The following is a 57,671-nucleotide window of genomic DNA, read 5'->3' as shown; positions in this document are numbered from 1 at the left end:
TGGCTGTTTGGTATGGTGGAATTTAAAAGCCTATTTTTTGTTCGTCGCGCACAAAATCAGAAAGGTCATCGTTGAGCGGTTGATTAAAAATCTGAGCCAAAGTCATAGGTTCAGCAAAAGTCTTCTTTAACTTATTCATTTCGGCAATCTTATTGGCATTTTCAACCGGAAGTTTGTCGAACTTATGAATGCCCAATAAACGGCCCTCACGCAATAAAGCTTTGTCAAGGTTTTTGATGTTGGTGTTGAAAGTACATATAATTTTTAGGTTCAACACATCTGACAACAAGCCATCCGAAATATTCAATAAGTTAGCAATAGAAGCCTTGTCTACCGCATTTCCTTCTCTGGTTTGCACCGAATCTTCTGATTCTTCAAGAATCAACACCGAATTTTTGTAATCAGATATAAAAGGAATAAGCTGAGGGCTGGTGAGTTCCCGCAACAAAGCAATGGGGTAAAAAATAAAGTTTACTTCTGCTTTACAACGACTAATCAGGTACCGTATATAGTTGGTTTTGCCACTACCAGTTGCCCCATGAAAAATCAACAAACCTGAACGATCTTGCGCTGACACATTTTGTACAAACTGTTGATGTTTTTGAGTGAATCCATTCCCATAGTATAGCTCAAGGTCAGGCACACGTGGCTTTTTGATCTGGTAACGATTCATTTTGAGCCCTTTGCTGTTCGAGTTTACAATATTGATATAACGAATGTTATCATCTTCTACCTCTGTGATACAGCTTTCAGCAAGTTTCATTATTTTCATGAAATCTTCTACGCTTACCGACTCAGTGGCAATCATATAGCTTAATCTAAATACTACTTTGTCAAGTTCTTTGAGTTTGTCCTGATCAATTTTGATGATAATTTTTTCGTCTTGCACAAACAGATACCAATAGACAGAAAAAAGTCCTTCTTTTTTGTTAAACTTTGTTTCGTTTTTGTACAAGTTCACCTTGCCAAAGCCATTGGCTTCTAACTCCTTCATAAAAGGGTACAAGGCTACTTGTTGGTTATCTTCAAAGTATTCGTTTGCCTGAAATTCCACCACTTTCTGTTGAAACTTATTAATCAGGTAATAAGTCTCTTCAAAATAGCTGCCATCAAAGACATTGTATTTACCAAAAGGGAGAACTTCAGATTGATTCACTTGTGCCATAAAAATTACGAGACGAAAGGGTTATGTAGTTAAAATATTTGGGAACACCTTGCCAATAATTGCTCATTTCTGCGAAAGCATTCTATCAAGAAAAGTTGTCGGGTTACGCGTTTATCATCACTATACTTAAACAAAAATGGTTTTGGGGACAGGTTTTGACCAATTGCCTGAATACCAACATTAATTAATCCTGTAAATCCTAAAATCACTTTAACCTTAGTATAACTTATATTATCCACAACTTTGGCGTTCTTTTACTGACTGCCTTTAATAAATATCATTTATTAAGACATTTATGATAGTAAAAAGCAAGACTACAAAGATACAAGATTTATTAGGAATAGGTAAATGATTGTAAAAAATAGGGAATAAATACACACATTGTTGTCTCAAGTCATAGAACCCGCCTTGCCTTATTTTGAATGTTTGCGAAAATTATTGCTTGCGTTGAGTGTCGAGAAGGTTTTCCCTGGCAGTATGAGGGACTAGCAAGAAAAAACATCGCAGTGCTATGTCAATAGACAGAAGGAACGATTTGCCGCTCAGGGTTAAACGTCGAGATGAGCTCGTGTGATATTGAAACAAGGTCTAAAGTAGCTTTAAACTCAACAAAAGCAATATAATGTTTCTCAATCTCGCAATTTTCGTTATTTTTAAGTAACGAACATATTCTACCCCTGATCAATAAACAATAGGTACTCATGGAATCCGAGCTAATTATTTACAAACGAGAAGAAATTATTGACCATCTTCAGAAAAAATTTCACGCTGTCCACTCTTTTGTCTACCCACTCAGCGATGAATTTATTCGGCTTAAGCCCTCCGCTGAGCAGTGGTCAGTTGCCGAAAACCTACAACATCTCATACTATCAAGTACCCCCGTGGCCACTTCGCTTGCAGTTCCATCTATGGTGTTATGGGTGTTTGGTTTGCCCAAGCCGCGCCAAAGCCGTAGCTATATACAACTCGTAAACGACTACCAACAGGCACTTGCCAATGGGTTTGAAGCACCCAAAGAGTATGTACCTTATGTAGGCAAAGACAGGTCAGGGTTGCTTTCTACTTTGAAGCGCATGGAAGAGAAGTTGGTTCGCAGGCTCAATAAATGGTGGAAAGAAGAGGAACTCGACAAATATATGTTACCTCATCCGTCGTTAGGCAAAATAACAATGCGTGAGCTACTGTTTTTTACCATTTACCACGCCGAACACCACCTAAAAGTAATAGAAAAACGAGCCCAGGAAGTGAGTCACAAAATAGTTTAACCTGTTTTCTCAGATAAATACCTACATTTTGCCTGAGATATTACATAGTGGTGGGTGTCCTACTTTGCCTAATGAGGTTAAATCACGTTTAATACTCAACTAATCAAGATAATAATGGGAAACTGTATTATTTTTGATAAATTTAGGAAACTATAAATGTTTGCGGATTTTTGGCAAGAATTTCGCAAACTTTGTAAAAGGGACAACCAAAATGATTTGCTAAAGCATTGCGATGAAAGACAAGTGGACGTTTACATACCGTTTTTATATACTATTATCAGGGGTTTTTGCCTTTATCATCCTACAAAACACCTCTCTTAAGGCTCAATCACCTGCAATAAACTCAGTATCTGTACTTAGCTATACCAAAGTATTGGCAGATACCGCCGTAAGAGGGAGAGTAGTTACTAAAAACAAACTACCCGTAGATGGAGTAAAAGTACTGGTAGCAAATAGTCAAATCCCGCCTGCCACAACCGATGTTGGAGGATACTTTACGCTTGATTTACCCCAAAACTTTACTTTTGACGAAAGCAACAATATTGTTGTTTTTGGTGCTAAACTCAAAGGCGTAGGGTACGTAGTCTCTAAGAGCAATAACTTTGTGCTGATTACAGTAAATCGTGAAGATGCTGAACGCCTCAACAATGTAGTTGTATTTGATAAAAGTAAAAAGCCCATCCCAAAAGTTAATATACTGATCAATGGTTTTAGTTATATTGCCAATAACAGCGGAAAAATAGTACTTAAGGGTACAATTAATAAAACTGCTAAAATAGCCATTCGTGAGTACCGCATTATCGGGAAAGTTTTTGTGCAAAAAGATGCTTCTATGCATTTGTATGTGGCCAAAAAGGAATCTGAGAAAAAAGAAGTAACCCCCGAAAAGGCAAAAGAGAAAAAAGATACTGCCAAAGTAGAAGAGAAGGACTCGCTGAATACCAACCAAAACAAGGGCAATGCTACGATTACCCGCAATTATGCAGATGCAGATTTCTCAGCGCTTGAAAAGGCAAAAATTATATTCAATCATAAATCTGAAAGTATTCAACGACAAATTAGTGCTATTAGAACACGCTTGTCAAACGATGCCAATCTGGGTAGTGCCGACCGCCTAAGGCTACAGCGAGAGCTGGAAAGACTGGAAAAAGCACTGAAGAAAAATACTGCAGACTATCTTAAGTTTCAGGCAGATGTGCGTAAGCGTATCTTACGTATGAAAGAGCTCTTGTCAGACACTCAAGCAGAGCTTGCCAAAGCCAAGCTCGAAAAACAAAAGCTTGAGCTTGAAAAAGAAGTAACCAAACAAAAGGTGTTTATCCGCACCCTTATTGTTATATCTATAGCATTGCTGGCAATTCTTACGGCTATATTTATGTACTTTATTAGTCGTCGTCGTAAGAAGCAAAAAGAGCAAATGGCCGAAAAAGTAACCGAAATTAACCAACAAAAAGAAGAAATTACAGCTCAGCGTGACATGATCGAAGAGCAAGCAGTAGAACTTGAAAAACGCAACGAAAAAATTACAGACAGCATTCGTTACGCCCAAACTATTCAAGATTCTATATTGCCTACCCCTGAGATGATTCATGAGGTATTTGCTGACTCTTTTATTTTTTACCGCCCCAAAGACATTGTTTCAGGCGATTTTTACTGGTTTACTCAAAAAGGCGACAATGTGATTATTTCTGCCATTGATTGTACCGGACACGGGGTGCCGGGTGGTTTTATGACCATGATGGGCAACAGTTTACTCAATCAAATCATCAATGTAGATAATGTGCTAGACCCTGCCGAAATTCTCAATCAATTAGACGCCAAGGTAAAAGAAACCCTGCAAACGCATTTAAGAGACGAAGATGATGAGCGAGGAGGTGATGGAATGGATATGGTATTGCTTAAGCTGAACTTCAAAGAGCGTAAAGCCGTATTTGCGGGCGCCAAAAACCCATTGTATTATATGCACGAAGGGCAAGACGATTTGCTTTATATAAGAGGTACCAGTATGTCTATAGGTAGTTTGTTTGCCAAAAAAGACCGTAAGTACAAATCTCACGAGTTTGACCTGCAAGGCGACGAAACTTTTTACCTCATCAGTGATGGCTACCAGGATCAACTGGGAGGAGCCTCTAAACACCCCGATGGCAAACGAAAGAAGTTTATGCGACAACGCTTTATGGATATTCTCAAAGCTGGTAACAAACTACCTATGGCAGAGCAAGAGGCTATACTTGACCGGGAGTTTAGAGATTGGAAAGAAATTGGTGACCAAACCGATGATGTCACAGTGATAGGTATCAAGCTCAAGTCTGACTTGATTTAAGAACTTATAAATAATAAAGCCTCTCTGAAACTTTTCAGGGAGGCTTTATTATTATTATAAAAAAAACAGTTGGGTATAAGTTTAAGTGGGTAGTTGGTGTACTCTAAAAAAACAAATTAACTCGTCTTCGTATTTTGTAAGCAATGCACTACGAGGCCATACAACCATCTCCTGATTGAAAGAAACTGAATACTGAGTCACATCAATTATTAAATAAACTCTGCACCTTTATTTTTGGCATCCGCCACAAAATCTTTGACTTTTTGCTCATCTTCTTTGCGGCAAATCAGCAATACATTGTCATACTCAGCAACAATACAATCTTGCAAACCTTGCAAAACAACCAACTTTTCGTGGGGGGTTTTTACCATACAGTTATAACTGTTGTAAGTAATGGTATTGCCCAGTAGTACGTTACGATTTTCATCTTTGGGCAACTCATTATAGAGCGACTTCCAGGTGCCCAGATCAGACCATTTAAAGCCCGCCAAAATCACGTATACATTCTCTGCCTTCTCCATGACTCCGTAGTCAATAGAAATGCTCTTACAAAGCGAGTATGCCCGTCTAATGGCTTCGTCTTCCTGGGGGGTGTAAAAGCTTTTTTGAGCCTCAAAAAATATGTCGTGCAAGTCAGGAATATACTGTTTCACTGCCTTGATGATAGTTCGGGCGTTCCAGGCAAAAATGCCCGCGTTCCAAACAAACTCTCCACTGTCAACAAACTGTTGAGCCATTTCAATGACCGGTTTTTCGGTAAAAGTTTTTACCCTGCTCAGTTCATCTTTTTCTTCTTCAAACTGAATATATCCATAACCTGTGTCAGGGCGGGTAGGTTGAATCCCCAAGGTGACCAAAATATCTTTTTCGGCGGTGGCTGCCAATGCTTTAAGCATTGATTGCTCAAATGCTTCTACCTCAGTAATGATATGGTCAGCGGGTGATACAATGATATTGGCTTCTGGATTTTTAATAGCAATTTTATGTGAAGCATAAGCTATGCAAGGAGCGGTATTGCGTTTGACAGGTTCAAGTAATATTTGATCATCACTCAAGAACGGTAATTGTTCTTTGACCAGGTTCTTATATATTTTATTGGTTACAACAAATATATTTTCTGGTAGGCATATATTTTCAAAACGTTTGACAGTAGACTGGAGCAAAGTACCACCTTTTTCCAGAATATCATGAAACTGTTTCGGGAAAGAGGTTCGGCTAAATGGCCATAAACGAGAGCCCACCCCTCCTGCCATAATAATCACAAAGTTGTTTGCTCGGTCTTTTTTCGTTTCAGACATCTGATTTTGATTCATTACTCAAAATTTTTATATTAGATTAGAAATATAAAGCAATCACTACAAAGAGTGCAAATTTACTACACAAGAGATTTTTATTATCTTTTTTTACTTATATTTCTAAATAACTTTTAGTACCTTCGATATACGTTTTGCTAAAAATATAAGCACGTATTAATCATTGCAAATTCTCTAATAAGGGGATTTGATTTTTTTTATTTATGGTGTATTTATGCTTATTAAATACACACAAAGTTTATCTTCACTTCATCAATGAATATGGAGACAGTTAGTAAACTAGATTTAAAAGAGAAGTTAAAAGAGGTATTCGGGTATGGGCAGTTTCGTGGTGCCCAGCAAGAAATCATCCAAAGTATTTTAGATGAGAAGAATACCTTCGTTATCATGCCAACAGGTGCTGGTAAATCCCTCTGTTATCAATTACCTGCCATCGTTTCGCCAGGTTCGGCCATTGTCATCTCCCCACTTATTGCTCTGATGAAAAATCAGGTTGATCAGCTCAATGCTTTGGGTATCAATGCACAGTTTCTCAACTCTACCCTCACTAAGGGAGAAATTACCCGTGTAAAAAAAGATGTGCTGAATGGTGAAGTCAAGCTACTGTATGTAGCTCCTGAGTCTCTTACCAAAGAAAGCAATGTAGATTTTCTGAAAAAAGCACAAATTTCTTTTGTTGCTATAGATGAAGCTCACTGTATATCAGAATGGGGACACGACTTTCGCCCTGAATACCGTAAAATCCGTCAAATTATCGATAACTTAGGCAATTTGCCCATCATAGCATTGACTGCTACAGCAACTCCTAAAGTACAACAAGATATTCAACGTAACCTCCAGATGGAGGATGCCTCGGTTTTCAAGTCATCGTTTAACCGCCCCAACCTTTACTATGAGGTTCGCCCGAAGATTCACGTTAAAAAACAACTCATCAAATACCTTAAAAATAAAAAAGGGGAATCGGGCATTATTTATTGCCTGAGCCGCAAAAAGGTAGAAGAAATATATGAGTTTTTGAAAGTAAATGATATTAAGGCGCTTCCTTACCACGCAGGGCTTGATTCAAGCGTGAGAATGCGTAACCAGGATGCGTTTCTGAACGAAGATGCCGACATTATTGTGGCTACTATAGCCTTTGGAATGGGTATAGACAAGCCCGACGTGCGTTGCGTGATTCATTACGATGCACCCAAGTCGCTTGAAGGCTACTATCAGGAAACCGGACGTGCCGGACGCGATGGATTGAATGCAGACTGTATCATGTTTTACAGTCCCAACGATATCCAAAAGCTTGAAAAGTTTAACAAAGACAAACCTGTAACCGAACGCGACAATGCGCGCCACTTGTTGCAGGAAATGATGGATTATGCCACTTCGGGGGTTTGTCGGCGTCGTCAGTTACTTCATTATTTTGGCGAAAAAATGGATAAAGATGGTGGGTTTAACGACAACACCGATCAGCCTACGCCAAAGTTTGATGCCACCGAACACGTAAGCTGGGTGCTCAAAGCAGTAGCGCAAACTGGTGCCCGCTTTCATATCAGTCACATATCAGACATACTCATGGGTAAAGAAACTGACTATGTGAAGAGCTACGACCATAACAAGTTGGATGTGTTTGCCAAAGGAAGCCATAAAGATGCGGCCTATTGGCGTTCTGTGATTCGCCAAATTTTGTTATACAACTTTCTTGAGAAAGACATTGATAATTTTGGCGTAGTAAAAGTAGCACAAAAAGGACACGATTTTCTTGCCAGCCCTTATAAGGTGATGTTGTCTGAAGACCACGACTACAGTAAGGTAACCACCGAAGAAGAAGATGATAGAGAAATGGGCAACACAGTCAATACCAAGGCTTATGACCCGGTATTGTTTGAAATGCTCAAAAACCTACGTCGAAAAGTGGCGAAAGAAAAAGGTTTTCCTCCTTATGTGATCTTTCAGGATCCCTCGCTCGAAGAAATTGCAACCACTTACCCCACCACCAAAGAGGAACTTGCTCAGATCAACGGAGTAGGACGTGGTAAGGTAGAAAAGTTTGGCAGACAATTTATTGAGCTAATTATCAAGTATGTCAAAGAAAATGAGATAGAAACTGCCTCAGATGTGGTAGTGAAATCGGCGGTTAATAAATCGAAAATTAAGATTTACATTATCCAGCAAATTGACCGAAAGGTAGATTTGGAAGAAATAGCTGAAGCTAAAAATGTAAAACTGGCCGATATTATCAGCGAAATAGAACATATTTGTTATTCGGGTACCCGTCTTAATCTTGATTATTACATTGATCAGATTTTAGAGGAAGATCGCCAAGACGATATTTATGACTATTTTATGGAAGCCGAAACCGATCACATAGGCACTGCTTTGTCAGAGCTTGACGAAGAGTACAGCGAAGACGAGTTGCGTTTGATGCGGGTGAAGTTTCTGTCAGAAGTGGCCAACTAAACACTTATTGGCTCTACTATAAAATACATACAAGCGTTTACTTGCTTACTAAAAGCAATTAAAAGTAATAGTTATACCAACATTTTGATAAATTTGTGCTGCATTTAGTTAGTACATCATCAAAGGTAGGGCTATTACTTTTTTTGGCTTCAGGGCAAGGGAATGAACAGTTATACTAAGATTAAAGTGGTTTTAGGATTTACAGGATTAGCTGAAGCAGAACTCAGCACAGCAAAGCTGCCCCGATAAACCGGGATTTAGAAATAGCTTCGGCTGGTTAATGTTGGTATTCAAGCAATTAGTCAAACTCCATCCTCACAACCATTTTTATTTAAGTATAGTACCCAGTGCCCAACACCAAATACCTGATAAAATATAGCCTGCCCTATATAAAATTAGACACTTTTATGAATATTTTGATTCTTGGTTCGGGAGGAAGAGAGCACGCGTTTGCCTGGAAAATAGCGCAAAGCAAGCGGTATGATAAATTGTTTGTGGCACCAGGCAACGCCGGAACAGCTCAGATTGCTACCAATGTAAGCATTGCTGTGGATGATTTTGAGGCTATTGGTAGATATGCTTTGGAACAACAAATTGACTTGATTTTGGTAGGCCCAGAGGCTCCTTTGGTCAAAGGAATCAAAAATTACTTTGCCGACTCACCCAAGTTACTACACGTAAAGGTAATAGGGCCCGACAAACGTGGGGCAATGTTGGAAGGGAGCAAAGACTTCTCGAAAAACTTTATGGCAAAGTATGGCATTCCTACAGCACAGTCTCAAACTTTTACCAAAGATACGCTCAACGAAGGCTTGGCTTATTTGGAAACGCAAAGTTTGCCTATTGTACTTAAGGCAGATGGTTTGGCGGCAGGCAAAGGAGTAATTATAAGCGAAACCCTGGAACACGCGCAGGCTACGCTCAAAGAAATGCTCATGGAAGCCAAATTTGGCGATGCCAGCTCTAAAGTAGTCATCGAGCAGTTTTTGAAAGGCATAGAAATGTCTGCCTTTATTCTAAGTGATGGCGAAAGTTATTGTGTATTGCCCGAAGCCAAAGACTATAAGCGCATTGGAGAGCAAGATACCGGGCTCAACACGGGTGGAATGGGGGCAGTGTCGCCCGTACCCTTTGCCAAAGGTGATTTTATGCAAAAGGTAGAAGAAAAAGTAATACAACCTACTGTAGAGGGGCTCAAAGCAGAGGGCATCAGTTACACTGGGTTTATATTTTTTGGTTTGATGAATGTAGACGGCGAGCCCTATGTAATAGAATACAATGCGCGTATGGGCGACCCTGAAACTGAGGTAGTGATGCCCCGTATCGGCTCCGATTTTGTGCAAATGCTACAGGCAACTGCCGAACAAAAGCTCAAAGACTTTGTCATTGAAACCGACCCACGTACAGCCGCTACGGTGATGTTGGTGTCGGGTGGCTACCCTGAAAGTTATGAGAAGGGTAAAAAAATGTCTGGTTTTGATGAAGCGGACGAGGTCATTTTGTTTCATGCGGGCACCAAAACCAACGAGCAAGAAGAGGTAGTAACCAATGGGGGACGGGTAATTTCGCTGACAGGCTTTGGCGATGATATTCCACAGGCTTTAAGCAAATGCAAGGCTGCCGCCGAAAAAATTGACTTCGAAGGCAAATATTACCGCAAAGACATTGGCTTAGACTTAATGAGTGAAGCTTAATATACTTATAGATTCACTCCGCTGTGTCAAGTCTTCCCGCAGGGCGACTTGACACTATTGATGAATAGAAGTCTTCTGACTTCCCTTCCGAGCTTGTTGTTGGAGAGAAAGTCTGGAGACTTTCCTGTATTCAAACTTTTAAATCTCCTTTGGAAGACTTAAAAGAGCAGTGACAGTTTGCCAAAGGGTGTTTTTTTATTATCAAATTACAAAGCCTCAAACAACATACCCAATAAATCTGGTACAAACCAAACTACCAGAGCAACACAAGCAGCAATAATGGCACGTCGCAAAAAGCGGCGTCCTTCGGTTACGGCGGCGTGTCCTGTCAATGCTTTCCCTGAACTGGTCTGAATCTCTTTTATGATTAAGCCATCGTAGGCAAGAAATATAAAATACAAGAGAGGTATGTTTACGAGCAATCCAAGTATAACCTCTATATTCATCATGACTAGGTTAAACGATACTTGGGTCATTTGTTCGTCTGAGTCTACTACTTCAGTTTCCACTATCCCATTTCTTACTTTTAGTTGTAAGGGTTCTTCATAACTGTCTACCTCTAGGTCAAAAGAAAAGCCAAGCCGTACCTTAGAGTCATTGGACCAATCTGCCGATATGTTTACATTAGAAACCTGCCCTTGACCATTATTTGTTTTAGCCCTGTAGTTGTGCAAATAAATTACTTGCCAATTACCTGATCTATTCCAAAAACAAAAAGCCTTGTTGCCTGCGTAGCAGTTGATATTAAACTCATCCTTGCCAAGAGGAATCACTCTCACATCGCTAGTAGATGCGGTTTTGCCGTTTACTTGGGCTTTGAAGTGTCCATTGTTGGTATTGTGTGGAACAAGTGTTGCAACGCTCCACAACTCAACGAAGAATATAATGACCCAACGAGTTTTAGATATTCTCAGGGGGAATATTTCTTGAAGTTTACTTTTAATCATTGCTTTGTAGTTATGGTGGATAATTTTTTGGGATATAATAAATAAGTCTTAGCTTTTCAGCAAATAAGCCGCCTGTCGCCAACTGTCCAATGTTTGGAGGCGTTGTTCATAAGCTTGCCAAAACTCTTCAGGGTTGTTACTATGTTCATAACTTTGCCAAAGTTGGCGTATACTTTCCTCTGAGTTTTTGTCAAGTACATATTTTTCTTGCAGAGCGTTTACTTCGTTTTGTAGTATTTCTATTTCTTCCTCTATCGCTCGATACTTTGCCTTGGTCAGGGTTTGATACGCCCTTTTTTGGCTAAACTCCTCAAGTGCTTCGGGATAGGCTTGGCGTAAAAAATCGGTAAGTTGTGTTGTGCTCTGCGTAGAATCGTGTGGGTGGTGTTGGCGATATATAGCCCAAAGGTTTTCTATGTGGGTATTTACTGCCTCTTGTGCTACTTCAAATGCTTTTTTTAGCGAGCTATAGTCGTGTTGTTTTTGTGCTAGCTTTTCCTTTTTTTCTTCATACTGTAGTTGTTGGTAGGCAGGGCTTTGTTGTATATATTTTTGTTCAAAAAAGTCATGAAGTTTCGCTAGTTCTAGCTGCGCATTGCGTAGGCGCAACATTAGTTTTTCGTGGTTGTTTACCAATGATTGATAACGAGTAGGAAGAGGGGCGCGGGAGGGCAACAACTGTTCTAGTTTTTCAATGTTATGCTGGGCTTCATCTATCAATGAGTTAACGGCTTGCAGCGTGTGTTTAAACTGTGTATAATGGTTTTGCTCTGGTTGGCTTGTCAACTGCGACACCACTGCTAATGTCTTTTTTGCCCGTTTGTCCAATTTTAAGTATTTAGGCTTTATTTTATCGAGGCTTCTTTTCAGTTGCCTTTGGTCAAACGCTTGAATAAACAGTAACATCTCTTGTTGGTTACTTTGCAAATGCTGTTTTTGAGCCTGCATTTGTTGTCTCAAAGCAAAAATCTTTTCTCCTTGTGTTTCCAGCGAGCTCGTCACCTGCTCAATATGGGTTATATGTTGGTTAAGGTCATGATGTAATGAGCCTATTTGTTGCAATGCTTGGGTGAGCTTGACGCGATGTTGTTGAAAATTCTGCCAAAGTTGGGCAGGGGGTAAGTTCCATAGTTTTTTTTTGAGCTGCTCAATACCTTGCAAAGTATCAGCAATGTGTTGATGCATATTTGCGTGTGTGGTTGTACATTTTTTGAAGGTGTCGGTTTCCTGTTGTTGCTTCTTTTTAGAACCTTTTTTAATCAGTAAATTGGGGTTGATAAGGTTCCATAACTTTCTGACAACACCAATTACCAAAGGAATTGCCACACCACCACCTCCTACCACAATTGCCAAATCTTGATAGGTCATTTTATCCGAAGCAATCAAAAACATGACAAACAAGGGGGCAACTACCCACGAAAACACTATAGCCACCCCCTTATCGGTCAAGTGTCCGTCGGTGGTTGCCCATAATAGGGTACTTATAAACAGTAAAAGAAAGATTAAATAGGATATTTGAGGCATTGGTTTGATCAAACAGTTTGAGTACATATACGTGTAGAAAACGAGAAAGGATAAGGTTGACCTAAATTCAAGTGGGTACGGGCAAAGATATGTGAAAGTAACACCCGCTGTGTCAAGTCTTCCCGCCGGGCGACTTGACACGATTGATGAATAGAAGTCTTCTGACTTCCCCTCCGAGTTTGTTGTTGGAGAGAAATTCTGGAGACTTCCCTGTATTCAAACTTTTAAGTCTCCTTTAGTGCAGTTGGTAGACTTTTAATAAAACAGCTTTTTATACTAGGCAGGTTTTCTAGTGCAGTCTGTAGACTTTTAATAAAACAGCTTTTTACACCTGCCAGGTTTTGAAAACCTGGCAGGTGTGGGTAGACTTCTCTTTATTATAGGTTTGCAAATATTAAATTTCAACTGCCTATACTATTGGAAGACTTAAAAGAGCAGGGAAAGTAACACCCGCTGTGTCAAGTCTTCCCGGCGGGCGACTTGACACGATTGATGAATAGAAGCCTTTTGACTTCCCCTCCGAGTTTGTTGTTGGAGAGGAAGTCTGGAGACTTCCCTGTATTCAAACTTTTAAGTCTCCTTTGGAAGACTTAAAAGAGCAGGGAAAGTAACACCCGCTGTGTCAAGTCTTCCCGCCGGGCGACTTGACACGATTGATGAATAGAAGTCTTTTGACTTCCCCTCCGAGTTTGTTGTTGGAGAGAAATTCTGGAGACTTCCCTGTATTCAAACTTTTAAGTCTCCTTTGGAAGACTTAAAAGAGCAGGGGACAATCTACTGCGCCACTGCCTTCTTCTTCCAATAACGCATCAGCCCGGTTACACTCATAAAAGCAGGGTTGGCGGCATTGTATTGCGCCACCTCCTCTTTGCTAAAGCCCAGTGCTACTAAAGGCCTGGCGGCAAAAGCCTCAAATTTTTTGATCATTTCGGGCAATTCAATGCCCTCGTTCATCAGTTCTTTTACATAAGCCGCGTATTTGTGCAAACCCTTTTCCAGTTGGTCGAGGTGAGGGGCATAGTCAGTGACACAACCATAATGAGTCAAATACATTTTGGCTGGTTTGAGCGCCCGTAAGGTATTGATAGACGCCTCCCATTTTTCAAGGTTAATGTCGGGCGGAGGGCAAGGTGCCACTACCGGGCCACGCCCAATGCGCACCCCTGCCACATCGCCCGTAAACACTGCATCGCCGAGTTGCCAGGCTATGTGGTGGTTGGCGTGCCCCGGCGTGTGCCAGGCTTTGAATGTACAATCGCCCACGGCAAGCTCTTCCTGGTCAGCCGTTTCGTGAATCAATGCCTTGTCTATAGGGCGAATGTCGCCCCAGAGCACATCCATTTGGTTTTGGTATATTTTGCGTGCCGACTCGGTCAGTTTGCCTGGTTCGGCGATGTGCTTGGCACCAAAGGGGTGTACATATATTTTTGCCCCCTTTTCGGCCAGTGCCCAAGCTGCCCCCGCGTGGTCAAAGTGAATGTGCGAAAGCAATACATGGCGTATATCATCTAGTTGAAAGCCGGCTTCTTCTACGCCTTTTTGCAAATGTGAGAAGGTAGAATAAGGCCCCGTTTCAATCAATACGGGTCCAGCACTGGTTTCTACCAAAAAAGCGGCAATGGTTTCGTTGTTTTTAAGAAAATGTAAATCTATTACGTGTATCATATTTTTATTGGGAGCAAAAGTCATAAGGTGATTACAATGCTCAATTTACAAGTATTTTGCAGAAATGCATAAAAAAAGACACCTCTGCTCAGGGCAAAGGTGTCTTCTTAGAATGGTAATATTTTAGTGGGTGTACTGTATTTTTGCTTACGTTTATTTACTTACAATCATACGCTTAGAAGCCACCTTTTTACCGTTCGATACCAGCGTATAAATATATACTCCAGCTTTTAGCCCGGCAGTGTTTACTTCTACCTGCCCCTTGCCAGTAGCATTTACCAACGCAATTTCTTTTACCTTTGCCCCTTGTTGGTTATAAATATAAATGTGGTTAGGTACGCCCGCATTGTTTTTATCAAGAAAATACTGGATGGTGGTTTTTTCGCCCAAAGGGTTAGGAAAATTATTGTAAAGCATAGATGAAGACGTGGTGGTGTTGCGTTCGGTACTTCTTTTGCCTGCGCCCGATCTCAAGTCGTTCAAGGCGTTTTCCAAGGCATCAATTTTGGCTTGTTGTTCTTTCATTGCCTCAACCAATAAAGGAACCACCTCGCTATAATTTACACTCAAAAAACCTTTTTCATCTTTTGCCACCGCTTCTGGCAATACTTGTTGCAAGTCTTGGGCAATAAAACCCAGGCGTTGTTTGGCTTTCGATGTATAAGGCTTGTCAGCGTCAATCGTTTTTTGCTTGATCTCAGTAATTTTCTCTCCCGAAAGGTCTCCGTATTTGTTCAACTCAAACGTATATTGGTACGACACCCCCTTGAGCTGCAACAACTTAGTAAGACTCCCTTCAATGGGGTTGATGTTCGACTTCAGGCGTTTGTCTGAGGTAGTATACCAACCCGTGCTGCGGGCAGTTCCTGCCACATCCAAACGGTAAGCATTGCTACCCGAAGTACCCATGCCAATGTTGTTATCATCTCGCAGATACAACACATAGTTGGCAGCGTAAGGCGTAGGCCAGGGTTTCCAAAAATTGAGTCCTCCTTGCCAATATTCTATAGCATACTTGCCATTGTTGGGCGTGTTAGACTCTATGCCAAACGACAGGGTGCGGTAGTCTTCGTAGCCAATCTGGATAAACTCATCGTTTCTTACTTGCAATTGCGCTTTTACAGCCGTGGTTCCGGTAAGCAGCAATAAAGCTGCAATCCATAATTTTATATTTTTCATAATGGTTTAACTCTTAAGATGTTTTGTGTGTGTAGATTTAGAAACAGGTAGATTGATAAATTTTGGCTTTGAAAACGGCGTTGTTTTCTATTTTAAAGTTTTCGCCAAAAACGATTTTGTGGGTAGCCCTAAAAGTAACATTGCTGCCCGATTTGATAATGACATTGCCAAAAGGTTGGCTGTTGTCTACATTGTACCCCGCCTTGAGCATCGTTTGCGCTGTTTCGGTGTTGGTAGTGCCATTGTAGGTTTGGTTTTGTACATACACCGTACCCAAGTCAAAAGCACGTTTTACCGCTGCTTCGGCGTCAACCCTACCCGTACCAAGCAAGCCCGTATAATTGGCGTTTTCGGGAATAAGGTACAAACTTGGGTCGGCAGTAGACAACACAATGTTTTGTATTTCGACAGCAGTAAGACAAGGGTTTACTGCGGCTACCAAGGCACAAACCCCGGCTACTATAGGCGAAGCAAACGAGGTGCCCCAACCGTAGCCGTAGCCGTTGTTGGCATAGGTAGTAAATACCTGGTAGCCAGGTGCTGCAATGTTTACCTTGTTGTTGTGGTGGTGCGTGCTCGCCACACTGCCTATGGTTTGCTCGTGGCAATCTTTCCAGTTCATTTTATCGCCATTGGTTGGGTTTACATGCCCCACATTGTTGGTGTGCCCCACCGAGGTAACCGAAACCACACTGTTATAAGCAGCTGGGTATACATAAGCATTGTCGCCACAGTGCGTAGGTTTGTTGCCTGCGCCTGCCACTACCAATACATTGTGCACATTTCTTATTTCGTCATATACTGCCTGTTGGGTCACGCTATGCGAGCAGTTGTTGATCCAACTACAGTTAATCACCCTTACCCCCTGCATCTGAGCCATCTGCAACACTACATTGTCGTTAAAAGCTTGCGATGAAAAAACAATAGACGAATGAAATCCTGCCGCAGCTATGCCTATGCCATTGTCGGTATCTGCCGCCGCACAACCAGCTACTGCCACTCCATGGTGGTCTACAAAACTACTGTTTTGCAGCAGGGTAAGCTTGTTTTTAAATTCATCGTGATTGGGATCCATATAGGTGTCTGTAATACCAATGGCTATTCGTGAGTCTCCCTTGCTAATATCCCAAGCGCCAGGGGCTTTGATCAGCTCCAGGTGGGTTTTAGGGTGGTTGCCACCAATGGCAAAGTCGTTGGGTTCATACAACAACATATCTTTTGGAAAGCAAAGCTTTTCTACAAATGAAAATACATCTTTGTACTGTGCCAACGCTTCGGTAAGGTTGTCTTTAGCCGAAATCATCGTGACCGACTTTTGCAGCAAAGCAGTTTTGGCAGTTGGAAAAGACTTAGCAGCGGTTTCAATGGCAGCTTCAATAGTTTCCAGGCTGGTTTTGCTGGCAGCTTTCGACTGACTCAACAAGCTTATTAGCGTAGCCTTATTAAAGGTTTTGGCCACTTCTGCCTGCATATTCAGGTAATATTGATGCTTCCCCTCACGGTTGGGGTAGCACTCTTGTGCATGGGCTACACCGCCATACATAAGCAAGAGGCAATACAAAATAATTAACTTTTTCATTACTTGTTTTGTGTTAGTGATATGCCCTTTCTTATTTTAAGTTGATGCGGACTTGTCAACCATCAAATGCTTGTAAGGCATTGGATAATATGGGCAAAAGTGCAGCTTTATGTTGCACTTATTTGCTTCATTACAATCAAGTAGCGTTTATTATTTTATCCTCAATACTATGTAGTTGTATAGTGCAAACCTAAATGGATTAATTGAAGGGTTTATACCTGAGTTTATGAACCGTTGGTTTGAGTTTACCAAATGAAGTTTTGAGTTTATAAGACAAAATAAGGCGTCTATATAGTGCTTAGTTATTGGTAGGCAAATAATATTGCTTGTTTATAAGGAGAAATGGGATGAGTTGTAAGTTTTTGATTTAAAGTGATTTAACTTTTGTTGAAAAAGCTGCGTAAATAAAAAAAGACACTCTTTTGATTAAGAGTGCCTCCGTTTTAATTGATAATGCCTGACAGTAATAGCTTGGTTTTCTTACTCTTTGGCATATACTTGTACTTCGCTACCGTCGGCAGACAATAACGCAAGTTGTTTTTGGTTGATATACGCAATTTTTTGCTGAAAGTTTGCCCCATTCTTAATCACTGAAAAATATATTGTTTTACCTTTTACCTGATATGAGTAAGTACCCATCATTCCCATATCTACCTTGTTGCCTTTAATACTCATGAACGAGGGCATCCCTTGATCGACAGGGCGATATACCCAATTGCCCTGGAGCAACGTTGGGTAATTGGTAGGAACTTCTACCACCCGCGTCCACTTGATTACACTGCCACTACTGGTCTTTTCTACAAACTTATCAAAAGTAAGCGTCACTATTTGACTGCTATAAGTTAGCCTCACACCTTTGTAAATAATTTGGTTGCCTTTGACCTTATATTTGATAGGCTTGGCTTCGGTGTAAGTTACTTGCCCGTTTGTGAATACTGCTCTGGGGGCAGCGGTTATAGACTCCCACACTCCTATAATGAGGGTGGGATTGGGCGGTTGTTGGGCTTGTGCCGGTGCTACAAAGCAGCTCAGTAGCATGAGGACATAAAGCAATCGTTTTTTCATAGTGTTTCAATAGTTTTTATTTGAACCAAATGTATAAAAAATGCTTTACATAATTTTACCTCAATTTATGAATGGTTGTATTGCATAAAGCAATCACTGATTTGAGTTTATAAAACCCTTTACCCCTCCAAAAACTGAGATAAATCGTTTTTCGCAGATTTGATAAATTGCTCGATGTGCACAAAAAACACCTGGTCATATACCACACCTTGGGGCATTTCGGCGACAGCTCCCACCAAATCGGCAAGCGGAGGTAAGGCGAGCTGGTGTTGTGCCAGCAAGCCATTTACTTGAATGAGCAATTCGTTGGTTTGTGTGGCATCATATACCTGCCAAAAACCTCTCCCCGCAAACTCAGCCCCTACCATAGAGAGCATAGTCATCAGATCGGGATGTTTTTTTCTCAAAAATTTCAGCTTCAGTCGGTCTTTAGTATCAAACTCTGGGTGCGAATCGTACTGTCCTGCGTGTACCGCCCAATGGATCATTTCTACAATGTTGTCTTTTAATCCCTGATTGGGTTGTTGTACATATTGCTCAAGTTGAGTCATTATTTTATCCATCACCATTGAGTTTTCGCCCAATTTAGCCCGCAGGCGTGCCAAAGCATACGTTACAAAACCCACCTTAAAAGCCTTTTCTACCCGATTGATTTTTTGTGCTAATTCTATTTCAGCTTTAGCTTGGGCTTGTTCCCGTTTTTCTTCTTCGGTATACACAATTTTGGTAGGTACTTCGTCAAAATGTAATTCCTCAATGCTAATGCGCTGTATCGAGTGGTCTTTCTGCCGGGCACGAATCAACTCTACAGTATGGGCATAGTTGGGCAGTTGGGTATTGGTTTTGAGCACTGACTCAACAAAGCGTAAGAAATTGCTTTGGTTATGTTCATAAATTTTAGTGTCAAACTCAAACAGACCGATAAAATAGCTCAATAGTTCTTTGAAAACTGGAGATATTTCTTCGGCTACAGTAGCAAATTTTCCTTCAATAGGTAGCCCATCTTCTTCATTGGCAAAGGTATTCAACAAAACCTCTATATATTCATCAAAATCCTGCACGAGTGGTTCATTGTCAAACTCTCCCTCAGTAGCAAGCTCTGCCCATATTTGCTCAATAAACACTTGTACCTGATCGTGCTTGAGGGGGTGTTGAACAAAAATGAGTTCTAACAGCAACAAGGCAAACACAAAACGCTCTTGGTCGCTTAGGTCAGCCAGGTTTTTGTCGTATGCTTTATAGGTGCGCTGGTTGAAATGTTCCAAAAAAACATCTTTGCTATATACAGGAGTAGTAAATATTCCTTGAAAAAGGGTTTGCTGAGTAATTGTGTCTACCAAGCGGTACAAAAACGGGTGATCTGCCTCAAAAATAATCATTTCGTGTCGTTCGGGTTCTTCATAAAAAGCTGCACCTCCTACTGCCACCATATAACTCACCGCAGCCGCCTCCAATCCCTCTTTGTTCACTTTTATCTTTACTTCTTGCCCTATGTTATCTACCCGCAGGGGGGCATCACTGTCGAGCATAGGGGCAAAGTCGTTCGAATCTGTAAACAAAGCTTCTATACCCAATTGTTCGGCAAACCCTGCTAGTTTTATACTGCTATTGGTTTCAAATTTGGGCAGCAAAAAATAAAAGTAGGGAGCAGGCACAAATTCTTCGCGCCAAGCGTCCAACTCGTGCCCTTGCAATGGGGCTATAAAATCAGCCAAGCCATCTTTCTCATAAGGCAAATACACCTCTAGTCCTATCCGTGCATCGTTGAGCATGAGCCGCAAGGCGTGAAAATTGTCTTTTTTGAGGTAATAAGCCTCTGCTTGCCCTTCATCGGTATCTTGGGCAATATTCATATATTCGCACAGGTCTTCGCTTCCATTGAGCTTATAAAAAAATTCGGAGCTGTTGCCTACCTCACTAAACTTGCGTGACCAAAAGCCCTTGAGGTACAGGGCACTAAGCAAAACTGCTACTGTGTCATCACCCAAAGGAATGGGCAACTGCGGAATCATACCATTGGTTTGCTCGTTTGCCCACTGATTTATTTTATTTGCGGTAGCTTCGGGTGGGTCATCCAGCGCAAACCACTCCATTGGAAAACGAGTGTTGAGGGTGCGCGCATAGTGAGATTGTACTTTAGCATGGGCAGCGTGCCACAAGCTGTTGGCGAGTTGCACACTGGTATAATTGTCGTGATATGCCGCCTCAGGATTTGCTATGCCCAACAACGACTCAGTAGTGGTTTGCAGCGTTGCCAAATAACTGTTTACTTCTTCTTCTGTTATCTCAAGGGCTTGTAACAATGCTTGACGGCTTGCCCCTTGGGTGCCAGGCAATGCCAACCCTAGCAACATTTCGAGGCTCAAAGGCGAAAACAATAAGTTGCTATAGCCTTGTTCGGCTATTTGTAGGCGAAGCAGTTGTTGGACAAATTGGTTCATTATTTTTGAAGTTTAGTACTAAGGAATGGAATAAACTTACATTTTTAATGACATCTTTGCTGGACATGCTTTGTTAAACTATAGAACTTTATTTTTACACCATTCCTAAAACAAAATACTGAGCAATGGTTACTTGTCGCTTGAAACTAATGGCTTGCTGCTACTCAATTCAACTCTTTGATATAATCGCGGGCAGGCACCAACTGCACATGCTTCAGAAACAACGGAGTGAGTTTTTTGATCAATGCCTGATCACCCGCTTGCACCAAAGCCCCGTAGTTTTCGGCAAGCATCAGGTCACGGGCAAGCCCTTGCTCTGTGTTTTTCACAATCCAATTTAATTCTTTTTCCCGGTCAATTTTTTTAGAGTCCAATATCTTTTTGCTGTAGGCAATGTAGCGCCAGTGTTGGTTGTGTTCGTGTATGTAGCGGCAGTAGGGGAGGGTTTTCAGGGCACGGAGCTGGTTCATTGTAAACTTGTAGGTAAAACTGTAATTGTAACCTTTGGGTATCACTTTGAGTGGGCTCTTGTTATTTGCCACTGGCTGATACCACCTAAAACGCATCAACTGATGGGCTTCGGTATATAATATAGATGTTCTTGCCCACTGCAAAAACTCTCCCGAACATTGACTGTTCAGGCAAAATTGCTGTAAGCGCTTAAGCTCTGCACGGGTATAACGGGTCACGCTGTCTTGCAACTGGGCAAAATTTAAATCACGCATCCACTTATTATAAGGTGTTGAGCGAGTTTGGTAGTTTTTCCACTGAGCTATAGTTTGGTTAAGGTTGATGCTGGGGCTTTCGCCCAAAAACTCCACAAGGTTTTTTTTATTACTGATAGGCGTCAAGTTTACTTGTAGTTTTTCGCCAGGGCGTACATATATGCTTTGGGTGTGCGAGCGATATTTCAAAAATACCATCCCTTCGTAGTACTTCTGAAAACGCAGGCGATAGTTGCCATTTTCATTTATATAAGTATGGTGGGCTTGTTGATTAAAAAAATCAGGTGTTACTATAGTCAGCTTTTTGGGCATATTGGCAGTTGTCAATTGTATCACCTTACCATATATTTCTGTAGCATACTTGCGTGTGTTTTGAGCAAAACTATCATGGGCACTCAGGCATAACAAGGTGCCCAATGCCATGAGGTAGTTGATCTTGTACTTCATTTGTCTTTTACTTTCTCAGTTGTTGTGCGTTTCGATGCCTGAATATACATAAAAACTTCAGTGTAAAGCTTATCCAGTTTTTGTTCTAGTACACAATAACGAGTAAGCAGGGGCAGCAAAGCCCTGGCAGCAGTGCTTGGGCGGGCGCTGAGTTCTTGTTGCCACCAATAATCTGTAGCAGGTGCGCTCAAGCCGGTCAATTGTTGTTGTAAATCGTGTACAGTAGCGAGCTTTTCGGGTAAAGGAGAGGCCAACAAAGTCAATTGTTGGGTGGCTGCCAAACGGTGGTATTGGGCAGAGCGTAAGGCAGGAGTAAACATTCCTTTCCATAATTGGGCAGGAAAATTAAACTTTACTTTTTGTTGCAGCAATTGGCTCAAAGTATCCTTCATTACTTGGTGGTAGTCATAGCTTAGACCCAACTGCCCCGCATTGGTTTGTAGTTCTTGCAGCAATTGAGCTTTTGCGTTTTTGATCAGCTTTTTTTTTGCACTCTCTTTTTTCAATGCTGCGGTCGTTACTTTGTCATTTTCTACTGCTTTCATCCCCAAATACACCCCGGCAGTAATGGCCGCAGTCAGTACAAAAAACCAGACAATCCAGGCGTATATTCTTTTCATAGTTCGTGTGTTTTCTTAGCTACAAGATTTACATGGCAAGCAAAAAGTCTCCTATACTACTTCATTTTTTTCGTTGACCAGCTTTTGCACCTGTGGTGCGTTGGGCAGTTTTGGTGCTTGTGCCTGGCTCGCAAAAGGAGTAGATTGAAAAAAGTTTTGTAATTTTTTTTCATAAAAAAACAAGTGAATAGCATGCGTGTGAACGTCGGTTTAGCAATTGATTAACAATTTATGAAAAATACTGAATTGTGAAATAGAAACCATAGGAAATCAACCTTTTAGCCTTTCTTATCGACTATACATTGGCAATGTGGCGAGCTATAAAAATGGCGTAATACGGATTTTAGCTTGAACATTTTTGCCAGAAAATAGTTGCCATTTTTTTTCAAAAAGTGCCAATCCACTTGCCTTAGACACCCCGTAAGTAGGTCAGTTTTTAGTTTTTCCGGATCAATCAAAAATTATTTTTAATTCAAAAATCAATCATCAACTTTAAAAATTTAGACCAATGAAAATTAGATTCATTTTCGCCCTATTAACCGTATTTGCTTTATCGTTTCAAGCCCAAGCCCAAAACAAAGACATTGTAGACCTTGCTGTAGGCAATAAGAACTTGTCAACCCTGGTAGCTGCCGTAAAAGCAGGAGGTTTGGTAAACACGCTCAAGAGTGAAGGACCATTTACAGTATTTGCACCAACAAACGATGCTTTTGCCGCTTTGCCCAAAGGCACGTTGGATTTTTTGCTAAAACCTGAAAACAAAAAGGCTTTAGTAAAAGTTCTAACCTACCACGTGGTAGCCGCCAAAGCAATGTCAGGTGATCTCAAAGATTACCAAAAGGTAGCAGCAGTACAAGGAGAAAAAATTAAAATAGTGAAGAAAGGCGGTAAAGTTTGGATCAATGGAGCCGAAGTAGTCATTGCTGATGTAAAAGCCAAAAATGGCGTAGTACACGTGATCAATAAAGTGATATTGCCTCCTTCTATGGCAAAGAAGAGCAAATAATAGATGTTTGTTTGTATTAGTTTAGTTTAAGACAGAAACTAAATACGCGAGGCGGAATCCGTCTCGCGTATTTTTTTATATGCGAAACTCTGGCGATTTGCTCATACTGTCATACTATTGATGTTAATATTTGCTTGCTTAAGCAGGCTTTTAGGGGCTGATATATATGAATGGCATAGATTGGTTTTATACTATAATTGCTTTAGTTTTGACTTATTATTAAACCAAGACTTTTTTGTCTAACTAATTCAAAACTAATTTATGAAAATCTTATCTAAATTATTTGTAGCATTTGGCCTATTATTTTTAATAATAATGGCAGTGCCTACTTTTGCTCAAAGCAAAAAGAACATAGGAGAAGAGTGCACCAAAGATGCTGATTGCAAAACTGGAAAATCAGTCATGGTAACAGTAAAAGGTCGCAGGAAACGAATATGCGCCGACTGTAGCCAATCTTCGCTGGATAGCTACACGCGTAATGTGACTACTTTTTGTAAAGCATTTGATGCTGCCTGGACACCTGCTAAGAGCCCGGAATATCAACGCGCTTTGGCAAAAGATGGCAGAGTACAAGTAAAAGTATACGATCAGATTGCTAACAAAGCAAAAAAGTGTAAAAAAGCTCGTGAAGACCGGGAGAAAGCTTGTTTTGGCGGGGGCGATGCTGACCACATCCGTGCCATTAACCATGTGAAAGGAAGCATTAGCAGAATCGTAAAACATAAATACACACAAATAAAAGACAAAAGAGTGTTTTACTGTTCTGTAAGTAATTATAACAGTAAGCTGGCTCGCTTTAAAGACAAATGCAAGCTTCGTTTTCAAGATATTAAGCGAGACCTTACTATTATGAAGAAAGAGTATGATAAGGGCAATAAAGTAAACTGTAGTAAGATACAGCGGTATGAAAGTGATTGTGAGAAGTGTTACGAAAAAGCAAAAGAGTTGTTAAGTTATGGATTTTCGGGTAGCACCTCTAAAATGCCTGATGACTACTTAAAAATACTAAAAAAAGCAGAGAAAAATTTTAGGCAAGCCAAAGATTTGCACAGCAAGGTAAAAGGAAAAAAGTTGTGTAAGTAATAACTAAAGCCGACATCAATTGTATAAAATACGCGATAGGAGTTTTGTTCCATTCGCGTATTTTTTTATTAAAAATTGTATAATTATGGCGCATCGTTGAAGCCATCACTTCAGATACTTCCAACTAAACGTAGCAAGCACTGCCCCCAGTATAGGCGCAGTGAGGTATACCCAAAGGCTGTTGAGGTTGCCCGATGCCACTGCCGGAGCAATAGATCTTGCTGGGTTCATTGATGCCCCTGATATGGGGCCGGCAAACCACGCCTCAAACAATACTACCCCACCTACCGCAATGGCAGTAAACTGACTGACCGATGGGTCGTTTTGGCTTACCATCAATATGACCAACATCAACAGATAGGTCAGTATTACTTCTAAGATAAATGATTGCAAATCGCTGCCTGCCGGAATAGTTTCGCCTAGCCCTACGCTTTCGGGAAACATGAGTCTCAAACTACCCGATGCAAGTAAAGCCCCAATAAGTTGGCTGATGATATAGGGAACAAGTTCTTTTTTAGGAAAAATATCAGTCAAGGCAAAGGCTATGCTCACGGCGGGGTTGATATGTGCACCAGAGAGCTTACCAAACGCAAAAACTAATGCCATTACTACCAAACCAAAAGTAACGGCAATGCCTGCATGGGTCACTGTTCCCTGAGTATGTTGGTTGATTACGATTGCTCCAGTTCCACAAAATACCAGAGCATAAGTGCCTATGATTTCAGCCACGTATTTTTTCATCGCTTAATTGTCGTCAGAATTGTTTTTAAGTCTTAATTCGTAAATTTGTTTTTCAAGCGCCATCGCTTCGTTTACATCCTGCAAGCCTTCTTGTGCTTCGGTGTATTCGGGGGTAATGGCGAGTGCCTCCATAAAAGCTTTTTTGGCAGCGTAAAGCTTGCCCTCAGCACGGTAAATAAGCCCCAGATTCAAATAAGCTTCGTCAGGATCGCCTTCTAGTTGGGTGGCGTGGTTATGCAGTTCTTTAGCTTCTTCAAACTCTCCTGCTTTTGCCAAACAAGCACCTTTTAGTATATATCCCAAGGTTTCGTCTGGCTCCAAGTCAATCAGTTTTTGATAAAAATCAGCTGCTTCGTTAAACTTACCCTGTAGGTCTTTCAAATCACCTTTTACCTGATAATAATGTTTTTTGATGACGTGATTCAATCGTTCGGGGCGGGGCACATCCATCGGAAACTCATCCAATATGCGTTCTGCATCTTCAAAGCGGTGTAAGCCAATCAAAATATTGGCTTTGAGTAATTTAGCTGGTTCTGAGTCGGAGTCAAGCTCTTCGTAATATTCAATACACAGCAATGCCTGACAGTTTGCTCTGTTTCCAAAATGCTCCAAAGCTTTGTCATACCAATCCATTTCATTGTCATCTTCCATAAAGAGCTTTTTATTTTTTACTTAAATAATTAGTCCGGCTGTCAAAGATAAGTAAACTATAAAAATAAAATATATTAAGTGTACAAAGTGTTGTAAATGACGCGACTAGAAATGAATTTTAACTCATCACTTGTATCTTACAAACATCAAAATTGAAAATAACAACAATAAAAAGCGAAGGGTAATGTTAGAACGGATATTTTGACGAAACAGGGTTGCAATAGAACTTGTTTAATGTTTGTTTAGGCGTACAAAAACAAGTTTTATTGCCTCCACAGGCAGTGAATTATTTAGATGTGAAAAAGAAGAAGTAAGGGTAAGTTTATCTACAAGCTTCAGGCAACCTGTTGCCAGTTTTTGCCTACAGATATAGTGTTTTGTTCTTTAGTTGAAAAAGCGAGTATTTACAAACTTTATTTAATCGTGTACGAAGTTTTAAAATCTTTGATATACAGGTATTTACGTATAAATCAAGGGGTTGATTGTAAGGACAATCCCTTGCTGTAATGCAGTGGAAGTTTTCGGTTTATTGGAATGGTTGCCCTAGCGAAGAGCAAACATGAGCGTATAAAACGTCTTTTAAAACTAAAAATGACCTTACTTTTGCTCGCATTAATCTTACAAAATACTTATTATCAGTTAATTATAAGTATTCGTACAGCTCTAAACTTTATTTGTAAATACTCGCTTTTCAAGTTTATAAGGTAAGTTTTCTTTTAGTTACCCTTCACTCATAGCTTAAGCTAATAACAGATGCTTTATAGCACTGATATTTAAGGGTTTGAATTTAATCTTCCAGCAATATATTACCCTCAAGGTATAAGCTAGACTTTCCGGCAAGCTTTACCCGTTCGCCCTGGTGTTGGCAGTGTACAATGCCCCCTCTGGGTGAAATCTGGTGAGCTACCAAAGTAGTTTTATTGAGGCGTTTTGCCCAATAAGGAACCAAACTGGTGTGTGCCGATCCGGTAACAGGGTCTTCGTTGATCCCCGATTGAGGGGCGAAAAAGCGTGAAACAAAATCAATACTGGCATCTTTGGCAGGGGCAGTTACAATAATGCCCCGTGCTTCTACTCTTGCCACCCAGTGAAAATTAGGTTGTAGAGCCTCTACTTGATCCTGTGTATCAAATACCAGCATATAATCTGTTTTACCTTTCCATATCTCAGTGGGCACCACACCAAAACCCTGTATAAGTGCTTCGGGCAAGTCTGTTTTTTCCAATACATCTGTCGGAAAATCAAGCTCTAGTTGCTCTTTATTTTGAGTAACTGTAAGTGTACCGCTTCGGTGAGATTGAAATATTACTTGTTGATTTTTTTGTTCCAGCAAGTTTAGAATCACGTGTGCCGAGGCTAAAGTAGCATGTCCGCATAAGTCAACCTCAGTAGCAGGGGTAAACCATCTGATGTCGTAATGGTCTTTTCGTTTGATAATATAAGCTGTTTCGGCAAGATTGTTTTCAGCTGCAATGTTTTGCAGCAACTCGTCCGACAACCAGTCTTTTTCTAAGGTAACCACTGCCGCAGGGTTTCCTTTAAACACTGCATCGGCAAAAGCATCCACTTGGTATATGGGCAATTTTTTCATTTGTGTTAACACGAAAGGCGTTATTTTGTTGAAAATATGTGAGCTGATTCCGCTACTTCTCTTGATTGAAGTAAGCGTATTTTATATTCTTAATAATGTATGGGTGTCTTCACAATAGGAGAAACCATACAAGGGGCAAACAATTTAATCAAGGTTTTAGTTTGAAAAATTATTTGACATCAGGCGGAAACCCTAGTTTAGACGCGCGGGCTTTCCATTGTTCCCGTGCCAGTGCCTGCATATCTTGGGTGCTGTCAAACTCATCAACAATCTCCAGCCCAAGCAAGGTTTCCAGCACATCCTCCATAGTTACAATCCCTGACATACCCCCGTACTGGTCTACCGACAGGGCTATGTGTTCGCGTTTTTTCAAAAACTGCTCAAACAACGCTGGGATACGAGTTTCTTCTGGAATAATCATTATTTTTCGTTTAATGGCACTCAAGGGTACATTGCGTTCATCAGATGCCATTTTATCAAGCAGGTCGTGTTTGTGAATAAAGCCCACCACTTGGTCTATGTTCTGCTGGTAAATAGGGATACGCGACACACGTAAAAATTTCTTGTCATCAAAAAGCTCCTGTACGGTCAGATTTTCATCGGCAGCAAGTACTACCGTGCGTGGAGTCATCACATCTTTGACTAAAATAGAGTTAAAACGCAACATGTTTTTTATTACGCGCGACTCTCCTTCTTGAAACACTCCTTCTTTCTCGCCTATGTCGGTCATTACAGCCAGTTCGCCTCTGGTAATAGAGGCTTCTTCTTTGTTGCTGGCAAGCCATTTAGTGATGACCTGAGAGATAAGCACCAATGGGTACAACACCTTGGTAATTACATTGAGCACATTTACTGTAAAGGGCGTTAACTGTTTCCAATAGGCGGCTCCAATGGATTTAGGGATAATTTCTGATAAAATTAAGATCAGTAAAGTTAAGACTCCTGATACATACCCCAGGTACTCGGCGCCAAACACCAAACTAGCTTGTGCACCCACCCCAGCAGCACCTATAGTATGCGCAATGGTATTGAGCGATAAAATAGCCGAAAGAGGCTTGTCAACATTTTGCTTGAGTTCTTTTACCTTTGCCCCCAAACGACTTCCCTTTTGCGCCAGAGATGCCGCATAAGAAGGCGTAATACTTAATAGAACAGCCTCTAGTACTGAGCAAAGAAAAGAAACCAGGATGGCAAGGCATAAATAAAAAATCAGTAATAACATCGCAAGATGAATTTAGTTGGGTGTTTATATATTATTTATAAGGAGTAATAAAAGCCCCGGTTTGTATAAGTTGGGGTATATGTCAGGGCAAAGGTATCTTAAATTGATTAGTCTGACAAATGGCAAACGCATCAGATGAGCTTTTTTGTAGTATACTAAGATCAATTATTTTCAGTTAAAGAGTTAACCTTTGGTTGTTTTTGGTCTATAAATGCTCAAAGAACTACTTTTTTGGCATAAAACCAGTCTCAATCAGGGCAAACTGATTTTTTGAAAAATTATTGTTTTTTCTGCGACCTTTTTCCTTGGAAAGTCGTATATTGATGTAATAAAGAAAACTGATTTATACTTTAACACATATCCAATGTGAAGTAATGTACTCAAAATAAGTTTTCAGCCTTGACCAAAAAGACAGTTAATTGTGAATATGTTACTAAGCACCACTAAACTATCATGCGTAAATTTATACTATTAATATCATTGGCAATTTGGGTGAGTGCATGCAATTCTGACCAAAAAGATAAGCAGCAAACACAAGCACATAAAAAAAAGCTGGAAGAAGCTTCATTGGCTCAAAGTCAGGAGAAGCTACCTCAAAAAAATGTAAAGGAGGCGCCAGAGGTAAAAGAAGGAGATGAAGGGTACCTTGTAGAGCATCCAGAAAAAAAAGATGCAAATGCTCAGAGTAGAATGAGCGCCATCGAGCGGCTAAAACTAAAAGGTTCGGCTCAACTTGAATACGCCAAAAAAGACTTTCAGGTCTTAAGAGAAGATACCACCATTACCATTGACAATAATGCGTTTGTGATTCATTTCCAAACAACTTGTTTGAACGATGGTGGAGTAGCACAGGAGGTGATCCCAATGGATGGAAGAGATCATCGTACTTATTTGATTTCTCATAATTACAAAACCGAAGTTTCGGTGAAGCTCAACGGGAAATCTACCGGAAAAGATATTATTCAAAAAGATTTGTTCAAAGGGCATTTAAATGCCGACTTTCTGAGAAAGTCTATCATCAGACACCCTCAGTTTGTAAAGTTTAATGAAGACAACGCCGAAGCCATTTTTTCGTTTATGGTAGGAGTGCCTCATACCGATTGGGTGGCGCTGGCTACAGTAGGTGTAGGGCAGTTTGGCAAAAGCAGGGTAATCAAAGTAGAGAGCCTTGGAATGTAAGATGTGAACTAATTTTAAACGGGTTTTATATATATTTTAATTATAAATCTCATCCTAGTTTTAGGATGAGATTTTTTTATGCTTAAGATGCTGTATCACGAAGCAATTTTCTCTTCCAGGTTACTTTTCACTTCTATCTCTAGAGTTTGCATAGACGATAATCCGTCTTTTTGGGTCGTTTGTACTGCTACCATGTATTTGCCTGGAGCAAAATTATAGGTAAGTTCTGCTTGTTGTTTGAGCATTTCCTGTGGGCGAAATGCCTTGTCAGGTTGATAGTCAAAATCCCAGGAATAAAAAGCAATGTTCTGTTGATCATCCACTTTTAGTTCAAACTGTACCTCTTGCTGTTCATTGTCTGATGCTTGTATAGTATATTGTATTTCGGGTTTTACGGGCACTGGCGTAAGGTCATCTAAAGTGACTAACTTTAAACGAATGTTTTCATAAGTATTCAGTCGTTGTACCTCTTCTATGGCATATTTGCTAAACCGATCGCCTACCAATACTCCGTGGTACAAGTGCTCAGGGTGATTTTCGTAAAACCACTTTTTTCTGAATGGCTGGATATGATGCTTGACCATGTGGTCTATAGCCGACAACCCTAAATTATTGCCCAACCTTATAATAATAGAGGCATCATTCAACAGTTGGGGTTCAAACTGCTCTTTTATCCATTTTTCAAACTGCCCGGCTTCACTGTGCAAACGTGTATGAGGTTCGTATTGATAAATACGCAAAGAAAAATCTTGCGAACTCTCTTTATTGAGAAGGTATTCTGATTGTTTGATATTGTCAACCAACGTATCGGTTCCTATCCAAAACCGTTTGTACTGATCAGCTAGTCTTAGCAAACGCCCATTTTTTACATTGATGCTGAGCAATGTATCTCCCTCGTTGCTGGCATACTGAATAATTCGCCGGAGCAAATGGTGGGGGTTTTTTGATTGGTAGGTAAAGCCTTTCTGAGGGGCGTTAAACGGCGACACTTGACAAAGACGGTTGGTTTGGTCTTTTGGGGCAATGTAATATTTTTTGAAAGTAATAGGATCATCATTGTTTGTCGGAATGTTCAACAAACCAAGGTTTTCCCATTCTGTGAGGGTTTCTTCGGGAAACGCCCAGCCACTGGTGGGAGCTTCGTGTCCCTTATAACTATAAAAAAAACCATCGGCATGCACCGAGTTCAAACTATCGAGTCGGTAGCGTCCCTTGTTGTCTTCATAGCGGTATATTTGATTCAGGTAATGTTCGTTGTAGGGATAGTTGCAAGTATATTGCTCTGACCTGGCATAATACAAAATAGTGGTATACTGCAATGACGTGTGTACAGAAAGATTGCCCGCATTTTGGGTTGGCTTCCATTTAATTTCTCCTTTGTAATGTGCTTCTTCGAAGTGGTTGGGCAATGCGGTATTTACTGCCCAATCTTTAAGCGAGGAAGGAATATTAATAAATACACTTGCGGTACCTTTTAGCAACGGTAAAGTGTGTTTGATGGTGTTTTTGAGCCACTTTCGGTAGTCTTTGGCTTGTTTGTTACTACTGGTTACTGTAGCAGGATCAACAATGTGAGGAGGGAGGTCTATATAGACCAAATCAATACTTTGAGATTCGAGTACAGCCAACACATTTTGAGTGTCTCCTAATATGAGTTGGTTCATAGTATTATTCGTTAAATAGTTTGTTGAGTGATATTTACCACTACTTAAAACATCTCAACAATAATACCACCTAAGTCAATTGTGGAGTTATAAATCGAAATAACTAAAGTTTGTAAGGTCTATTTTATCTTCAAAAAATGCCATATCTTGTTCTAGCCCAAATGCCCGGCATATTTTTTCAGCGTTTTTCTTGGCTATCTGTAAAATGTCATCATCAGTAAGTTGCTGAGGGTAAAGCTTTTCTATGAGCTTAAAGTTAGGGTCATACTTATTTTGGTACTCGTCATAAAAGTAGTAGAGTCGTGAGTTAAAGTACTTGGAGTGAAACCCCGATAAAGTATAGTGGAGAACATTTACAAAGCTCAGTTGCAGGCTGACCTCATCATGATAGTTGGCCATTTCAAAGAAGTTACGTGAAAAATCAAGCAACATCATCTGGTATCCCACAATATTGGTCAGGTTGATAATGCCAATTTGTTCTTCGCGATGTTTGGCACGTTCTTCATAAGCTACATGCTGCGACATACCCGATTCTATATAGCCATTGTTCAAAATCTCGAAATAAGAAGTAAGCTCGTGGCGGTTTTTAATATTCTTGAGCGTCAACCCATGCAAACTGGTGTCTATATCATAAGTAGAAAAGAGTTTAGATCTCTCAGAAGGTTTATAATTGCGGGCATTGCGCTTAAGCCATTCTTTAAATTCTTTTACCCCAAAAGGGATTTTTTCTACCTTAGGCGCCTTGGGTATTAATGAAAATAAAATGAAAGGTTTTTTTGCTCGGTTAATGGGGTTATAAAGCTTGCTAGAGTTGATATTATAACCAAACCTAGGGTGGGTTTCATCCCAAAGGTTGCGTTTATGCAAAAAAGCATCCAGCGCTGACACCTGGTATTGGCTATGGGCAAACATTTCTTTTAGCTCTTGGTGTGAGGCAGGTTTTATTTCAGTATTACGTCGTAAAAAGTACTTGTTTTCTGGCACCACCATGTGAGGTTTGTCAGCACTTTCGGGTATATGCATGACCACTACAGCCTGGTTAGTTTCACTGTCAGGAATATCAATCGTAACAATGTCATAAGTGGGCTGAACATCGACATGCAAAAGTATAGTTTGAGCAATCCATTCTTTGATGGGTTGCTTGTTTATTTCTTTGTCGATGCCTGTTACCTGTAGCTGTTCTTCATTTACCCCTATAATTAGCCAGCCCCCTGCACTATTGGCAAATGCACTGGTGTTTTGGGCAAGGTAAAGTTCAAAGTTACTGATGTTTTCAAGGTAAGACACAGTATCAATGGCTGGTACTTGGTACTCCAAATAGCGATTGGACGGTGTTTTTCTCGTGTTTACCAATTGATAAACATCTTCGAAGGTAATATCGGAAATAGGTTTATTAAACATTATACGCTTAATTTTGAGCGTTTCTGGGTGCTAAACTTAGCTAATAGTTGAAGTATTACTTTAATTTATTTTCATTCTAATTTAGAAAAAAAAACATAGCTGCCCAACAACTGCATGGTTTTTCAGAAATATTCAAAGGCAGGCCTCCACGAAAATAATAATAAATAAACCCGAAATTAGCTATACAAGCGTTAAAGAGCCATATTAGATCAGAAAAAACACTATAAAAAAAAGCAAGCATGCTTAAATAATAAGCACGCTTGCTTTTGCAAATTGGCAACAATACCGTATTGTTAGAAATTATTACCAGGGTAGTAAGCTGTATCACCTAATTGCTCTTCAATTCTTAACAATTGGTTGTACTTGGCCATACGGTCGGAGCGAGACGCCGATCCGGTTTTTATTTGTCCAGTGTTCATGGCTACAGCAAGGTCGGCAATGGTGGTGTCTTCGGTTTCGCCCGAACGGTGCGACATTACACTGGTATAGCTATTACGGGTAGCCAACTGAATAGCATTGATGGTTTCGGTCAGTGTACCAATTTGGTTTACTTTAATCAAAATAGAGTTGGCTACTTTAGTATCTATGCCTTGTTGCAAACGCTCTACATTGGTTACAAACAAATCGTCTCCTACCAACTGAGTCTTGTCACCTATAGTTTGGGTAAGCAGCTCCCAGCCTTTCCAGTCATCTTCATGCATGCCGTCTTCTATCGAACGGATAGGGTATTTTTGCACCCAATCTTTCCAGTAAGTCACCATTTGGTCAGAAGTAAGCTTATCGCCAGTAGACGATAAATGATACAAGCCAGTTTCTTCGTCATAAAACTCAGAACTAGCCGCATCCATTGCAATCCACATATCTTCGCCAGGGCGATAACCCGCTTTTTCTATAGCTTCCAATACTATTTTAATAGCTTCTTCATTAGATTGAATGTTAGGAGCAAATCCCCCTTCATCACCTACATTGGTAGCAAACCCTTTGTCTTGCAACACTTTTTTGAGGTGATGAAATACCTCAGTACCCATTTGCAATGCCCTGGAGAATGTGGGTGCATTGGTAGGCATAATCATAAATTCTTGAAAATCAATGGCATTGTCGGCGTGAGAGCCCCCATTCAAAATGTTCATCATAGGTACCGGAAGCGTAGTAGCATTTACTCCTCCTATGTATTTGTAAAGTGGTTGATCGAGCAGATTGGCGGCAGCCTTTGCTGCTGCCAGTGACACTCCCAAAATAGCATTTGCACCTAGCTGCCCTTTATTGTGAGTATCATCAAGCTCAAGCATGATTTTGTCGATCAAGGGTTGATCAAATACCTCTATACCAGTAAGTTCGCGGGCAATGGTTTCGTTTACATTATGAATAGCCTTCTGTACTCCTTTACCTAAAAAGTAATTAGCGTTACCGTCACGAAGCTCTACTGCTTCGTGTTTTCCGGTAGACGCGCCAGAGGGAACAGCAGCACGCCCCAATACACCTTCTTCTGTAATTATGTCTACTTCTACTGTTGGATTGCCTCGTGAATCCAAAATTTGTCTTGCGTGAATAGCATCTATTACACTCATTATCTTTTTTAGTTTATAAGTCAATCAACTTTGCTTGAGTATTTTCAAACTTGAATGACCTTGTGGGAAATACAGATTTTTAAAGGCGCAAATTTAATTGTTTTTTTTATTTTGAAAATACTTAAGAGAGGCAAGGCGTGGAAAAAACAAAATAGTATAATTAATTAATACTATAGTGAATTTAAGTAGCTACTTTTTATCCATGCTACTCAACTTTATTGTTTTTCGGGGAACTCTTAGGAGAAAATTATTTTTTGATAAAGCAATTACGCGTGTTGAGTTGAAGCAGGGCTAGTGTTTTTGTACTGAGGCAAACTCTTTTGACATAAAAAAAGAGCGGATGGTACCATATCCGCTCTTTTATAATTACAATAATTTATGCGTTAATCTAACGAGGCATTGCATAATGTACTTTCCCTTGTTTGTTAAAATACAACTCAGTACCATATAGGTATTTAGTAAAAGTACCATCCTGGTTTTCCAATGTATGACTTCCGCCTAATACACCATTCCACAAACCTAGGTAAGCAGGGTTGGTAGAGTAAGTAACATAAGAGTTCCCTTTAAGTTTTATGTTTACACCAGGGTTACCCTGTGGGTGCACATCATCGCTCGAAACAATGAAACCTCCTACTACTCCTACTACTTTCTCACTAAAGTATACACGTGTCCCCCCTTTGAACTTAGCAAAGTGATTACCAGCAGTAGCCACTTTGATGTCGGTATCATAGGCTATTGTTCCTTTTAGAACTCTGCCGTGACCGTCTAATACTAGGCCATTGGTAAAGAAATGAATGTATTGATTGAGTCCCACTGGGCGGTACTTTTCAATTGCCGATTTTGAAACTCTATTAGTTTGAGTGGTGAGAGGTTTTTGAGGATCAACTGTTTCCTCTTTTTGACATGAAAATGTCATCATTGCCAACATTAATAGGGCAAATAGTTTGATCTGATTAGTCATTGTATTAATTAAATTAAGTTTGATAAAAAATATGAATAATTTATGAGATGTTTAATTAGCATGCTTATGTTTGATCTCATATTTTTTAATTGTGTGATGCAAATGTATGTAATATTTTATAAATAAAAAAATCGTAAATATCTACTTTTAAAGAAGTTTAAAGTTGTATTAGTTTGTATTAAAGTGTAATATTCTAAAGAATGTTTGTTTTTTATTTGTTAATATTATGAGCAAGTATTTTTGTAGAATAATATTTTAAATTGTATTATAGGGTGTGTAATAAATAAGTTATTGATTGCTAAGCATATATAATGCGAATATTTTTTTTAGTATTTCTAATGTTTACCCGAATACTCGTAAAGAGTAGAGATTAAATCAAGATATTTAGCTCCATGTAATCTTAAGTAGCAGGTTGTATATTCAATACTCCTCAGTGATTTTAGTCAAAGTTGATTATTGATTACCTTCGGTGAGCACCGATATACATCGGTATCTAAGGACTCGCCAGAGGCTCGGTTATCAAATGTTTATAAGTTTAAAAACTATTTAATTACGTGTTTAGACTTAAAACTGAAACCCTTTGAAAAATAAAGCAAGTACACAAATTTAATATACGCCATTGGTTTACAATGATTCATAGGGTAAACATTTACTTGAATCCGCTATGGACTACGGACTAAATGCTTCTAACTACGCTTTTTGTAAATAACTGAAAATCAGTGTGATACAAAAGCGTGATTACTTGTGGACAGGGTGTAGCACCGATATTCATCGGTATCTAAGGACTTGCGACTTGTCGCACCGATATGCATCGGTATCCAAGGACTTGAAGCTTGCCTCTGTCGGGGCTATGGACTATTGATATTAGTTCAAACAGTTTATTTGCCATTGTTTCTACTTGTCTGTTTGGTAGGCTGAGTACAGCATAAACTAAATTATGAGGTTAGGAGAAGAAAATACGAATCTCTTTATCTGCTGCAGGAGTTGAGTTTCTCTGTTTTTATATCAATCATTGTTTTCTTTATACATTTCGTGAGGTTTTCGGTCATACATCAAAAATACCCATCAGTTTAGGCTTCATATTTCTAAAGATGTAATTACTTTTGTGGGTACATTCTATTTTAACAGAATTTGTATAAAGCCTATGAGCCTCGACATTATTGAACTCACCCGCGCCCGTGAATCACGCGCTGCCATTGAAAAACTATACATAGAAATGCGCCATATTTTCAACAGTGGCTCTTATAGCCCCTCTACCATTTCGGGCAGAGTATTGTTGGAAGCATTGCATACGTTACGCCCCGAAATTTATGGATCTATTGACGACATGGAGAAGGTAGAGCTCAACGGATTGGTGTATGTGATGGAGCGTCTGCCCAAAGGCATCGAACAATGTCGTTTTTTGCGTCTTATATCCGATGAGGGCTACAGCCACTCTGGTTTCGAAGTAATTATTCCGGCCAAACGCCGTCGTAACTGTTACAAAGTAGACAATGACCTCATGTTGGTAGAAGTAACCAGAGGGCGTAGCGAAATTTATGATATTTTGACCCACCTTACTTTTATGTACAATGAGGCAGAAAAGATAAAATCGCACGCGTTTGATAAGAATGGGAACAAAACCAAAGAATGGGAACAATTGGAGAAAATCGTGGAAGGCAACGTAAAGCTTACCGAACATAACCGTGATTTGGCTTTTAGTCATTTAAGCACGCTATTGGGGCGCACCTTTGAACAAACCAAACAAGCTTTTTTCCGTTTCGAAGACACTGCCCCTCAAAATAGTGGTTTGTTCCGTATTGTATACTGGCTCGGCAAGGTGGCGCACGCTGCCGAGTTTGAAAACCAACCCATTCAAATTACTTTTACACCTACGCTTCGCGATCGCATCGGACACCATATTCATGGTGAACAATGGGCAACCAATATCAAAAAACATTTAATTGAGCATAAATTGCTTGATCGCCCCATTCATATCATTAGTGCCAATATGCACAGTGTTATGAATTCGTTGTGTGCTTTGAGTGCTCTCAAGGAAGATTTTCCTGACCATAAACGAGCCGAAGACCTTGCCCAGGAGTTGAGCAAACCCAACAACCAATCGCTTAATAACCGTGTACGCCAATATGCCGAACAGTGTGGTATGTTGTATTTAAATGATAATTCGGGTACAAATATTTCAGTACAGGTTTTTGATACAACTTTGCTCGATCTTAGCAACCTACCTGCAGAGTTGAAGGTAAACAAGGAACACATCAAAAAAGAAAAGCCTGTCATTATAGTAATGGATTATGCTTTTGGCGAGCAAGCCTACGAAACAATGGATGAGTTGCTTAAACCTTACAAAAACGCCAACTTGTTGGTAAAATCTATCTCTGTGATGGGTAAGGCGGGTATTTTGCACGGAGGCAAAGGCGACCTGATGATTCCTTCGGCGCATGTATTTGAAGGAACTGCTGACAACTATCCGCTTAAAAACGAGTTTACCAAAGATGATTTTAAAGGTTCTGGATTGAACGTGTACGAAGGAGCCATGATTTCGGTGTTGGGCACTTCGTTGCAAAACCGTGACGTATTGGCTTACTTCAGAAACTCATCGTGGCGCGCAGTAGGGCTCGAAATGGAAGGAGCGCATTACCAAAAAGCTATCCAGGCAGGGTCTCTGATTCGCAAAAATGTATCGTCAGACATTACCTTGCGTTATGCTTACTATGCGTCTGATAACCCTTTGCTTACTGGTGGAACTTTATCTTCGGGTAGCTTAGGAACAGTAGGAGTAAAGCCTACTTACTTGATTACTACCAAAATTTTGAATAAGATTCTGAATCCAAAATAGTAAGAACAGCCCTTGAATGCTTTCTTAAGTATTACATAAACAAAACCCCCTGTTTGCTCAATGGCGAACAGGGGGTTTATTATTTTCAGTAAAGTCGGTAGAACTCAGTATTACTTTTTAGACTCAGAAGAATCTTTTTTACTTTCGTCTTTTTTGTCTTCGTCTTTACTTTTTTTCTTGTCGTCTGTAATCTCTCCGGTTTTACCGTCTGCATATTCTTTATTCAAACCTGTTACCACTGCATCGGTTACGTCAAGTTTGGCGTTGCCATACAATACAGAAGTAGATACCGCGCGTTGTGGCAATACTAAGTCATAGCCATTTTTCTCGCAAAACCTTTTAAGAAAGCTTTCTACGTTTTCTCTTAGTTTTTTCATCATTTTGGATTGCTCATCTGCCAACTCTTTACCACGAACCTGGCTATAACCCTGCAAGTTGCGTTGCTTTGCTGCCAGGCGTTGTTCGGTAGCTTTGGCCACATTCATAGTCATTGTTCCGGCAGTACGCTGATAAGACGCTACCTCATTCTTGAAGTTTTGCTCTCTTGACGCCAGGTCAGCCTGAATTTCTTTCCCTTTAGTAGTCAAGTCTTTTTGGATTCTTTTGGCAAACTCATATTTAGTAAGCAAAGAGTCCTCGTTGATATACACAATCTTAGAAGCAGCTACAGCATTGTCGTTGGCAGTGTCCATAGATGTCTTAGCTGTTTCGGTAGTATTATTGTCTTGGTTATTAGTCGAATTTTGGTTTCCACACCCATACAACACAGTTGCTACAAGGGCAACTACTAGTAATCGTCTCATCATTGAATATCTGTTTACGCTAAAAATCATTTTTTCAAAAAATTTCGGGCAAATATACAAAAATTAGCCTACGATGGTACTTTAGCCCCTTAGTATATAGTATATTTGTTTTGATACTCACCTGCAATAGTCCACCACATTCAGGCGGTAATTCATAGCCATTGCGTAAAAGTCAAGACCTATGATTATACTGAATATCAATAGTTTATACACTTTCTTTGAAAACATTTTATTGTACCCTTATTGCGCTGGGCTATTTTGTCATTTTTATGACATTGTCCTACATTTAAAAATCATAAATTGCAGTTTTTCATCTATCAATGCCAACTTTGCCAATGGCAAACTGGTTGAACGTTTCCAGTGATTGGCGTGTTAAGTGGGTGAAAAATTGAAAAGATTCATTCCCATTCACTAAAGTTTATGATGGCGTTCATTATCCTGTCTATATATGGTTTAGCCATGTTACTTATATTTTGCTACAATGCCATACAACTTCAGTTGGCATATAGTTATTGGAAGTTTAAGCGCAAAGCGAAACACACTGTAGTACAAGTACCCACTTCAACCTCTGACTGGCCGATAGTGACTGTGCAATTGCCCATATACAATGAAAAGTATGTGGTACAGCGGCTCATCGATGCAGTAGCAACACTTGATTACCCTCAGGATAAGCTAGAAATACAGGTACTGGACGACTCTACTGACGAAACAATAGACCTCATTGCCGACAGGGTAGCGTACTGGCAACAACAGGGGGTATGGATAAGCCACGTGAGGCGTCCAAACCGCGAAGGCTTTAAAGCGGGAGCATTGGCTTATGGACTTACCCATAACAAAGGCGAATTGATCGCTATTTTTGATGCCGATTTTGTGCCGCCTACCCACTTTCTTAAAGCTACAGTGGGGGCTTTTGCCAATGCTGACATAGGTATGGTACAAACCCGTTGGGAACACCTCAACGAAGATTATTCTTTGATGACCCAACTTCAGGCTTTTGGGCTCAATGCGCATTTTACTGTAGAACAGGTAGGGAGAAATGTACAAGGACACTTGATTAACTTTAATGGTACTGCTGGAGTGTGGCGCAAGCAATGCATTGAAGATGCGGGAGGCTGGCAGTCTGATACCCTTACCGAAGACCTCGACCTCAGCTATAGGGCGCAGCTTAAGGGGTGGAAGTTTAAGTACCTCGAAGAAGTAGGCACGCCTGCCGAATTGCCTGTGGCAATGAATGCCCTCAAAACGCAACAATTTCGCTGGACCAAAGGAGCAGCTGAGTGCGCCCGCAAAAACCTCTGGAAAGTTTTAGGTGCTGCTGACTTGAACTTGAGTACCAAAATGCATGCTTTGTTTCATCTACTCAATAGTTCTATGTTTGTGTTGGTAGTATTGGTGTCAGTGCTTAGCTTGCCTTTATTGTTTATCAAAAATGCTTTTGTCGAGTATACCCAAGTGTTTATATACTTTAGCTTTTTTCTAACAGGCACCGTCTTTCTGGGGGTGTTTTATTGGGTATCTACTTCGGTCAAAGGTTTGAGCAAACAACGTAGGCAAAAATACTTTTTTATGCGCTTTCCCTTATTCTTGGCAATGTATACCGGGTTGTCGCTCCACAATGCCCTGGCAGTGGTTGAGGGACTCTTAGGCAAAAAAACCCCTTTTATCCGTACCCCTAAGTTTAACATTACCAAGCAGCAAGACCAACCCTGGAAAAGCAACCAATACTTGAAAAATAACATTAGCTTGCTTACCGTGCTTGAGGGAGTGTTTATGGTGTATTTTCTGGTAGGAGTTGGGGTGGGTATTTACCTGCACGACTATGGTTTGTTGCCTTTTCATTTGATGCTGGCATTTGGTTTTGGTTATATCTGTTTTTATTCTGTATGGCACTCATTGGTCAACCCCGCGTAGCGCTCAACCTGCGGTTAGTAATTTTTGTGTTAGGCTCGGCTGTGGGTTACGTTTGGATAAACTATTTTACCCATCGGGTATGGTTTTACCAGTTTATTGCATTATACGTGGGCTTGTTTGGCGTGTATGGCTGGTTTGTACATTGGGTGCTTAAGCCTGGCAATGTGGTAAGTGTGCGCCAAATCCAATGGCTGGGAATATTGCTTAGGCTTATACCTTTGTGGATGATTCCTAATTTGTCGGATGATTTTTTTCGGTTTTACTGGGATGGTAAGCTCCTCGTCAATGGTTATAATCCTTATTTGTGGTTGCCAAAAGATTTTATACTAACTCCAGAAGCGGCGAAGTTGGGGTTTAGTCAGGCGCTTTATGAAGCAATGAATTCGCCTACTCATTATACTATCTATCCACCTTTTAACCAAGCCTTGTTTGCTACTGCCCCCTGGTTGTATCCGCATAGTTTGTTGGGGGGGGCTGTGGTCATGCGTTGTTGGATCATACTAGGTGAAATAGGCTTGTTGTGGCTACTGCCAAAACTGTTGCAAATGTTGGGCAAACCACCCAAAGCAATGGTGTGGTATGTGCTTAATCCTTACATTGTGCTAGAGCTTACTGCCAATTTGCATTTCGAGGGAGTCATGATTTTTATGCTATTGCTGGCCGTTTACTGGTTGGTCAAAGGTGGATATTTGCACGTTGCTCCCAACCCCCAAAAAAACAGACAGCCAAACCCCGTTTACTTTATTTTATCGGTAGTGGCTTTTACCCTGGCGGTTAATACCAAACTTATTCCCTTGATATTTTTACCCGCGTTGTTTTGGTTTCTAGGTTTCAAGCGTAGTTTACTTTACTATAGCCTGGTAGGTTTACTCACGGCTCTATTATTTATATTTTTTATTACCCCCGATTTTATTGCCAAGTTTCAGGACAGTTTTAACCTCTACTTTCAAAAGTTTGAGTTCAACGCCAGTGTCTATTATGTGCTTCGCTGGATAGGTTACCAAACCCATGGCTATAACCGCATTGCATTTTTTGGCTTTGTGCTATCTATTATATCTGGTTTGGGAGCCTTGGCTATAGCACTTTACCCGGTACGCAAGGCTGTAGTGCATCAGTTGCTTCACAAAATGTTGTTTATACTTACCTTTTACTACCTGATGGCTACAATAGTGCACCCCTGGTACATTAGTGTGATTGTAGGTTTGGCGGTATTTACTCCCTATCGTTTTCCTATGGTGTGGTCGGCTATGCTAGGGCTTACCTATTATGCTTACAGCTCTATGCCTTACCAAGAAAACCTCTGGCTGGTAGCTGTTGAATATGCCGTAGTATTGGGGTGGTTGGCAGTAGAGCTGGTAAGGCATTGGTCAGCAAGAGATTCTTTACATAAGTTGTAGGCTTGTTTTGTGTTTGTTTGGGATCAAAAGCCTGTAAAACAACTACTTGTATTTTATGAGTGCTTTAAAAAAATAATGACTTATAGTCATCATCTGTATCAGATAGGATAAGCCAAAATTTAGAAATATATTTACTGATATGCATGTTCAATTTTTATTTGTAAGAGATGGACACTACCACATCATTTCGCTCCACTACCAATAAAGCAGGGACTTATTCAATGCGATTGTTACAACTACACGAACTTTCGCAACTTTATGACCTAAATCAATCTATAGCTCAAGACCCAGCAACACAGGCTTTTTTAAACCCCCGATCTGAAGCCTACCTTGGTCAGTTTATACACACTGCTACAGGGTTTACTATAGGTGCTTATGACCAGGAACAACTGATAGGCTATCGGGCAGTACACTACACCAGTCAACACCTAGAGCACGTGCCTTGTCCGTTGGTGGCACCCAAATATTATCCCAAAACTGCTCATTTTGCTGGAGTAGGGGTTGCCCCAAATTATAGAAGGCAAGGCATAGCCCAACAAATGATTTCTATTGCTTTGTACAGGTTATGTCATCAAGGGTTTCGTTATGTTACGGTACGTGTGCGTCCTATCCATGAGCAAAGCATCGACTTGTTTACTTCGTTTGGTTTTCAAATAGTTTATTTGAAAAAAGATATGGAGCCGGTAAAAGAATGTTTTTTCTTGTTAAAAGAACTCACTCCTGACCAGCCTAAATCATTCATAGGGCAAGCTCACTTCCATCTATCGGTTTTGTAACTCTCTAAAAACTAAACTATTACAAATATACATTGGTATCCACGCGCTTGTGCCTGTTGGTCTTGGCGGATAGCCTACAGTATTGCTTTAAAACATCTTTTAAATAAGAGGTATGGCATTTACTTTGTAATAATAGCATAGAGCATATTTAGGCAAATTATTATCAATGTATATTAACGGTTGTTTATAAAATGGAGAAAATCATACACCCTCATAAAGAAGATTGGTCAAAACTTCAGGAACGAACTTTTGAAACCTATGAAGCCCTCGAAAAAGCGGTAAGACCTATTTTGCGTCGGGTACAACGCGAAGGGGACAAAGCGTTGCGTAGTTTTGTATTCAAGTATGACAGGGTTCGTATTAAGCGGTTTCAGCTTACCCCCGAAGAGCTTGCCGAAGCCAGTAACCATGTAAGCGACGAACTTAAGGAAGCCATCAATACAGCAAAGTATAACATCGCTACTTTTCACCTGACTCAAACCAAGGCAGTTAAAAAAATAGAAACGACTGAAGGAGTCTTTAGCTGGCAAAAAAATGTACCTATTGCCAAGGTAGGGCTTTATGTACCCAGCACAGGCGATGCTCCTTTGTATTCTCATATTTTGATGATGGGTATTCTGGCCAACATTGCCGGGTGCAAAGAGATTATACTATGCTCAGCCGCTAATCATGAAGGTAGAATTCACCCTATTATATTGTATACAGCACATTTGCTCAATATCAAAAAAGTATATCGAGTAGGGGGGGTACAGGCCATTGCCGCAATGGCGTATGGTACCGAGACTATTCCCAAAGTAGACAAGATATTTGGTCCCAGCAACGAATACGTGTCTACCGCCAAACAATTGGTAAGCAAAAACGATGTAGCAATAGACATGCCCGTGGGTCCCTCGGAGCTTTGTTATGTAGCAGACCAATCAACCAACCCTGTATATGCGGCAGCCGATATTTTGGCGCATGCCGAGCAAAGTAATCACAACCAATTGGTAGTGTTGACGAACGCCGAAGAGGTGGCAGACAAAATACAAACAGAGGTGAACAAACAACTCAGTGAGTTGCCCTTAAAGAAAGAAGTGGCAAAAGAGACATTTAAAAACGCAAAAATCATTGTATTTAAGAGCAATGTAGAGTCTATAGCCTTTGCTAATGAGTATGCTCCCGAAAACCTGGTACTTGCCATCGACAATGCCGAGGCAGTAGGCGACCGTATTACCAATGCCAGTTCTATTCACTTGGGGCACCTTACACCACCTGCTGTGGGTTATTATGCCGCAGGCCCTAATCATATTTTGCCCTCCAATGGTTTTGCCCGTTCTTATAGTGGCTTGTCGGTAGACAGTTTTGTCAAAAAAATCAACTTCCAACAGGTTACCTCATCAGGTTTACAAAACATAGGTAGTACTGTAGCTATTATGTCAGAGGCAGAAGAGTTGCTTGGGCGAAAAAACTCTATCATTAAACGGTTGGAGTTGTTGGACTGAGGGCTTTTAGTTTTAGAAAAAAATTGTATCTTGACCACTGAAAGGAATGAAGGCGCTTCATTCCTTATTTTTTATTTATACAGGCAATTTGTGTACAATTGATTGGTTATAAATACACAGATACCAACTACATGCCTCATAAATGAATAGGTGTAACTATTTTATTATGAACAACTTAAGTATACTTGTAGCGTCAATGTTTATCAGTCTCTAAAGGCTTAGGAATGGTACCAAAATAAATACACATTCTTAACCTCATCTTTTGAGGCTATACTTTGTTAAAAAATAGCCGAATAGTGATGCTATTAGCCGATTTTTTGCCTCGTCTAGCAACAAAATATTTTAGCGTTACTATAGAAATTTATTTTTACACCATTCCTTATGCTAATTGTACTGATATTTACCCAGTGATTAGTAGCTACTTATATACATCAAACATAACACAAGTAAAACTTTACAAATATGAAATTTCGCCATTTTTTTATTTTTTCTTTAGTGGCTGTTTTTTTTAGCAGTTGCACTATTCAGCAGCATATACAGTTTAATAAAAACCTCTCAGGTACAGTTACCTCTACTATAGACATGTCCATGCTGATGGCTTTGATGCCTAAAACTACTCCAGGAGACTCAAGCACAACAAAGCCAAAAAGTAGTATGCCTGATATGTCGATGTTGATGGATTCATTGAAGAAGGGACCTCAAATGGACAAGTTAAAAGACATTAAAGGCATCAGTAATTTTACATACAATATGGACAAAGAAACTAAGAAAATGACTTTTTCTTATGATTTCAAAAACCTGGATGCGCTCAATAAAGCTTTGGCACAAGGAGGGACAAGCAACCCAGGAGCGCTGATGGGTAAAAACATGCCGGGAAGTAAACCTACACCTGCCAAAAACAAAGATTTTAAGTATTTTGTAAAGAAGGGGCGTTACATTACTTACAAAATGCCCAAAAATGATATGCCTGATGATATGGGTAAAAACATGCAAGAAAACCCCATGATGAGTGGAGACATGGTAAAATTTGAGTTCAAAATATCGTTTGCTCGTAAGATAAAAAAGGTGAAAACTAAAAGTGCGATATTTAAGAGCGATAACTATATTGAGTACAAAACCAATATTCAAGAGATGATGAAGCAAAAAGATCCGGTAGAAATCAAAATCAAATACCGTTAGATTTTCAGTGTTTCGAGATAAAAACTACAAACGACAAGCATAAACAAATGCTTGTCGTTTGTGCCTTAAGACTGGCTGTACAGCACTAAAGCATCTTTATCATCAGTTCTTTGAGCAGTTTAGCTGCTACCACTGCAGTCATACCGTCGCGATCGCGTTCGGGGTTGAGTTCTACAATATCAGCACCTACAATGTTGGCTTTTAGGTTTTGCAAAATGCTGATTACCTCTCGTGTAGAGAACCCTCCTGGCTCGTGATGCGATACTCCAGGAGCAAAAGCGGGGTCAAGCACGTCAAGGTCTAACGATAGATATACTGGATTATTAAAACGCTTGTTAAGCTTACCCTGCCAGTCTTTCATAGCTACTACTTCTACATCGAACCTGCGCGCTTGTTCGCGTTGGTGAGGATTCATTGCCCGCACTCCTACCTGTACCAACCTTTCGGCAAGTTTTGCTTCCATAATGCGGGCAAAGGGACTGGCGTGCGAGTAAGGGTTATCATCAAAATCATCGTATAAGTCAGAGTGGGCATCCAGGTGTAGAATCGTGAGCTTAGGGTAACGCTGGGCATAGGCTTTTACAATAGGATAAGTAATAGAATGATCGCCTCCTAATGATAAAATCTTTACATCTTTTTCAAGCAACAGGGCTATATCTTGAGTAATCTCTCTGATGGCTTTTTCTCCACTGGTAAGCTCTAGATTGCCCACGTCAAGCCATGATATATGTTTAGATAAATCTACTTCGCTTTCGGTGCTCATGTTAGACTCGCCTGAGTGCAAAGCTGCTCTGAGGCTGTCAGGACCTAGTCGGGCACCATCCATGTAAGACGAGTTTTCGTCGAGCGGTATACCTACAACAGCAAGGCGTGTAGTAGAAAATCCCTGAAAAGATAGTTCTTGTAAAAAAGGCATACTTAATGTTTTGTTTAAACAAAAAAGGTCAGGAGCGAATCTCCTGACCTAATTTAAGTATTTATTTTATTTTGAAAAGATTATTTCTTGATATTCACAAACAAAGCAAAAAAGGCATATTTCTCTCCAAGGTTTTTTATCTTCACTTCCAGGTTGTCAGAAGTAAGCGCTACTTGTACCAAGCCAATGCCTGCTCCTCTACTTTCGCCTTCCGATGGGGCATCTCGCAGTTTTCGTTTGTATTCACGCAGTTCATCACGGTCAAGCGAATTTACTGTTTTACATTTTTCTAACAATAAGGGTACAGCTTCTTTCATTACCTGATTTCCGGTAATCACTTTATAGTGATCTTCAAGCTGAAGAATAACTATGGTTCCTACCTTGTCCTGATCACCAAAGTGGTTTACTTCTTTTGAATAGTAAAGCACATTTTGCGTAAGCTCCATAAATACAGAGAATACTTTTTTACCTACCCTGCGATTGTCTTGTAGCTTGGCTCTGATATCGCGGCTAAACTCTGAAAGCAACACATCTGTTAATGGACCTTTGTATGACAAAATGATATTGTCATTGTTGAGTTGTGCGTAATAGTCAAAGAAGTCAAAATTTTCGTTCTCTTCAGTTGTAGTTTCTTCTAAACTCATAATGCTTATAAGTTAATAATACAAAGTAACCCAAAACTATCTTTAATATAAGTGGATTATATATTATTCCGTAATTAATTCTGGTTTGGTTGTAAACAATGTTGAAGTAACATTTAGTAATCTTGTCAAAACAACCCCATTCACTTGTTTGTATGTTTGTGGTGCTACTTTAACCCTGTAATGTAGTATGCAGTAACCGCAAAATACCTGGATGAATTGAAGTCTTCTTATTTGTATAAGATTATGCCATAATTGTTACTCAACCATTAGTTGAGTTTTTTGTAAATCAGTTTCGTTATTTACAAAAATGATTCCAACTGTAAAATAATTCTAAGTAACGTGTTCAAAATAAGTCTCCAGGTTTTGGGGACATTCCAAAGTCAGGCAAAGCAAAAAAATGGCTGGTAGTGCTGGCATCTGCACTTGACTTGGGGCATGATAACTGAGCCTCTTTCTAAATCCGACTCATCGGGGCAGCTTTGCTGTGGAGTGTTCACGAAGGCCTGATTTTTCAAATATACAAGTGAATTTCGATGTTTTTTAACGGAGTATAGCAAAAAAACCTGAAGCCAAACCTTCCACTTATTGCTCAGGTTTGCCGCAGTTCCATTCAGGGAGCAGACGATTTATTAAGCCCTCGTTCCAAACCAAATGTATCAAAACAAAAAGGTTTTTCAAAAAATAGAAGGGTATTCAAACTGCTGAAAAAATGAAGGTAAGGTAATAAGACAATGGTTGGGATAGGTATAATAAAACCCCGTGTATAAGGCAACTACACGGGGAGAATGAATGTTTAATTTAAACTATTTCTTCTTCTACTACCTTGATCGTGTTTTCTGCACCTCGGTAAATGGGGTATTCGTCTTCGAAGAAAAACTTAGATTCACCAAAAGCGGGGTATAGGTCGTCTAACCAAATGGCTTTTGGGTCATACTTGGCAAAAAACGGACGGCATACCCAATCAGGGTTACGCCCTTGCAAAAACTGTAGAGCAAATACCTTTTCGCCGTGTATTTCGGTTATACCCAATACTTGTACTTTGCCTGGTCCAGCCGACATACTTGGTCCTCTTACAGTGCGACAAACTCCACTTACTTGTTGGTAAGATTGTTGGAATATTTGCCATGCTCGGTCAAGTTCTATCGCAAAATAGTCTTGAGCTCCAGTATCGCGCGCCAAAAACATATAATAAGGAACACAACCAAGGTCTACTTGTTTGCGCCACATATAAGCCCAGGCTTCTGCCGAGTCGTTGATGTTTTTCATTATCGGCGACTGGGTACGTATGGCAGTACCAGTGTTGAGAATGCGCCCTATGGCTTTTTGTACTTCTTCGGTTTCCAGTTCTCTGCCATGGTTAAAATGCGACATAAAGGCCAAGTGCTTGCCTGCTTTGTTCACTCGCTCAAATAACCTTAATAAGTCGTCAGCATCGGTATCGCTTGTAAAGCGTTGTGGCCAATAACCCAAGGCTTTGGTACCTATACGAATGGTTTTGAGGTTGGGTAGGTCGGCTTCTAACAATGCGTCTACATAAGAGGCTAAAATTTTTGTTTTCATAATGAGCGGGTCGCCACCTGTAAACAAAATATCGGTAATGTGTGGGTTAGCCTTGATATATTTTACCAATAATTCGGTTTCGCGCATGGCAAATTTCAACTCATTCATCCCCACAAATTGTGGCCAGCGAAAGCAGAAAGTACAGTAAGCATGGCAAGTTTGTCCCTGGCTAGGAAAGAACAGCATCGTTTCACGGTATTTATGCTGCACTCCTGTCAGTTTTACTCCGTCTACCTCTGGCACATTGTCTTTCATCTGTCCGGCAGGGTGGGGGTTGAGCTGCAAACGTATTTTGTTTACTTCTGTTTTCAGGTCGGCTCTGCTCACCCCTGATTTTAGCAAATGAGCTACATGGGCAAAATGCTCAGGCTTGAGCATGTCTTTTTGCGGAAAAGTTAAAATAAAGATGGGGTCATTGGCGTAGTTGTCCCAATCTATGAGCTCCTCTACCACGTAATTGTTTGCTTTAAAAGGCAATACATTGCCCACTACTTCTATGGCAAACTTTTCGTCTTCGCTAAGTTTGTCTTCAACATAAGGTATATTTCTAAAGTTTTTAAGGGTATAATTTTGGTATTTTGGCATTTATTTTTTGTAAAAAGTTGTTAAATGTTTTGAAAGGAGTACCTACTAATATAGTGTAAAAATAGTAAAAAAGTTGCCGTATATAGGTATTGTTATATAATGCATGTTAATAGTTATGTTTCGAGGTGGTTTTCGACTTATTCTCCTTTGATTGGGCAAACCACGGAGGGATACTTTTTATGAAAAGCTTGGTGCAAAAACTCCTGTGGAGACTCTCGCTCAGACAGTTTAAACTTTTTGCTGAATTGTTTTTTTACCATGTGCTTGGCATTGCTTGATGCCTCTTAAAAGTTGAACAACTTCTTTAGAAAAACACTTTAGTTGGATGAGGATACAATGCTTTGCTTCATTTTTTGATCAGCCAGGGAGTTAATTACAATTATTTGTGTGGAGATTTTAAATGAAGAGAAGGACAGAAGATAGGCAAATGTTTTAGAGGGTTGATGAAAGTGTATGGTATAAATACTTCAGGGTTTATTAGAGAGGCAATTGCTTAGAGGCTTAGTTGAAACCCCCATACCAATACATCATCTACCAGTTCAAGTTCTTGTTGGGGGGCAGCTTCAGACTTGCCTACCCACTCGTGTAGTTTTGCTTTCAATATATGGTGTTGTTTGTCAGCAGGTAACGAGTGAAGCTCAAACAGTAATTGCCGGAAACGGCTTCCCATAAGTTTTTTGTCATTTTTACCCCCAAACTGGTTCTGAAAACCATCGCTGTACATATATACCCAGGTAGGCACGCTTACATCTATGATGTGTTTGGTAAACAAAGTACGGTTTTGAGATTTACGTTGCTCTCCTCCAATAGACATAGAATCACCTTTGATAAAAAATAGCTCGTTGTTTTGAATGTATACTAAGTGGTGTCGGGCACCGGCAAATTTAAGTACCTTTTCTTTTTTGTCTACCATACATAGCGACAAATCCATGCCATCACGGTTGTTATTTTGTCCTTGGTTTAGTTTTGCCCATACACCAGCATCCATTTCTGTCAAAATCTGATCAGGTTCGTGCAGCTCCAGATTGTGTACCGCATGATTAAGCAAAGAGTCACCAATCATACTCATAAATGCTCCAGGAACTCCATGTCCGGTACAATCAACAGCGGCCAATATAAGTTTGTGGTAATAGTCAGAGAGTTGTTTTCGGGCAAACCAGTAAAAATCACCTGATACTATATCACAGGCACGAAATAACACAAAAGATTCGGGCAACGATGCCTTGATACTATTCATAGAAGGCAACATGGCTTCTTGTATTCTTTTGGCGTAAGTAATGCTTTCGGTAATGTCTTCGTTTGCCTGAGCAATGGTAGTTTTTTGTTCGGTGAGTACTTCTTCCTGAAGCTGTAATTCTTCCATTCGTAGCTCCAGCAAAGCGTTTTGATAATCTATTTCTTTGAGGTGTTCTTGTTGCTTAAGTATCGACATCACCCTGGTTTGTAACTCTAGTGGGTGTACTGGCCTGGTAACAAAGTCGTGAGCGCCCATTTCTAAAAAACGAGCCAGATAATCATCACTTTGCTCGCCTATAATCACAATAATGCCTACTCTCTTATACGCAGGATTATTTTTAATTTTGAGCAACGTTTCCACTTCATCTCCCTGAGGCAGGGTGGCATCCATCAATATCAGAGCTAACTCATTCTGACTGGCTTCCAATAAGTACAAAACATCAGAATTTATCTCAAAAGACAGCCCCATTTGGCTAATCACTTGACCTATGTGTATACTTTCTGGTGTTTCGCTATTCAGTATTAAAACTTTGCTCATGATATTTACATTAGGATAATTATGTATCACATATTTTGTGCTAAAATTAGTCAACTCATTCACTTTTAGTAAAACAGCAAAGATTACTTTTGTAGCCTTACTTGGCTACCAACCTAAAGCCTATTAATAAAATATCGTCTATTTGTTGCTCAATTTGTGGGTGCAGGTTTTCTTGCTTCATCCATTGCAAAATAGTATTGTCCAATATTTGTTTTTGTTCATCCATCGGTTTCAGGTGTATGTCAAGCAACAACCGTTTCAGGCGTTTCTTCATAAACTTTTTACCCCTACTTCCTCCAAACTGATCCTGGTACCCATCAGAAAACATATAAAAAGTGGTGGGCTCATTACTCAGTACGATAGTATGGTGGGTAAACTTCCTTTCGTTTTTATTCCATTCTCCTCCTATAGGCATAATGTCGCCCTTTATTTCGTGTAATGTATGGTTTTGGATGTACACTAAAGGTCGTTTGGCACCAGTAAACTCCACTACGTTTGTTGATAGGTTGATGGCACACAATGCAGCGTCCATGCCATCACGGTTATTGGTTTCGTCTTGTTGCAAAGCTTTTTTTACTCCTAAGTGCAACTGGTTCAAAATTTCCTGGGGCTGAGTGGTTCCTTGTGTTTCTACAATGTCGTTGAGCAAATTATTGCCTGTCATCGACATCAGTGCGCCCGGTACACCATGTCCGGTACAGTCTATAGCTGCGATAAAAACCTTGTTTTGAACTGTTTTAAACCAGTAAAAATCTCCACTTACAACATTGCGAGGCTTAAGAAACACAAAAGACTGAGGAAGATGGGCTCGTATGCGAGGCAATGGAGGTAACATTGCTTGTTGAATATGTTGTGCATAGGCAATGCTTTCGGTCAGGTCATTATTAATGCACTCTATTTTGATATTTTTAGCTTCCAGCAAGTCACGTTGTGCGGCTATTTCTTCATTAAACTTTAATAATTTTCCGTTTTTTTCTTCTATTTCATGGTTTTGTCGTTTTACTTTTTTGTAATAAAAAATTATCCAGTAAGATACTGGCCACGTAACCACTACTGGAACCACTGTTGACATGGTCAAGCCAAAAGTAAAATCTACTTTTCCTACAGCTGCAGCGATTACTAAAAACAGGCCTAGAGAAACCAACGTAGAAAAAGCTGTAATTACCCAAGGGCTATATATTTTATCTTTGAATGAGTCTGTAAACACTACCAGGTTGTTATATTAAGTTTGAAAAAATATGACCAATGCCAAATTGATTTGTCGGATAAAATATAGCAGGCAATGATTGTAGGCAGAGACTGGAAAAGTCAATTGAAATTTTGGTATTTATTGTAGTGATATTTAAGCCATTATCCATCCACGTTTTAGCAATTGATCGTATTAGAGCTATTACACAGCTGAGGCAGGACAAGGGCTGAGCAATGAGTAAACGAGTGTTTGGAAGGCACCTATGCTTTCTCCTCCACTCTAAAACCCACTACCAAAATATCGTCTAGTTGAGGTTCTTCTTTAGTACGGGCATTTTGGCGTTCCATCCATTGTATAATGGTTGTTTCCAGTATTTGCTTTTGTTCTTTCATGGGTTTTTGATGAATTTCAAGCAGTAGCTTTTTCAAGTGCCCCTTCATAAACTTTTTACCTTCAGGGCCGCCAAACTGATCCTGATACCCATCAGAAAACATATAAAAAGTTGTCACATCATTATTGAGTGGCAGGCAATGTTTAGTAAACAACCTTTCGCCTTCTTTTTTACCCCACTCGCCCCCTATGGGTGTTTTATCTCCTTTTATTTCGTGTAGTTTACCATTGTTAATATAAATAAGGGGATTTTTGGCGCCAGCAAAGTTTACTTCTTTTTTTTGCCTGTCTATTACACACAACGCCATATCCATGCCGTCGCGGTTATTAGTTTCATCTTGTTTCAAGGCTTTTTTTACCCCCTTGTGTAATAGCCTCAATATTTCGCTGGGGCAATCAGCCCCCCGCATCTCTACTATTTCATTGAGCAGGTTATTGCCTGTCATCGACATGAGGGCACCTGGCACCCCGTGTCCGGTACAATCTACAGCAGCAAACACCAGCTTGTCGTGGGTCATATCTTGTGGTGCGGCTTCGTGGTTGGTTGGCTTTATGTTAGAAAACCAGTAAAAGTCTCCACTAACAATATCACGTGGTTTAAACAAGACAAAAGATTGGGGCAAATAGGTCTGAATGCGATTTAAAGAAGGCAGCATAGCTTCTTGAATGCGTTGGGCATATACAATGCTTGACGTAATATCTTGGTTGATATTTTCTATTTCCACATTTTTAGTTTCCAACAAATCACGTTGCGCGGCAATTTCTTCGTTTACCTGAAACAATTCGGTGTTCTTTTCTTCTATTTCATTTTTTTGTTTTGACAATTGTTTGTTTGCTCTTCTGGTAATGATTAAGCCAATAAGAATAAGTACCAACACCAAAAAACCTAAAGCAGTAATACCCATAAAATACTTTCGCATTTTGCTTTGTTGAGCTATTTGGCGATTTTTTTTCTGTAAATCCAATTCCCTTATCTTTTTGTCCTTTTCTAAAATCTGGATTTGCTTCTGCTTTTCCTTTTCAGCCAACGCCTGAAGTTTCAAGTCTTGTTCTTTTTGTTGTTTTTCTGCCTGTAATTGTACAATCTCCTTGTCTTTTTGAGCCGCTGTCGCTTTTTGTCTTAATAGTTGTAGCTTTTGTAGGGCTTGTTGTTTAGCAAGTGCTTCTTGTCTTAGTTGAGCATCCTGTATCTTTTTTTCTTTTTCCAGCAGCTCAAATTCTTTATTCTTTTTCTCTATTTCCAACTGCTGCTGTTTTAAGGCAAGATCTTTTATTTCTTCTCCTGCCATAATGAGCTTTATTTGTTTTTCTGCCCTTTCTACCACAAATTTTTGCTGAGCCAGGGCTTGTTTTTTAAGGCTTTCTTCCAGCACCAACGAATCTTTGATAGACAAATGTTTACGAAAGCTGTTCAGGGCTTTTTCATAATCATCCCTTTTTTGGTGAATCAATGACGAGGTTTTATATACCGCCTGCAAAATATCCCGATCATTGAGCAGTTTTGCGATTTCTATAGATTGCTCATTGTATTGTAAGGCATTGTAGTAATCTTTTTGATAGTAATACACCAGTGCCAGCAAGTCGTATAATTGGGCTTTTTCGGCATTTTTCCCCGCTTTTTCGGCAACTTTGATTGCCTGTAGCAACTTATCTATAGACTCATTGTACCTGCCTTGGTTTTGGTAAGTAATGGCAATATTTACCTGAGTGGGCAACTGTTCAGTGGCAGGGGTTCCCAACACCCGTTGTGCCTCCAGCGATTGTTTAAAATGTTTTAGTGCGTTGGGGTAGTCGTTAAGGTATTTATAAGCAAACCCTATATTGTTGAGCGTAGCTATTTCGGCAGTTTTGTTTGGCTGTTGTTGTACCAGAGTCAAAATTTTCTTGTTGTATTCCAGTACCTGCGGATATTGTTTGAGCCTTTGGTGACAAACCACCATTTGGCGGTAAGCCTGTATCATTTGTTGGGGCTGTTTGCGTTGTTTGTACCATTTTACTTGTGCCGCAAAATAGTTCAATGCCTTGGTATAGTAGGTAAGTTGTTGGTAAGTGCCTCCAATCAAACCCAGCAACATTGGTTTGTCTTGATCATTTTTTTGCGCTGTATTGAGCGAGTCGGCACGCAGAAAATACTTAAGTGCTTTTTGATGCAAACGCCCCGATTGGTACACCTTGCCTATTTCTATGTAAATGTTTGAAAGCAGTTGAGAGTTGCGGGTATTTTCTACAATATTGACCGCCTTTAGGTAATGTCTGAGCGATTGTATAAGTTTTTGCTTTTGGGCGTCTTGGCGGGCAAGCGTTAGCAAACTGTCTGTAGTAGACTGTGCCTGTAAAGTAGCGTGCATCTGTCCCCATAATAAACACAATAATAATATAATATGTCTCAAACAGTTTATCATTAATTCTTTTTTCAGGTACTCAAACAGCAAAAATTCGTGGTGATACCCTGAAAGTTATGTACTTACGCTTTACGATTTTGCTAAGGTATTGTTATTGTAAAATCTATGATCTTTACTTAGCAGGTTAGGTTAATTATCCAGTCAAAATATATGCCTATTCCAAATACTATACTATGGTTTTTGTTTGTTCGTCTCGTTCTGTTTGTTTTATAACAGCGCCCAAAACAGGTGTATATATATTAACCTCCCTGTTGTGCCAAAAACCTCTGCGATTTGTTGTATAAGTCGATAGCTCTTCTTCTTACAGCTTCTAACTCCTGGATAGCTTCATCATAAGCATGGTCTTCTGTATCGGGCATTTCGAGCAGGCAAATGGCCGTTTTCAGTTCCTCACTTACCCTGTTGTGTAGCAACCGAGCGCGTTCGATGGCTTGGTGACAAGTGGTTTGAAGGTATGTTAAGTGTTTTTGTTCCTCTTCTTGATTTATAAAGTCTTTTTTTATTTGTAGCTGCACCCGATCAATTTGCTGGCATGCCTGGTCAAGTGCGGGTATGAGTTGCTCAAATACTAACCCGCGAATAGGGGGCACACTCAACTCATCAATCAGGGCACGGTGCTTACTTGTAATCATAGGGTGTTGCAGCAATTCCTGTACTGTGGCCAATGCTTCATTGGCTTTGTCAGCAAATTGATAAATTACTTGTTGTTTCTCTCTCAAATCTTGCGCATAAGCCTTAAGTAATTTTACCAGTGTGGTGGCTGTTATTGCTTTTTCAAACCAATCCTGCGCCTTGCTCAACTCTACCTGCGCTTGGTCTATACCAGGCAACATTTCGTGTGTTTTTAGGCGTACTTCTAGTTCTAGTTGCGCTACGTTGCTGTGTATATGTTGAATTTCGGTGGTTAGTTGCATAAATTTTTCGTGGGCAGCTTTATAGTTTTCAAACTCTATTATCAAACCTTTTTGGTGTGTAATAAGTTCCTGAGCTGTTTCCTCTGCCATCAACCAATCTACCGCTGGTTTTTTTGCCAGCAGAGAATCCAACCCACCCTTTGTACCCTTTATGTATTGGTTGTATTTGTTAAAGTTTGGCAAGTGGGTATAGGTAGGTTTTTGTTGCCATTGGTGTATAGCCGTATCAAGCGAATGAATGGTGTGTTCGAGCTTGTGTTCATAGTTGATACGGGCTTGATCAAAACCTATGAAATAATCTTTGACCTGTTGTAGTATTTGCAAGGCTAGGGTTATATGGTGCATCAAACTTTTCCAGTCTTTCTTTTCGGTTGCGGCCAATTTTTTCACTTGTTGTTCGTGGTCTTTTACTTGCTTTAATTCACGACTTTTGTTGATATAAGCATATCTCTTCTGCCACTGGGCAATTTCTTCGTTTAGGTGCTGTATTTGTTGAGGAGCTTGAGCCAATCGGGTTTGGTATGCTCCAATTGTTTTTTTCAACTGTGCAGCTTCATACACCATTTGTTCAAAACTAACCCATACTTCATTCAATTCCTGATTAATAGCTCGAATGCCTTGGGCTTCACTTTTGGTCGATCCGCTTTTTTTAAGAAATTCCCACCCTTTGACAATACCTTGGTCAATCTCAGTATATAAGTGCCTGAAGTCGTCAAACCGGGTAAAACTGGTTTGTTCATGCCACCAATCAGTATTGGTGCTTATGAGGGCACTTATCTGTTGTTCTATTTGAGGTAATTGTTTTGCGAACGCATTTTTTTTCTCCTGTAGTACATCCAGTGTTTTAATCCCTTCTACCAGCAATACATTGTTGCTTGCCATAGGAGCAACTATAGCCAGGTTGTTTTTTACCCGATCGATAAACTCCTGTGCCTCTTTTTGGCTCATAGGTGCTTTATCGATGCTGGAGTCACCCAAAATATTGGCTTCGGTAAAGTGGAGGTACTCCGATATAAGCTGTGAAATATCGGAGGCGTGTATGTTATCTTCTATATTGATTATTTCAGGGTATTTGTTTAGGTAGATGAGAGCTTCATTCAAACCCGCAAGCTTTTGTTGCAAGTGCTGTAAGGTTTTTACGGCTTGTTGGCGAGTGGTTTTGAGTTGGTTTTGTCGCACAAAATACCAAATGGTTGCCCCTGTTATAAGGGCGACTATAGCGATGATAATCCCAGTAAGTGCAGGCGAAATAGCCAATAATACAATAGAAAAGTTTGAGCTAATGTTTACCAAAGGGTAAGGCATATCATTCATAGTTTGTAGTGTCCGATGCTGCTGTTTATCCATTGAACATAGCATATCCAATGCTTAGAAAGTGTTTTAAAATTCCTGGAGCCTTGCCAACATGAGGCTAATCATACCCAAATATATAAAAGATTCAGCACTT

The 57,671-nt window shown here is 40.1% G+C and carries 40 protein-coding genes; 13 read left to right on the top strand and 27 right to left on the bottom strand.

The annotated features are described in order from the left end of the window. Nucleotides 1-22: 22 nt before the first annotated feature. Nucleotides 23-1,165 carry an AAA family ATPase gene (locus tag Q0954_RS09850; RefSeq protein WP_299456325.1) on the bottom strand — a complete coding sequence of 381 codons (1,143 nt, stop codon included), beginning with the start codon at nucleotides 1,163-1,165 and terminating at the stop codon, nucleotides 23-25. Nucleotides 1,166-1,866: 701 nt separating this feature from the next. On the opposite strand from Q0954_RS09850, the gene Q0954_RS09845 reads away from it, so the two are divergent. Further along, entirely contained in the window at nucleotides 1,867-2,430 is a 564-nt protein-coding gene (locus Q0954_RS09845; protein WP_299456324.1) for a DinB family protein, read from the top strand. 232 nt (nucleotides 2,431-2,662) lie between these two features. Then, the gene (locus Q0954_RS09840) at nucleotides 2,663-4,753 is read left to right on the top strand and encodes a SpoIIE family protein phosphatase (protein ID WP_299456323.1); all 2,091 of its coding nucleotides are present in this window, start codon (nucleotides 2,663-2,665) and stop codon (nucleotides 4,751-4,753) included. Nucleotides 4,754-4,962: 209 nt separating this feature from the next. Here the strand turns inward: Q0954_RS09840 and Q0954_RS09835 are convergent, their stop codons facing one another. Then, nucleotides 4,963-6,066 (bottom strand): mannose-1-phosphate guanylyltransferase, encoded by a 1,104-nt coding sequence (locus tag Q0954_RS09835; protein WP_299456321.1) that lies wholly within the window; start codon nucleotides 6,064-6,066, stop codon nucleotides 4,963-4,965. Nucleotides 6,067-6,327: 261 nt separating this feature from the next. Here Q0954_RS09835 and recQ point away from each other — a divergent pair, with 261 nt between their 5' ends. Together recQ and purD are read left to right on the top strand one after the other, a co-directional pair. After that, nucleotides 6,328-8,514, top strand: coding sequence for a DNA helicase RecQ (gene recQ / locus Q0954_RS09830; RefSeq protein WP_299456319.1), 2,187 nt, complete (start codon nucleotides 6,328-6,330; stop codon nucleotides 8,512-8,514). A gap of 407 nt (nucleotides 8,515-8,921) precedes the next feature. Then, on the top strand, nucleotides 8,922-10,208 hold the full coding sequence (purD, locus tag Q0954_RS09825) for a phosphoribosylamine--glycine ligase (protein ID WP_299456318.1): 1,287 nt from the start codon (nucleotides 8,922-8,924) through the stop codon (nucleotides 10,206-10,208). Between the two features lie 206 nt (nucleotides 10,209-10,414). Here the strand turns inward: purD and Q0954_RS09820 are convergent, their stop codons facing one another. The 9 genes from Q0954_RS09820 to Q0954_RS09780 all read right to left on the bottom strand — a co-directional run bounded on the left by Q0954_RS09820 (nucleotide 10,415) and on the right by Q0954_RS09780 (nucleotide 22,400). After that, nucleotides 10,415-11,155, bottom strand: coding sequence for a hypothetical protein (locus tag Q0954_RS09820; RefSeq protein WP_299456317.1), 741 nt, complete (start codon nucleotides 11,153-11,155; stop codon nucleotides 10,415-10,417). 48 nt (nucleotides 11,156-11,203) lie between these two features. Further along, the gene (locus Q0954_RS09815; RefSeq protein WP_299456316.1) at nucleotides 11,204-12,679 is read right to left on the bottom strand and encodes a hypothetical protein; all 1,476 of its coding nucleotides are present in this window, start codon (nucleotides 12,677-12,679) and stop codon (nucleotides 11,204-11,206) included. A 774-nt stretch (nucleotides 12,680-13,453) separates the two neighbouring features. Then, complete coding sequence (locus Q0954_RS09810; protein WP_299456315.1) at nucleotides 13,454-14,344, bottom strand: MBL fold metallo-hydrolase; 891 nt, start codon at nucleotides 14,342-14,344, stop codon at nucleotides 13,454-13,456. A gap of 153 nt (nucleotides 14,345-14,497) precedes the next feature. After that, nucleotides 14,498-15,523: a tail fiber domain-containing protein gene (locus Q0954_RS09805; RefSeq protein ID WP_299456314.1), complete on the bottom strand. Its 1,026-nt coding sequence runs from the start codon at nucleotides 15,521-15,523 to the stop codon at nucleotides 14,498-14,500. 37 nt (nucleotides 15,524-15,560) lie between these two features. Continuing rightward, entirely contained in the window at nucleotides 15,561-17,102 is a 1,542-nt protein-coding gene (locus tag Q0954_RS09800; RefSeq protein WP_299456313.1) for a S8/S53 family peptidase, read from the bottom strand. 480 nt (nucleotides 17,103-17,582) lie between these two features. Next, nucleotides 17,583-18,167, bottom strand: coding sequence for a hypothetical protein (locus Q0954_RS09795; RefSeq protein WP_299456312.1), 585 nt, complete (start codon nucleotides 18,165-18,167; stop codon nucleotides 17,583-17,585). Between the two features lie 119 nt (nucleotides 18,168-18,286). Next, nucleotides 18,287-20,608: a serpin family protein gene (locus Q0954_RS09790; protein ID WP_299456310.1), complete on the bottom strand. Its 2,322-nt coding sequence runs from the start codon at nucleotides 20,606-20,608 to the stop codon at nucleotides 18,287-18,289. 164 nt (nucleotides 20,609-20,772) lie between these two features. Beyond that, complete coding sequence (locus tag Q0954_RS09785) at nucleotides 20,773-21,780, bottom strand: hypothetical protein (protein WP_299456308.1); 1,008 nt, start codon at nucleotides 21,778-21,780, stop codon at nucleotides 20,773-20,775. After that, nucleotides 21,777-22,400, bottom strand: coding sequence for a hypothetical protein (locus Q0954_RS09780; protein WP_299456307.1), 624 nt, complete (start codon nucleotides 22,398-22,400; stop codon nucleotides 21,777-21,779). Before Q0954_RS09780 ends, Q0954_RS09785 begins: the two co-directional genes overlap by 4 nt. A 508-nt stretch (nucleotides 22,401-22,908) precedes the next feature. Here Q0954_RS09780 and Q0954_RS09775 point away from each other — a divergent pair. After that, complete coding sequence (locus tag Q0954_RS09775; protein WP_299456306.1) at nucleotides 22,909-23,406, top strand: fasciclin domain-containing protein; 498 nt, start codon at nucleotides 22,909-22,911, stop codon at nucleotides 23,404-23,406. A 261-nt stretch (nucleotides 23,407-23,667) separates the two neighbouring features. Further along, nucleotides 23,668-24,489 (top strand): hypothetical protein, encoded by an 822-nt coding sequence (locus Q0954_RS09770; RefSeq protein WP_299456305.1) that lies wholly within the window; start codon nucleotides 23,668-23,670, stop codon nucleotides 24,487-24,489. A 105-nt stretch (nucleotides 24,490-24,594) separates the two neighbouring features. Here the strand turns inward: Q0954_RS09770 and Q0954_RS09765 are convergent, their stop codons facing one another. The 4 genes from Q0954_RS09765 to Q0954_RS09750 all read right to left on the bottom strand — a co-directional run bounded on the left by Q0954_RS09765 (nucleotide 24,595) and on the right by Q0954_RS09750 (nucleotide 28,694). Next, complete coding sequence (locus Q0954_RS09765) at nucleotides 24,595-25,230, bottom strand: MIP/aquaporin family protein (RefSeq protein WP_299456304.1); 636 nt, start codon at nucleotides 25,228-25,230, stop codon at nucleotides 24,595-24,597. 3 nt (nucleotides 25,231-25,233) lie between these two features. Next, nucleotides 25,234-25,881: a tetratricopeptide repeat protein gene (locus Q0954_RS09760; protein ID WP_299456302.1), complete on the bottom strand. Its 648-nt coding sequence runs from the start codon at nucleotides 25,879-25,881 to the stop codon at nucleotides 25,234-25,236. 787 nt (nucleotides 25,882-26,668) lie between these two features. Continuing rightward, complete coding sequence (locus Q0954_RS09755; protein ID WP_299456300.1) at nucleotides 26,669-27,472, bottom strand: PhzF family phenazine biosynthesis protein; 804 nt, start codon at nucleotides 27,470-27,472, stop codon at nucleotides 26,669-26,671. A gap of 169 nt (nucleotides 27,473-27,641) precedes the next feature. After that, a complete protein-coding gene (locus Q0954_RS09750) occupies nucleotides 27,642-28,694 on the bottom strand; it encodes a CNNM domain-containing protein (RefSeq protein WP_299456298.1) in 1,053 nt (350 codons plus the stop codon). Nucleotides 28,695-29,147: 453 nt separating this feature from the next. Here Q0954_RS09750 and Q0954_RS09745 point away from each other — a divergent pair, with 453 nt between their 5' ends. Beyond that, complete coding sequence (locus Q0954_RS09745; RefSeq protein ID WP_299456296.1) at nucleotides 29,148-29,873, top strand: hypothetical protein; 726 nt, start codon at nucleotides 29,148-29,150, stop codon at nucleotides 29,871-29,873. A 95-nt stretch (nucleotides 29,874-29,968) separates the two neighbouring features. Here Q0954_RS09745 and Q0954_RS09740 read toward each other — a convergent pair whose 3' ends face one another. The 4 genes from Q0954_RS09740 to Q0954_RS09725 all read right to left on the bottom strand — a co-directional run bounded on the left by Q0954_RS09740 (nucleotide 29,969) and on the right by Q0954_RS09725 (nucleotide 35,467). Beyond that, nucleotides 29,969-31,537: a DNA methyltransferase gene (locus tag Q0954_RS09740; protein ID WP_299456294.1), complete on the bottom strand. Its 1,569-nt coding sequence runs from the start codon at nucleotides 31,535-31,537 to the stop codon at nucleotides 29,969-29,971. An 87-nt stretch (nucleotides 31,538-31,624) separates the two neighbouring features. Next, the gene (locus Q0954_RS09735) at nucleotides 31,625-32,938 is read right to left on the bottom strand and encodes a helix-turn-helix domain-containing protein (RefSeq protein ID WP_299456292.1); all 1,314 of its coding nucleotides are present in this window, start codon (nucleotides 32,936-32,938) and stop codon (nucleotides 31,625-31,627) included. 293 nt (nucleotides 32,939-33,231) lie between these two features. After that, nucleotides 33,232-34,506, bottom strand: coding sequence for a phosphopyruvate hydratase (gene eno / locus Q0954_RS09730; RefSeq protein ID WP_299456290.1), 1,275 nt, complete (start codon nucleotides 34,504-34,506; stop codon nucleotides 33,232-33,234). Between the two features lie 388 nt (nucleotides 34,507-34,894). Then, nucleotides 34,895-35,467, bottom strand: coding sequence for a hypothetical protein (locus Q0954_RS09725; RefSeq protein WP_299456289.1), 573 nt, complete (start codon nucleotides 35,465-35,467; stop codon nucleotides 34,895-34,897). A 1,144-nt stretch (nucleotides 35,468-36,611) separates the two neighbouring features. Between Q0954_RS09725 and Q0954_RS09720 the strand changes: the two genes are divergently transcribed. Next, nucleotides 36,612-38,303 carry a hypothetical protein gene (locus tag Q0954_RS09720; protein ID WP_299456287.1) on the top strand — a complete coding sequence of 564 codons (1,692 nt, stop codon included), beginning with the start codon at nucleotides 36,612-36,614 and terminating at the stop codon, nucleotides 38,301-38,303. Nucleotides 38,304-38,413: 110 nt separating this feature from the next. On the opposite strand, the gene Q0954_RS09715 is transcribed toward Q0954_RS09720, so the two are convergent. Beyond that, on the bottom strand, nucleotides 38,414-39,109 hold the full coding sequence (locus Q0954_RS09715) for an OmpH family outer membrane protein (RefSeq protein ID WP_299456285.1): 696 nt from the start codon (nucleotides 39,107-39,109) through the stop codon (nucleotides 38,414-38,416). Nucleotides 39,110-39,565: 456 nt separating this feature from the next. Between Q0954_RS09715 and Q0954_RS09710 the strand changes: the two genes are divergently transcribed. The 5 genes from Q0954_RS09710 (at nucleotide 39,566) to Q0954_RS09690 (ending at nucleotide 45,850) form a co-directional block, all read left to right on the top strand. Next, nucleotides 39,566-41,017: a cellulose synthase family protein gene (locus tag Q0954_RS09710; RefSeq protein WP_299456283.1), complete on the top strand. Its 1,452-nt coding sequence runs from the start codon at nucleotides 39,566-39,568 to the stop codon at nucleotides 41,015-41,017. Further along, nucleotides 40,990-42,414, top strand: coding sequence for a hypothetical protein (locus tag Q0954_RS09705; protein WP_299456281.1), 1,425 nt, complete (start codon nucleotides 40,990-40,992; stop codon nucleotides 42,412-42,414). The genes Q0954_RS09710 and Q0954_RS09705 overlap by 28 nt, the downstream gene beginning before the upstream one ends. Nucleotides 42,415-42,635: 221 nt before the next feature. After that, nucleotides 42,636-43,190 (top strand): GNAT family N-acetyltransferase, encoded by a 555-nt coding sequence (locus Q0954_RS09700; RefSeq protein ID WP_299456279.1) that lies wholly within the window; start codon nucleotides 42,636-42,638, stop codon nucleotides 43,188-43,190. A gap of 191 nt (nucleotides 43,191-43,381) precedes the next feature. Then, entirely contained in the window at nucleotides 43,382-44,671 is a 1,290-nt protein-coding gene (gene hisD / locus Q0954_RS09695) for a histidinol dehydrogenase (RefSeq protein WP_299456277.1), read from the top strand. 462 nt (nucleotides 44,672-45,133) lie between these two features. Next, nucleotides 45,134-45,850, top strand: coding sequence for a hypothetical protein (locus tag Q0954_RS09690; RefSeq protein WP_299456275.1), 717 nt, complete (start codon nucleotides 45,134-45,136; stop codon nucleotides 45,848-45,850). An 85-nt stretch (nucleotides 45,851-45,935) separates the two neighbouring features. On the opposite strand, the gene speB is transcribed toward Q0954_RS09690, so the two are convergent. The 7 genes from speB to Q0954_RS09655 form a co-directional block, all read right to left on the bottom strand. After that, on the bottom strand, nucleotides 45,936-46,766 hold the full coding sequence (gene speB, locus Q0954_RS09685) for an agmatinase (protein WP_299456273.1): 831 nt from the start codon (nucleotides 46,764-46,766) through the stop codon (nucleotides 45,936-45,938). 80 nt (nucleotides 46,767-46,846) lie between these two features. Further along, entirely contained in the window at nucleotides 46,847-47,410 is a 564-nt protein-coding gene (locus Q0954_RS09680) for a SiaB family protein kinase (RefSeq protein ID WP_002696185.1), read from the bottom strand. Between the two features lie 798 nt (nucleotides 47,411-48,208). Then, entirely contained in the window at nucleotides 48,209-49,555 is a 1,347-nt protein-coding gene (locus Q0954_RS09675; protein ID WP_299456270.1) for a lysine 2,3-aminomutase, read from the bottom strand. A gap of 493 nt (nucleotides 49,556-50,048) precedes the next feature. Continuing rightward, nucleotides 50,049-51,329: a SpoIIE family protein phosphatase gene (locus Q0954_RS09670; protein ID WP_299456268.1), complete on the bottom strand. Its 1,281-nt coding sequence runs from the start codon at nucleotides 51,327-51,329 to the stop codon at nucleotides 50,049-50,051. Between the two features lie 97 nt (nucleotides 51,330-51,426). Then, complete coding sequence (locus tag Q0954_RS09665; protein WP_299456265.1) at nucleotides 51,427-52,536, bottom strand: SpoIIE family protein phosphatase; 1,110 nt, start codon at nucleotides 52,534-52,536, stop codon at nucleotides 51,427-51,429. Between the two features lie 242 nt (nucleotides 52,537-52,778). Next, entirely contained in the window at nucleotides 52,779-55,298 is a 2,520-nt protein-coding gene (locus Q0954_RS09660; protein WP_299456263.1) for a tetratricopeptide repeat protein, read from the bottom strand. A gap of 251 nt (nucleotides 55,299-55,549) precedes the next feature. After that, the gene (locus tag Q0954_RS09655) at nucleotides 55,550-57,538 is read right to left on the bottom strand and encodes a hypothetical protein (protein ID WP_299456261.1); all 1,989 of its coding nucleotides are present in this window, start codon (nucleotides 57,536-57,538) and stop codon (nucleotides 55,550-55,552) included. Nucleotides 57,539-57,671 lie beyond the last annotated feature (133 nt).

This window comes from uncultured Microscilla sp., from assembly GCF_947493425.1.
In the GTDB taxonomy this organism is placed as follows: Bacteria; Bacteroidota; Bacteroidia; order Cytophagales; family Microscillaceae; genus Microscilla.
This window is presented reverse-complemented; position numbering and strand designations above follow the sequence as displayed.

What these genes read in the sequence shown, in the direction of transcription:
- Q0954_RS09720 (WP_299456287.1), top strand. Translation starts at nt 36,612, where the DNA reads ATGAGCCTCGACATTATTGAACTCACCCGCGCCCGTGAATCACGCGCT.
- Q0954_RS09765 (WP_299456304.1), bottom strand. Translation starts at nt 25,230, where the DNA reads ATGAAAAAATACGTGGCTGAAATCATAGGCACTTATGCTCTGGTATTT.
- Q0954_RS09755 (WP_299456300.1), bottom strand. Translation starts at nt 27,472, where the DNA reads ATGAAAAAATTGCCCATATACCAAGTGGATGCTTTTGCCGATGCAGTG.
- Q0954_RS09655 (WP_299456261.1), bottom strand. Translation starts at nt 57,538, where the DNA reads ATGAATGATATGCCTTACCCTTTGGTAAACATTAGCTCAAACTTTTCT.
- Q0954_RS09815 (WP_299456316.1), bottom strand. Translation starts at nt 12,679, where the DNA reads ATGCCTCAAATATCCTATTTAATCTTTCTTTTACTGTTTATAAGTACC.
- Q0954_RS09810 (WP_299456315.1), bottom strand. Translation starts at nt 14,344, where the DNA reads ATGATACACGTAATAGATTTACATTTTCTTAAAAACAACGAAACCATT.
- eno (WP_299456290.1), bottom strand. Translation starts at nt 34,506, where the DNA reads ATGAGTGTAATAGATGCTATTCACGCAAGACAAATTTTGGATTCACGA.
- purD (WP_299456318.1), top strand. Translation starts at nt 8,922, where the DNA reads ATGAATATTTTGATTCTTGGTTCGGGAGGAAGAGAGCACGCGTTTGCC.
- Q0954_RS09705 (WP_299456281.1), top strand. Translation starts at nt 40,990, where the DNA reads ATGGCACTCATTGGTCAACCCCGCGTAGCGCTCAACCTGCGGTTAGTA.
- recQ (WP_299456319.1), top strand. Translation starts at nt 6,328, where the DNA reads ATGGAGACAGTTAGTAAACTAGATTTAAAAGAGAAGTTAAAAGAGGTA.
- Q0954_RS09785 (WP_299456308.1), bottom strand. Translation starts at nt 21,780, where the DNA reads ATGAAGTACAAGATCAACTACCTCATGGCATTGGGCACCTTGTTATGC.
- Q0954_RS09775 (WP_299456306.1), top strand. Translation starts at nt 22,909, where the DNA reads ATGAAAATTAGATTCATTTTCGCCCTATTAACCGTATTTGCTTTATCG.
- Q0954_RS09850 (WP_299456325.1), bottom strand. Translation starts at nt 1,165, where the DNA reads ATGGCACAAGTGAATCAATCTGAAGTTCTCCCTTTTGGTAAATACAAT.
- hisD (WP_299456277.1), top strand. Translation starts at nt 43,382, where the DNA reads ATGGAGAAAATCATACACCCTCATAAAGAAGATTGGTCAAAACTTCAG.
- Q0954_RS09760 (WP_299456302.1), bottom strand. Translation starts at nt 25,881, where the DNA reads ATGGAAGATGACAATGAAATGGATTGGTATGACAAAGCTTTGGAGCAT.
- Q0954_RS09795 (WP_299456312.1), bottom strand. Translation starts at nt 18,167, where the DNA reads ATGAAAAAACGATTGCTTTATGTCCTCATGCTACTGAGCTGCTTTGTA.
- Q0954_RS09735 (WP_299456292.1), bottom strand. Translation starts at nt 32,938, where the DNA reads ATGTTTAATAAACCTATTTCCGATATTACCTTCGAAGATGTTTATCAA.
- Q0954_RS09800 (WP_299456313.1), bottom strand. Translation starts at nt 17,102, where the DNA reads ATGAAAAAGTTAATTATTTTGTATTGCCTCTTGCTTATGTATGGCGGT.
- Q0954_RS09715 (WP_299456285.1), bottom strand. Translation starts at nt 39,109, where the DNA reads ATGATGAGACGATTACTAGTAGTTGCCCTTGTAGCAACTGTGTTGTAT.
- Q0954_RS09820 (WP_299456317.1), bottom strand. Translation starts at nt 11,155, where the DNA reads ATGATTAAAAGTAAACTTCAAGAAATATTCCCCCTGAGAATATCTAAA.
- speB (WP_299456273.1), bottom strand. Translation starts at nt 46,766, where the DNA reads ATGCCTTTTTTACAAGAACTATCTTTTCAGGGATTTTCTACTACACGC.
- Q0954_RS09740 (WP_299456294.1), bottom strand. Translation starts at nt 31,537, where the DNA reads ATGAACCAACTCATATTAGGAGACACTCAAAATGTGTTGGCTGTACTC.
- Q0954_RS09670 (WP_299456268.1), bottom strand. Translation starts at nt 51,329, where the DNA reads ATGAGCAAAGTTTTAATACTGAATAGCGAAACACCAGAAAGTATACAC.
- Q0954_RS09835 (WP_299456321.1), bottom strand. Translation starts at nt 6,066, where the DNA reads ATGAATCAAAATCAGATGTCTGAAACGAAAAAAGACCGAGCAAACAAC.
- Q0954_RS09770 (WP_299456305.1), top strand. Translation starts at nt 23,668, where the DNA reads ATGAAAATCTTATCTAAATTATTTGTAGCATTTGGCCTATTATTTTTA.
- Q0954_RS09790 (WP_299456310.1), bottom strand. Translation starts at nt 20,608, where the DNA reads ATGAACCAATTTGTCCAACAACTGCTTCGCCTACAAATAGCCGAACAA.
- Q0954_RS09680 (WP_002696185.1), bottom strand. Translation starts at nt 47,410, where the DNA reads ATGAGTTTAGAAGAAACTACAACTGAAGAGAACGAAAATTTTGACTTC.
- Q0954_RS09845 (WP_299456324.1), top strand. Translation starts at nt 1,867, where the DNA reads ATGGAATCCGAGCTAATTATTTACAAACGAGAAGAAATTATTGACCAT.
- Q0954_RS09675 (WP_299456270.1), bottom strand. Translation starts at nt 49,555, where the DNA reads ATGCCAAAATACCAAAATTATACCCTTAAAAACTTTAGAAATATACCT.
- Q0954_RS09750 (WP_299456298.1), bottom strand. Translation starts at nt 28,694, where the DNA reads ATGTTATTACTGATTTTTTATTTATGCCTTGCCATCCTGGTTTCTTTT.
- Q0954_RS09725 (WP_299456289.1), bottom strand. Translation starts at nt 35,467, where the DNA reads ATGACTAATCAGATCAAACTATTTGCCCTATTAATGTTGGCAATGATG.
- Q0954_RS09700 (WP_299456279.1), top strand. Translation starts at nt 42,636, where the DNA reads ATGCGATTGTTACAACTACACGAACTTTCGCAACTTTATGACCTAAAT.
- Q0954_RS09840 (WP_299456323.1), top strand. Translation starts at nt 2,663, where the DNA reads ATGAAAGACAAGTGGACGTTTACATACCGTTTTTATATACTATTATCA.
- Q0954_RS09780 (WP_299456307.1), bottom strand. Translation starts at nt 22,400, where the DNA reads ATGAAAAGAATATACGCCTGGATTGTCTGGTTTTTTGTACTGACTGCG.
- Q0954_RS09690 (WP_299456275.1), top strand. Translation starts at nt 45,134, where the DNA reads ATGAAATTTCGCCATTTTTTTATTTTTTCTTTAGTGGCTGTTTTTTTT.
- Q0954_RS09805 (WP_299456314.1), bottom strand. Translation starts at nt 15,523, where the DNA reads ATGAAAAATATAAAATTATGGATTGCAGCTTTATTGCTGCTTACCGGA.
- Q0954_RS09710 (WP_299456283.1), top strand. Translation starts at nt 39,566, where the DNA reads ATGTTACTTATATTTTGCTACAATGCCATACAACTTCAGTTGGCATAT.
- Q0954_RS09745 (WP_299456296.1), top strand. Translation starts at nt 29,148, where the DNA reads ATGCGTAAATTTATACTATTAATATCATTGGCAATTTGGGTGAGTGCA.